We start from the raw sequence: 57,671 nt of genomic DNA, 5'->3' as shown, positions 1-57,671 counted from the left end.
AAATTATTGTAAATGAGATATCCAGATTTTTTAAAGAGTATAATATTGAACCTATAATTTTATTTGTTAATAATGTATATAAAACAAAATGGGGGCCTTTACATGATGCTGAAATTATTGCTGGAAATCTTGATGATAAAGCTTTTGATTATAGTGTTTATGCTATAATTGATAAAGTGCGAAGATATAATATTATGCGAAATCATACAGTTACTCATTTAATACACCAGGCTTTAATAGATGTATTAGGGGATCATGTTCAGCAGAGAGGGTCATATGTTGGTCCAAATTATATGAGATTTGATTTTACACATTTTACAGGTATTTCTAAAGAGGAACTTGAAAGAGTTGAAAATATTGTAAATAAAATAATTGCTAAAAATCTTAAAGTTGAAGTTTTAGAAGATGTTCCTCTTGAAGATGCTAAAAAACTTGGTGCTAAAGCTTTATTTGAAGATAAATATTCATCAAAAGTTAGGGTTGTTAAAATAGATAATTATTCAATTGAGTTATGTGGAGGTACCCATAGTCCTGATACTTCTTTTATTATGGGATGTAAAATATTAAAAGAGGAAGCAGTTTCAGCTGGAATTAGAAGAGTGGAAGTTATTACAGGACAGGAGTTTTATAAATATTTAAAAAATCAAAACAGATTGATAGAAAATATCAAAATAGCAATCAAAGTAAAGGATAGTGATATAATAGAAAAAAAAGTAAAAGAATTAATAGAAAATAATAATAAACTTAAAAAAGAGATTGAAAATTTTAAAGTAAAAAATTTAAATTCTGATTTTGATAATATTATAAAAAATGTGAAAAGTAATGATCAATTCAACCTTTATGTGAAATTATTTAAAAATGGTGATATGAAACTTTTAAGAGATTTTGCAGATAAAATAAAAGCTAAAGATCAAAAAGCAATTATAGTATTTGCAAATATTAAAAGTGGTAAAGCTCAAACTCTTTGTGTTGTTTCAAAGGAGATAAGTGAAAAATATTCAGCAAAAGATATTTTGCAAAAAATTACATTTTCTGCAAAAGGTTCCTGTGGTGGAAGAGATGATTTTGCTCAGGGTGGAGCTAAAGATATTGATAAATTAAAAACAATATTTTCTTCAGATTATATAATGAAAAATATTTAAACTAATTAAATTTTTATAAAATAAAAATATTTCCCAATATATAAAAATTTCATTATAAATAAAACTTTTGTAACTTCCTTCTTTATATATTTTATTTTATTTGAGGAGTTAAATTTAATGTCTAAAAGTTATAGCAATAGGTTGATGATTTTTATCAGTATTATCTTATTGGGGATTGGTATAATTATGTTAACTTCAAAATCTTCGGATAAGTTTTCAGCAATTTTTTTAATAATTTTGAGCATTACTATGATTTTCATAGGTTTTGGTAAAAAACAGTAAAATTATTACTATGATGCAGCAGGGGCTACTTCTATACCTGATCCTCAACTTGATTATACTTATACCAGAACAGCAACTTTACCCAATCCAGCTTTTAGATTGACATTGAAAATACCTTTTTTAAAGAAATTTGGCAATATAAATTTATTTTCAATGTTAAATTATACAATTTTTACAATTGATTATAGTGGAAGTTATAAAGAATCTTACACCAATCCTTTTAATGCAAATACTTTTTCAATTGAGAATTTTACTCTGGAGAGAAGCAAAACAACTAATTCAATAGGTATAACTTCAATAGCAACATTACCTGACTTTTTAAAGTTAAATAAAGATAATAAATTCAATATTGGTTTAAATGCAAATTTTGATATTATATAAAATAAATTATTTGTTATCTTTATTTAAAATTTTGTTGATTGTTTCAGAAAGTTCATTTATGGTAAATGGTTTTTTAAGATAACTATCAGCTCCTTTGTCTAATAATTTTTGTACCGATCCATTTATTGCAAATCCTGTTGCTAAAATTATTTTTATATCAGATTTTAAAAGTTTTAATTTTTCAAAAGTAACTTCTCCACTCATTTCTGGCATGTTTAAATCAAGTATAACTAAATCTATATTATCCTTATTTTTTTCAAAAATTTTAACCCCTTCATAACCATTATTTGCACTTAAAATATTATACCCAAGCATTTTTAACATTTTTGAATAAACACTTCTTATCATCTCTTCATCATCAATTATTAATATTGTCCCTTTTCCTTTAGTAAATTTGTTATTTGTTAAATCAGTAATATAATTGGAGTTTGATTTATCAGAAGCAGGCAAATAAATTTTAAATGAAGTCCCCATGCCTGGTTCACTGTAAACAGTAATAATACCATTATGGTTTTTTACAATTCCATAAACAGTAGATAGACCAAGACCTGTTCCCTTCCCCTCTTTTTTTGTTGTAAAAAATGGTTCAAAAATATGTTCTAAAGTCTTTTTGTTCATCCCTGTCCCTGTGTCATCAACAGTTAATCTAATATATCTCCCTGGTAATATATTAAAATGAGTAGAGGAAAACTTTTCATCAACTATGAAATTGGATGTAGTTATTGTTAAATCACCACCATCTGGCATAGCCTGAATTGCATTTACACAAAGGTTCATTACAACCTGTTGCATTTGATTGGGATCACCATTTATTAGTGATAAATTCTTATCTAAAGATATATTAATATTTATGTTTCTATTGATAGAATGTTTAATAATACTTAAAACATCATTTACAATGTTGTTTAAATTAAATACTTTATTTTCATATTTACCTTTTCTTGCAAATCCTAAAAGTTTTGATATAAGGTCAGCGGCCCTATTTCCTGCTTTTTTAATCTCTTTTACCATTTTCAATTGTTCTTCATCTGTTATAAGGTTTTCTAAAAGTGATACCCAGCCAAAAATCCCTCCAAGAATATTGTTAAAATCGTGTGCTATCCCTGATGCAAGTATACCAATTGCTTCAAGTTTTTGTTTTACAAATTGATTTTCTTCCCTTTTTACTTTGTCTGTAACATCCATAAATAAAGTAAATACATATTTTTTTCCCTTAATTTCTATAAGGGTGATATTTAATTCAGCTAAAAAAGTTGTTCCATCTTTTCTTAAAAGTTCAATTTCATATTGATTTGGAGCATCGTTATTTGTTATTCTTCTTGAAAATCTTTCTTTTGCAAGTTCTCTATATTTCTCACCTACAAATTCTAAAGGATTTTTTTTATTAATTACTTCATCTTTTTTGTACCCTGTTAGTTTTTCAAAAGCTTCATTAATATCTATTATTTTAGAATCCTGTACATTATTAGCTGTATAGATTAAATATCCAATATTTAACCTACTTAAAGTTGAAACAATTGTTTTAAACCATTGTTCCAATTCTTTTTCATGACTGATATTATAACAAAAACCATTAACAATTATTTTATTGTTAACTTTTGAAGTATGAAACCAATTCCTGAGCCATACAATTTCTTTGTTTTTTGTAATAATTCGATAATCTTCATATCCTTTTTCAAGATTAAACATTTTTTTTCTTGAAAGATATATCTTATCTCTATCTTCTTCTACAACAATATCTTCCCATTTCATTTTACCATTTAAAAGTTCATCAGAAGAATATTCTGTTATAAATTCAACATTTTTTGAATAATAGATAGGTTTTAAATTACCATTTTCATTAAATTCTCCTCTCCACAAAAATGCTCCAATAGAGTAAAGGATTAATTCAATATTTTTTTCTTTTTCTTTAGTTTCTGTAATATTTGTTCCAGCTGAAAAAGTACCAATAATATTTCCATCTTCATCTTTAAAGTATTTATTGTTCCATTCAATAATGTAAATTTTACCTGTTTTAGTTATTATTCTGTTAATGAATTTTTTGACAGGTTCTATTTCCCCTTTTAAAATCATATTAAATGTATCTTTAACTTTTTCTTTATCAAATTCAGGTATAAAATTTTCCAGCCAATTCTTACCAATTATTTCATCATAAGTATATTCAAGTAATTCAATGCCAGATTTATTGATATACTCTATCATACCATACTTGTCCAGAACAACTATTATTATAGGTGTGATATCAAGATATTGTTCAAAAATCTTTTTTTCTTTAATTAATTCTTTATTTTTTTCATTAATTTTTGTTTCTAGTTCATTGATTGTTATGAAATATCTATCAAAAAAGGGTCTTGAATACATATAAAGGATAAAAATAATTGCTAATATCAATACTAAAAAACTTATTATTGATCTCTGAAAATATATAATTAAAGCTCTATATAATTCAGTCTGGTTTATCTGAAAGGTTAAAATTATATTATAAGGATTTAAGATTTTTAAAATAAGGATATTATTATCTTTAAAAATATTGATTTTTTTATTAGGTTTATATTTGAAAATATAGTTAATTTTTTGTAATATATTTGATTCTGTAATAGGTTTAAATTCAGGAATATAATAATAGTTATCTTTTATTTTTGTTATAAATTTAATTTCATATTCAATGTTATCAAAACTATTTTTAATTTTATCACCATCCATAACTAAAGAATTTTTCAAGTAATCAATTTTAAAAAAGATAAGGTCATACCCTGTTAAACCTTTTTGGGGATCTATTATAGGAAAAAGAGAATTATAATAATAGTGTTCATTTTGTTTAAAAATAAAACCATGTATTATTGTTTTATTCTTGTTTTCAGGAAGAATCCAGAATTTTTTATCAAATGTTTTTCCAGTAATAATATATCTATTATCAAGGGTTATTCTTACTATTCCAGCAATATTATTACTAAAATAAATATTATCTTCTAATTTAGGTTTTGTATAATTATAAAGATTATCAAAGTCTATTTTATTTTCATTATATAAAATTAATTGTTGTCTTATTTTTGTTCTTGATGTTACAAGTAACCCTTCATCATTTAATAGATTGAAAAAATTAAAAACACTTTCTGTTTTAAAATCAAAGTATGTATTAATTCTATTAAAAATTTTATTTTTTTCACTTAAATAATAAGGTTTTTGAAATACAATAAAAAATATAATTGAGTAAATTATCAAAATTAATGCAACTATTGTGATAAATTTTAAATAATTGCTTTTTACACTAAATTTTTTATCCATTTTTTCCCTGTATAAATAATCTATTTTAAAAAAAATAATAAAATCACAAAATAAAATTGTTTAAGCATTATCCACTAATTTGTAAAGCTTATAAATATAATCTTATATATAATACAATATTATAAATATTTTACAAATAATTTTTAGAATATTTGTTATTGAAAAATACATTTAATATTTTTAATGAGGAATTATTAAAATAATAATATGATAAACTAATAAAACTTAAATTGAAAAAACTAACTATTCATGTATAATTGTAATGTTCAGTAATGATTTGTAATTCATATATGGAGGAAGCATATGAAAATAGATCTATCAAAAAAGCTTGTATTAATAACCGGTGCATCAAAAGGGATTGGTTATGGTGTAGCAAAAGTATTTACAGAATGTGGAGCGAATATAATAATTGTATCAAGAAATGAAGAAAATTTGAAAAGTGCTAAAAAAAATCTTTTAAAACATTTAAATAATATTAAAACTTCACTAAATAAAAATACAAATTTTACTATACCTGAAATTAATTATATTGCTGGGGATTTATCTAATATTAAGGAAGTTGAGCAAATTATGGATAATGTTTTAAAGATTGGAGAACCAGATATTTTATACTTTTCTTCAGGGGGACCTAAGGGTGGTTTTTTTAATGAGAAAGAATTAGAAGAATTTCAAAATGCTGTTAATATACTTTTGTATGCACCTGTAATTATAATTAAGAAGCTTTTACCATCTATGATAGATAAAAAATATGGTAAAATTATTATTAATACAAGTGTTGCTATAAAAGAACCAATTCCTTCCATTTCTTTAAGTAATATTGTTAGAATTTCAATGGCAGGTTTGGTTAAGCAGTTAGCAAAAGAATATGGGAAATATAATATAACAACAAATGGGATAATGCCAGGAATTATTGAAACCGATAGAGTAATTGAATTATCTAAAACAAATGCAAAAAATCAAAATATCTCAATTGAGGAAGCTAAAAAGTTTTTTACAGATCCAATCCCTTTAAATAGGATGGGGAAACCAGAAGAGATTGGATATTTAGCTGCATTTCTTGCAAGTAAATATGGTGATTATATAAATGGCACTATGATTCCTGTTGATGGTGGAAGATTAAATAGTGTGTTTTAATATATTTTTTAAAAAAGATTTAAAAATGTTTTTATTATAAATGTTTTTAATTGATTTTATAAATTGTTTTTGTCTTATTTTTTTATATTGCCTTTAAATTTATTAATTACATTTTCCATCTCTTCAAAATATTGTTTTAATGATTTTATACCAAAAGGAGTTATTGATATTTTAGATAAAGTTTTATTTTTATTAAGTCTTTTATCAATTATAATTAAATTTGCTTCTTCAAGTTTTTTTAATTGAATTGATAGATTACCTGAAGTTAAAGATAATGATTTTTTAATTTCTGTAAAAGTAAAAAAATTTTTATCAGATGTAGCAAGTAAAGTTAAAATTAAAAATTTTGTTTTTTCATGTATAAGTTTAAAAATTTTATCTTCCATGCTTCACCTTAGTTTTTAAGAGTTATGTTTTGTTTCAAAAATTAATATTGTAAAGTACATTAAAAGAAATCCAAATCCAAAGGTTATTGATAAAATAATAAGAGGATGAAAAATATTTATAAAAAACAATGTAATTAATCCTGTTAATAGCAACCAGAAACCTAAAATAATAAATTCCTTACTAAATGTGAAATAAGTAAATTGCAGTATAAAAAGCCCAAATAATATAGAAAGCATATTTATAATATAAATTGAGAGTTTATTGTTAATCAGGAAAAAAAGTAGAAATATTATAGTAAAAAAGTATGCAAAATACATTATTGAAATATGTTTGTTATAAAATGATTTTAACAATTTAAAAAAATTAAAACTTGAATCAATTTTTGCAGCTTCTTGCATAATTCCTTTGATTTTAATATAACCAAGTATGACAATTGCAATGAAAAGTAAGATAAATGTAATTGTTTTAGTATAAAAGGGGATGTTGTTAAAATCATTAAATTTTTCAATTAAAAAATAAAATGTTAATGAAAATATAAAAATAGTTATGCTACTAATAAGAGATAAAGACTTGAATGGTCTTGAAAAAGAGATAAACCTCAATAAGTTAGAATTTTGTTTTATAATATCTTTTAATATTTTAAGATTATTTTCAAATTCTTCATATTTTTTATAGTAGTCATTTTTATTTCCATTGTTCATGAAATTACTCCCTTTTATATTTATCTTTTATATATTTGCTATTAAACCTTTATAGGGGATTGTCAGTTATCTTTACAATAGTTTATAGTATAAACTATATTTGTCAAGCTACCTCTATAAAAATTTAGTAATTTAAAATAAGAATTTAAAATTTAATAAATTTAAAGATGAATTTTTAAAAATTTATAAAATATTTTTTAACTGAAAAATATTACTTAGAAAATAAAAAAGAGGTTGTTTTTTAAATATCAGGACAGCCCCTTTTAAGATTTTACCTGTTGTTACTATAATTGATTGCTTTTAATATTTTTGTATTATTAATTTAGTCAGCCATGTGGATAATTGTCATAATACCAAAAAATGGTCTAATTTCTTTTGAGTCCAATAAACTATTAAAGTTTTCTGTGGATATTTTTATCATATTATTATATTGTTTTTGAGTAATTAATCCAATTTGAAGCATAGCTTTATACAATTCATTTTTAGCATTCTCAACATTCTTTAATGCTGGTAAAATACAGTATTTCCCATACCACCAAAATCTGGCATTACTTTAATTGTTCTTGTTTTTGATATGTTTTTAAAATTTGTATCAAGTTCATCTTTCATCCCTTGAGCCTGATATTTTGAAATAATTCCAATTTCTACCTGTTTATCAAGCAAACTTTTGATTTGATCAATATAGTTTTTTAAAGCTGGATAAAAAACTTTCCAGTCAGAAGTAGATATTTTTGCTTCAATCCCCATATCTTTACCGGAAGCTTTTCCATAACCACCATCAGCCAATACATTTAAACTTACACCAATCAATAAACTAACTACCAATAAAATACTAATTACTAAATTTGTTCTTCTTTTCATTTTTTTTGCTCCCAAAAATTTAATTTTTATTTAAGAGGGTTTTTCTTCCCCTCATTAGTAATATTATTCCTAATTATGAAGTAATTATGAATAACAAATGAAACTGTGATGAAATTTAAAAAAATACAGGATAAAAAAAACATAAAAATGTATATATAAATAAAGTTGATCAGATTTAAAGATAAATTAATAAATTTCATTATAATTTGGAAATTGAACCAATTGTTTTTTAAGTATTAATCTTACCAATTTTATTTTCAATAGAGGCAATTTTAGTTTTCATTCTATTATTTTTATTTTTTCTAATGTCAGCTTTTAATGCTAAATAAACTCTATTAGATTCAGGTTCCAATACTTTATAAAAATTTTTAAGTAGATCAAGAGCTTCTTCAAATGTATTAGTTTCTATAATTGTCCCCATTGGGGTGACTTTATAAGTAATATTAGATTCAGATATTTTCTTTATAACTTTTGAAACATATTTGCTTACACTTTCACCTTTATCGGTGGGAAACATAGCAAATTCAATTAATACAGACATAATACCCCCTTTTTTTCTTTACAATATTAAAATTTTTATTAATTTCACAAATAAAGATATTAATCATATTATATGATATAGTTAATATAATTTTATTTAATATTTTCTCAAGTGGTAAAGTAATTGATTTACATTTTATAAAAAAATTCCATAGGACTTGATAAAATATAAAGATAATTTAAAAAAATAGATAAAAAATTATAAATATAAACAGAAAGAAACTAATAAACCTAAACAGATAAATAATTATGAAGTTTAAAATATAAAAAAGTTATAAAGCTAAAAATAAATTTAAAAAAGGGGTCAAATATGTGGCTTGATATTAAAAAAGTATTAAGATCTGAAAAAATATTAAATGATATTATTGTTAGAGGCTGGGTAAGAACTTTCAGAAAGTTAAAAGATATTTACTTTATGGAAATTAATGATGGTTCATGTTTTGCAAATCTTCAGGTAGTAATTGATCAAAATGAAGATTTTGAAATGTTAAATAACAAAAATCAAGAAATAACATTTGAAGATATAAAAAAAATTACAACAGGTTCTTCTGTTGAAGTATATGGAGACCTTGTGGAATCACCTGCAAAAGGGCAAAAATGGGAAATAAAACCAAAAAGAATAAAAATTTACAATATTGCTGATCCTGAAAAATACCCATTACAGAAAAAAAGGCATTCTTTTGAATTTTTAAGAACAATAGGGCATTTAAGAGTTAGAACAAACACTTTTGGAGCTGTTTTTAGAGTTAGATCTTCTTTAGCATATGCTATACATAAGTTTTTTATTGACAGAGGATTTTATTATCTTAATACTCCCATTATTACTTCTTCTGATGCTGAAGGTGCAGGTGAGATGTTTCAGGTGACAACTCTTGATTATGAAAAAATAATAGAGAAAACTATAAGTAAAGTTTTAAATAAATTTCTTAAAAACCAATTACAGGGTGAATATTCAGATTTTAAAGATGAAAAAAAATTAAATGAAATAATTAGTTCAGTATTAAAAGGAAATTTTATTGATTGGAAAGAAGATTTTTTTGGTAAAAAAACATTTTTAACAGTTTCTGGCCAATTAGAAGCTGAAACTTTTGCTGTTGGTATTGGAAAAGTATATACTTTTGGACCAACTTTCAGAGCTGAAAATTCAAATACAACAAGACATCTTGCTGAATTCTGGATGGTTGAACCTGAAATGGCTTTTTATGAAATACAGGATAATATGGATTTAACTGAGGAATTTATTAAATATATTATTAGTTATGTTTTTGAACATAATAAAGATGATATTGAATTTTTCAATAAATGGATAGAAAAAGGATTGATAGATAAACTTAATAATGTATTGAATGAAAAATTTGAAAGAATAACTTATACAGATGCTATAAATATACTTTTAAAATCTTCTAAAAAATTTGAATATCCTGTTGAGTGGGGAATTGATTTGCAATCTGAACATGAAAGATATATTACTGAAGAGTATTTCAAAAAACCTGTTTTTGTTACCGATTATCCTGCTGAAATAAAAGCATTTTATATGAAACAAAATGATGATGGTAAAACTGTTAGGGGGATGGACCTTCTTGTTCCTCAAATAGGAGAGATAGTTGGTGGTTCACAAAGAGAAGAAGATTATAATAAGCTTGTTGATGCAATTAAGAAGTTTAATTTAAATATCGATAACTACTGGTGGTATTTAGATTTAAGAAGATTTGGTTCAGTTCCACACTCAGGATTTGGTCTTGGATTTGAAAGGATGGTTCAATTTGTTACTGGAATGAAGAATATTAGAGATGTGATCCCATATCATCGAACACCTAAATGGGTTGAGTTCTGATTTACTATAATATGGTTATAAATTGCTGTACATCTTAATGTTTTTTGTATATGCTCTATCTTTTTTGATATTTTTAATGCTTTTAAAATAAATGCTTTAGCTTTTTTTAATCTATTAACTAAAATATTTATTTCTGATAATCTTATTAAAATATTTATTGAATTAATTTTATCATGGATTTGAGCTTTTATTTTCAATGCTTTTTCAAAAAAAATATTTGCGGATAAGTAAATTTTACTATTATAAAAAATTAATCCCATAATATTAATAATATCTGAATAAAGTTTATGTTCTTTTACATCTTCAATCAATGGTAATGTTTCAGAAACAAGTAAAATTGCATCAGTATATTTCCCTTCAGTTAATAAAATTAAAGCATATAAATTATTGTGTATTATTTTATTTTTTAAATCGACTTCATTATTATTTATAAATAACTTGTTTAGTTCTAATTTTGAATAATTTAATTTATCAAGGCTTATATAATATTTAGCTTTTAAAATATGAATATCAGTTATAAGAGATTGTTTAACTTCATTATTAATATTATTAAATGATAATATTTCCTTTTTTAATTTTTGTATTCTCTCTTCAAAATTTTCATTTTTACCCATAAAAAAATCTATTTCAAGAAGGTAAAATTTAGATGAAAATATAATTTTATAATTGGTAGAAGTTTTAATAAGATATTTAAAAATGTTCCTGGATTTTTTTAAATTAATACTATAAATATAACCAAGAGCCTGGTAAAAATAAACTTCTTCTCTGTACATTTTTTTATTAAATGGGATTGTTTTCAATGCTTCTTTTGCTGTTTTAGCAAGTCTTCCAAGATTACCCCATAGATATAAGATTTTAATTTTTTCATTCAAAAGAATTGTTTTTTCATTTTTATCAAGCTCAAAGTTATTCATTAACATGTCGATGATATTGTTTGAATTTTCATAAAGTTTTATATCATTATAAAGGTTAATTAAATTTATTGATAGCAGGAGAGATTTCTTTTTGTTTTTAGATAAAATGTAAAAATATAAACTTTTTTCAATATTTGTATGAAAGTTTAAAAAATAATCTCCTATTTTTTCATATATAATTTTCTTTTCGTTTTCAATATTTTTACCATTTATTAAAGAATCAGATGAAAAAGAATTTAATAAATTTAAAAATTTTTTAGTATTGATTTTAAAAAATTTAGTAAAAAATATACCTTCTGTTGTATGTATTCTTAACAATATTATGTTTTTTATTAAATTATCAAGATATTTTTTAATATCATTAATATCAATTTTAGTTAAGAATGATATTAAATCTGGATTTAATGGGTGATCAATTAAGTATATAAGTTTAATTATTTCAATTTCTTTATTAGATAATTTTGATAAAAAAATTTGTAAAAAATGAAAAAAATTATTTGATTTTATTTCTATATTATTGATAATATTTGATTTATTAAGAAAGAATAAAAAATAAAATTGGGAAACATTGTTGCAAACATCTAACAATTTTAAAAATTTATCATTATTTGTTTTTTTTAATGAATCTTTTAACAAATCATATGTAATTTCAGAAAAATAAATATCAAAAAAGTAAGTTTTTTTTATTCTTTTTATTAAGGGATGGATAATTTTTCTATCAGAATTCAGAACAATAATCAAATTATTATCAGGGAAAGTATATGAAAAATAGTTTGATAATGAATAAAGCAAATTTTTTAAAGGGTTTGAAAGATTGTTAATATTGTCGATTAATATTGCTATTTTCTTTTTATTAATCTGCTTCTCAATTTTATGAACTATTGATAAAAAGTTTTGTTCTATATATATTGAAGATTTCATGTTGTTTAAAAAAGTTTTATCTGAAATATCAAAATTAAAGATTGAAAGAAAATATTTTAAAAAAGCTTCGTCAATATTTGTCTTAAAAGCAGGTTTAAAATAAAATGTAAAATAATCTTTTATAACAAGATAAATCCTAATAACAACTAGCATAAAGGATTTTCTTAGCTGTTCATTCCCATATAAGTATAAGTATTTTACTTTTAGATTATCATTGTTTAAAAAATCTGTAGTTTCTTTATTTTTTAATAATCCAGTAAATGGAAAATCAACTTGTAAATAATTTTCAGGTAATACAATATATAACTTATCTTTGTCTTTGAATATATCCATAATTTCTAAAGGATTTGTTATTTTATGAGCTAATAAAATTTTTAAATAGACATCATCTAAATTCTTGACTAAATTGATATTTTTTTTAAATTCAAACAACACTACATTTGAAGAAGTAGGAAGGTGTATTCCTTTGTAAATAGAAACAGAACCTTTATTTTGTAAAATATTGTTTATCTTATAAGATTCAAATAGCATACTTATACTTTTTTTATAAGAATAATAGGAGAAAAAACGATGTCAAATGAATTGTTATGGATTTTATTTATTTTATTTGATCTTAGTTTTGCATTGCTTGTTTTCAAATTATTTGGAAAATATGGATTATATGCAATTATTGTCGCAGATATAATTTTATGTAATATTCAGGTTACTAAACTTGTTACATTATTTGGATTTACAATGACATTGGGGAATATTCTTTATGGTTCTATATTTTTTGCAACAGATGTATTATCTGAAATTTATGGGAAAAATGATGCAAAAAAAGGGGTATATCTGGGTTTTATCTTTCTAATTTTTATGACAATTGTAATGCAAATAGCACTTTTATTTAAACCTGATCCAGCAGATTTTATCTCTCCACATTTAAAAGCTATATTTTCAATGATACCCAGAATTACTCTAGGTTCTTTAACAGCTTATATTGTTTCTCAGTTGCATGATGTATGGGCTTTTCATTTCTGGAAAGCTAAAACAAAAGGCAGATATCTATGGGTCAGAAATAATTTATCAACAATGGTTTCTCAAATGATTGATACTGTTATTTTTTGCTTTATAGCTTTTTGGGGTTTATATGATTTAACAGTATTTTTTAATATTCTATTAACAACATATTTAATGAAATGGATAGTTGCTATTTTAGACACTCCTTTTATATATTTAGCAAGAAGGATCTCCTTTAATATTGAAATATGATAAAAATAAGTGGTTTTATAGAATTAAGAATTATAAAATTGAGATATTATTAATATTAAATAGATAAAATTTTATTAAAATAAAAAAATTGAGATATCATAAAAAAAATAGATAAAATTTAGCTAAAATAAAAAAGTTGAAAATACAAATTTTAAAGTTATAATCCACATAGGAAAAAATATTAAAATAAGTTTAATGAATTATGAATAAAAATATGAATAAAAAAAAGAAATTATTAATCTTTATTGTAATTTTATTTTTAATACTAACACTATTTTTTTTCCCATCCTGTAAAAAGAAAACTAATATAAAAAATGAAGAATATATTATTGACGAAACTGAACAGGGACAACAATTTATTGAACTTCAACAGGAAAATGAAAATGTTGACTGGACAAAAGAAAAGAAAAAATTAAAAGGTATTGGGAAACTTGATATTAGAACTTTTTCTACAATTACTGTTATATTGTTTAGAGAAGTAAAAGATTTAAAGACTCAACTTGAAAAAAAACATTATAGTGATGAACAGATTAAAACAGAGATTAATAAAAAGAAAGATGAATTATATAACTATTTTGGTATTACTAAAGATGAATATAATGAATTTTATAAAAATAATAAAAATGAAATTGATAATTTTATAGCTTCTCATCCCTCTTATTATAGTGAAATTGAAGTAGAAGAAGGTTTTTAAAAATAGAAAATGAATTATTTTAAAAAAGTATTATTTATAATTTTTAGTATTTTTTTTATATTTATTCTATTATTTTTAAATTCATGTGCAATTAATCCTCTATATCTAAAATCTCCAGAAAAACTTGAAAAATTTGCAAAAAAAAATCCTCTTTTGCCTTATTACTATATTAGTGAACTTAAATTTGATGGTATAGTTGTTACAAATAAAGAAGTTATGGGAGTTACTCTTCCACCTCTAAATATATCCTTTGATTATATTAAAGACAAAACATTGAAGCTTAATTTAAATTTAAACATTTTATTTAAAACAGTAAGTTTTGCAGAAGTATATTTTGATTTTGTAAAAATGAAAGGATATATTAAAAGTTCTTATAGTCTCTATTATAAAAATATTGATGAAAAATATTTAAGTTCTATTTCCCCTTATTTAAACAAAATCCTTTTAATTAAAGGGATAAATACTTTATTTTTGTTATTTGATAAAAGTCAAAAAGAGTTATTAAATAATAATGAAATTATTGTATCACAATTTTTTAAATACTATAAACAGGATAAATTCGTAAGTAAAATAGGATTTGAAATTCCTCAAATTCAGGTGGAAGTTGATTATAAAAATTTAAAAATGGTAGATTCTTTATTAAAATATCCATTTTATATTGAAGGAACTTATTATAAAAATAGGATAGAAGATATTAATTTTAAAATTGCTATTAAAAATTTAGAAGTAAAATATAATTTTAATGAATAATAATTATGATAAATAACAGGTTTATTAAATAAGAACTAAAATAAAAAATAATTTTAACAAATTATAAATTTATAAATTATAGAATTTTTAGAGTTTTAATATTGCTTGTAAGTTTTTATAATTAATAACAATAGATAATCTGGTCATAATATAAATATTGTTTAAAGCAAAAATTAAAAAATTCATATCAAAGAGATTAATATTAAATAATGTTTTTTAATTAATTTTAGTTCCTACTTTTAAAAAATAACCAACATCAATTCCATTTAAAGGACTATGGTTTGAAGAAACTTCAATATAAATATTTGCAAGTTTTATCCTAATTAATCCATCTACATAGAATTTATCGCTACTAGCAATATAATATGGGCATAATGCAATATTATACCATTTATTTGATAATCCAAATTCTCCACCAGTTCTGGAAAAATTTTGAGAGATTAAATACCCGTTAAAACTATTTTTATCTAAAGATTCATAAAAAGCAGCTAAATAAAAGTTACCTAAATCAAATTTACCAATTATAATATCACCAAAAGAGTAGTTGGCTCTAAAGCTTAAATTAGCCTGTAAAGTGTTGATTCCAGAAATTGTTGTTTGAAATGGAGTTATATTTGAATATATATAAAAATTAATATATTTAAATAATATCTGTATATTATAAATTAAATCTTGATCACTTTCAGCAAAAATCTCAAATCCAAAAGTTAATAAGTTTAACAGGTTAAATTTTAATTGAGCAAGAGCATTTTCATTGTATAACATATTTGCAATATTAATTGAAAACATTCCGTATTGAAAATGAGATAGAATCATTGGGTAGGTTATAGTAAATTTTGTATAACCACCATCCAGTATCTGGTAATTTCTTTTAATAATAGATGAATCAAAATTAAAATATCCAATTTTTACATTAAGTTCCATTTTATTAAAATTAAAAAGTTTTGCTAAATCTTCAAAAACAGAAAATTCATTTATATCCATTTCTGTAAAATTATTGGTATCAAAATTATCAAGGTCAATTTTTCCATTTTGACCTAAATTGTAGTTAATAACAAGTGTTGTAAAATCTGAAAAATTGTATATAAAACCTGTATTTATAATGAGATATGGGGAATAAGAAGAAAAGTTTTCATCAAATGTTCTAATAAAATACATATCAACATTAAAAGTGAATCTGGATAATTGTTCAACTTTATTTAAAATATCATCAATGCTTATTACATTATCAGAATCAGCAAATATTTGTGTAGTAAATAAGAAAAATATAATAAGAAAAAAAATTATTATACCCTTAATTTTCATCAATATCTCCCTTAATAGCTTTATTTATTTAATCGTAATAATTCTAGTAAAAAATGAACACCATTTTAATATAAAATAGATATTAAGAATAATCATTACAACATATCAAAATAATCAATAATAAATATAAAACAAATTACTTAAATAAATTAAATAATTTTAAATTAAACAATTTTAATTTAATAATTTATGTTAATTTTAAAGATAATGTATTATAATAATATATAAAACAAATTTGAAATAATACAATTTTAGTTACTATTGATTTTTTTTAGAGTATTTATAAAATTCCATATTAAATATCCCTTTTCCAGAGGTTAATGTCCTTAATGTTGTTGAATATCCAAAAAATTTTGAAAGGAAACCATAAGCTTTAATTTTTTTGTAATTATTGTTATCTTCAAGCAAAGAGACATTTTCAATTGTGCAATTTTTCTTTATAAGGTCATTGTAGACATCAGAAAAATTAGGTACAGGAACAATGATTTCTATTTTCATTACAGGTTCTAAAATTATTGGACTAGCTTTTAAGAAAAGTTTCCTGAATAAAGAGTTTAGTACCTCATTTATAACAAAATCGTTGTATTCGTTTTTATTATATTTTATTTTTTCAATAGTTATTTCAACACCATAAACAGGATAACCAAAAGCAGGTCCAGAGATAAATGAAATTTCACTGAAATTTTTTAGATAAGATATGAGAATATCATCATTTTCTATCTCTTTGCTTATTATAAAGTCATTGTCATTTTTTGGTGTAATTTTCATCTTACAACCAAAAAAATAATCTACTCCTTTTTCATTCTTTTTTAATTCAAGATAATCTTCAACTTCTTTTTCAATTGATTCACGATATGATATTACAGGGTTTCTTAAATTTGTTTCAATTTTAAAATCATTTTTTAATCTATGCTGCACAATTTCAAGATGCAATTCTCCCATTCCAAATATTTCAATATATCCAGTTTCTGGGTTTTCTTTATAAAAGAATGATGGATCTTCATTCTTAATAATTTCAAGAGCATTAATAAGGTTTTTATAATCTTTTATAAATCTTGGCTCTAAGCTCATAGAGATTACTGGCAGAGAAGATGGGATATCATGTAAAATTATGTCTTTTTTAATTGATAAAAGTGTATCTCCAGATGATGTGAATTTTAGTCCTATAATTGCACCTATTTCCCCTTCTTTTAACTCATTGACTTCAATTTTTTTATTGGCATGAACTTTATACAAATGAGAAATTTTTTCACTTTTTCTTTTAGATGAATTATATAATTTAGAATGTTTTTCTATATTGTTTTTATAAACTCTTACAAATGAGATATTTCCAGTTTGTTTATCATATGAAGTTTTAAAACAATATGCAATAGATAAATTATTATCAATTTTTTTTATTTTTTCACCTTCTGTAGTAAAGATATCAAATTCAATATCATCTGGTGATGGAAGAAAATCAATTACACCATCAATTAATGGTTGTATACCTCTGTTTTTTAATGCTGATCCACTATATACAGGGATTAAAATTCTATTAATTGTAAGAGTTCTAATCTTTTTTAATAATATCTTTTTTCCTTCTTCAGTTTTAAAATCATTTTCTGTTAATAAAAGTTCTGCTATATCATCATCAAAATCAGCAACTTTTTCAATTAGAAATTCTCTTAATTTATCAAATGATTCCTTTAAATAAATTTTTTCAACCAATCCCTTTTTTATTACATCTTTAAGCTCATCTTGATTATATATTTTATATTTGTTTCCTTCTTTGTTTTCATAGATAATAAATTCTCCAGTTATTAAATTTTGATTCCCGATTAGTTTATCTTCTTTATTATATACAGGGATGTTTATTGGGATAAATTTATTTCCAAAGTTTTTTATTAAAGATTCTAATGCTTTAGAAAAATTTGATGTATACCTGTCCATTTTATTAACAAAAACTATAAATGGTATTTTTAAAGATGAAATTAAATTGTATAAAGTTTCAGTTTGAGCTTGAACATGAGAAGTTCCACATAAGACAAGAATCACACCATCAACTACAGCTAAAGCTTTTTTAACTTCTGCAGAAAAATCGACATGTCCTGGGGTATCAATTAGATTAATTTCGTGTTCTTTCCATAAAAAAGTAGAAAAAGCACTAATTATAGTTATTCCACGATTTTTTTCTTCTTCAAGATAATCAAGTTCAGCAGTACCTTCATCAACAGAACCAGGTTTATGAATTTTACCAGCATAAAAAAGAATTTTTTCTGAGGTTGTTGTTTTGCCTGCGTCTATATGAGCTACGATTCCAATATTTCTTATTTTTTTTTGCATAAAATAATCCTTGTATAATAAAAAAGATATTATATAAAATTCGTATATTTCAATTATTTTTTTTATTAATTAATATTTTTTTATTAACTAAGTTTTTAACTTCTAAATTTCATAAATTTTGCAATTTTTGCCCTTTCAACTCTTCCTATATTAACAAAAATAATAGAACAATAATAATAATTGTTTTTTAATTTATTAATATTTTTAATATAAGCTTCAAGTTTGAACTCTGCTTCTCCAAGTTGAAAGATAATTTCTCCTGTTGTTTTTTTACCGGGATTGGTAGTAAATAGTACACCACACCCTTTTACCGAGAGATTTATCATCATACCATTTAAGATTTTTTTATTATTTTTAAATTTAAATTTAATAAACATTTTAGTTTTTATTCTTCTTGATTTTCTTCTTTGTACTCTATTAATTTCTTCTGGATGTTCAAATTTAATGAAACCTTTTGAAATTTCTAATGCTTTAGAAGTAAATAAATATAATGAATCTTTATATTGACTAAGGAAAAAGTCATAATAATGAGATCTTTTAAATAGTTTTTCAATTCCTTTTTTTTCAAAAACAACTATAAAGTAAAAGGGGGTATTTTCAGCAAATATAGCAGTTATATAAATAGTTTTTTTCTTACCAACCTTTATCTGCACTTTAGAACCAACTTTTATATCTCTTGTTGTTTTTAGATATGGGAATCTTTGTTTAAAAGGGATAGATTTTCTTAAGTTTTTATAGATTTTTTCCCAATACTGTTGAATATCTTCAGGAATATTATTTAAAAAACGGGTACATATTTTTTCAAAAAATAGATTGTTCCTGATAAGGTCATCAGGGTCTTCATTTTGTTTAATAAAGTCAGCAATATATAAAAGAAATTTTTCAGTATCCTTATCAAGGTCAAAGTTTTTTAGATATTCTTTAAATTTTTTAATTTTTGCAATCCGTTTTTTTTCTTTTCTGGTCCGTATTAACCAGGCAAATAATATTATAAGTAATATAGATCCTATTAAAAAAGCTAAAATTAAAATTAAAAACAGGTATTGTTCCATAATCTTAAAATATTATAATAAATATTGGTAAAATTTAAAGGTAAAAATTATAATAAATTTCTTTATTTTTAATTTTAATATAGTATATATCCATAAAAAAATAAGGAATACTTGTGTTAAAAAATACTTTGTTTGGTATCCCTGTTTGGAATGTTAATTCATCTGAAGCACTTGAAATTGTTAAAAAATATTTAAAAGAAGAAAAAGTACACCAGGTAATTACTATAAATTCTTTAATGCTTTTTAGAAGTTTTTTTGATAAAAGATTTAAAAAGATATTGAAAAATTCAGATTTAAATATAGTTGATTCTGTTGGTATTAAATTTGCTCTTTTAATGAAAAGGGTGAAGATAAAAGAAAGAATTTGTGGGATTGATTTTGCAAGAAAGATAATGGATTATGCTGAACAGGAAGGCAAAACAATTTTTCTTCTTGGAGCCACATTTAATGTAATTACAAATACTGAAAAAAACATTAAAGCTACTTTTAAAGAGCTTCAAATTGTAGGAAGGTATCATGGGTATTTTAAAAAAGAAGAAAATGATAAAATTAAAACTGCAATAAATAAAGTTACCCCTGATTTTCTTTTTGTTGCAATGGGTTCACCAAGACAGGAAAAATGGATATACAATTATAAAGAGCAATTAAAAACTAAAATTGCTATAGGATTGGGGGGTGCATTTGATGTTTACTCTGGTTATAAAAAAAGAGCTCCTTATTTTTTTAGAAAAATGGGATTAGAATGGTTTTATAGAATTATTACAAATCCTGTAAGGATATATCAGATAATCCCTTTGTTTTTATTTTTTTTAGCAAGTATTGGTTTAGGAGTTGCTACTTTATTTCAAAAAAAAGATCCTGAAATTGTTGATAAATAAAATTAGCAATGGGGGTTTTTTATGGATCAAAATCTAATAAACTATTTAAAACAACCATTATTATTAGTTCTTTTTTTAAGTTTTATTGTTGAATTTTTTACTTCCAGAACTTTTGATTTTTTAACTCCATTTATATTAAAAAAAGCTAACCCCTCTATTGATAGAAGAATTATTAGTATTAAAAATCTTTTGTCATGGGAAAATATTGAGCAATTTAGAAAAAAATTTGCACCATATATTTCTCTTATATGGGGTGAAATTTTTGCATTTATTTTTAAAATAAAATTTTTTCATTCTCTTAATTTAATAGGGGAAGAAAAACTGTTAGTTATTGATATTATTCTTTCTGGGGTTATACTTTCCAAAGGGAGCAATTTTATGTACGATTTTAGAAAAATGTTTCAGTTAAGTAAAAAGTTTAACTAGAAAAATAAAAATAATTATTTTAAAGAGGTTTATATGATTGAACCAAGAGTTTTAAAAGGCTTTAAAGATAGTTTACCAGAAGAAGAGATTATCAAGAAACAATTTATCAATAAAATCGAAAGGTCACTTGAAAAAAGTGGTTTTGTACCTATTGATACTCCAGCTTTAGAATATTTCGAAGTGCTTACCGGAAAAGGTGGAGAAGAAACTGATAAACAGATTTTTAATTTTATAGATTCAGGTGGTAGAAAAGTAGGATTAAGATTTGATTTAACAGTTCCCCTTGCAAGATTTGTTTCTTTACATGAAAATGAAATTGTTTTCCCATTTAAAAGGTATCATATTTCAAAAGTATGGAGAGGCGAGAAACCACAAAAGGGGAGATTTAGAGAATTTATTCAAGCTGATTTTGATATTATAGGAGCAAACAGTTTAACATCTGATATTGAAATTATTGAAACTATAATTTTATTACTAAATTCTATTAATATTAATAATTTTGTTATTCATATAAATGATAGAGCTTTGCTTAAGGAAATATTTGAAAAACTAGGGATAGATTTTGTAGAGCTGGAAATATTAAGAATATTTGATAAATATTATAAAACCTCAAGAGAATGGGTGCAACAAAATTTAATAAAACTTTTAACTACAAAAATTGATAAGATTGAAAATATTGAGGAAAACCAAATATTCAAAAATTTTAATTTAACTAATAGAGATGATTATATAAATAAAATTTCTGAGATTTTAATTAAAATTATGATTGACTCAGATACTCATAAAGTTTTTTTTACAAATCTTAAAGACTATTTTGGAATAGAACAAACAAGATTAGAAAAAATTTATCAACATTTCAATTCAAGGGGTTTAAGTTCTAAAATTAAAATTGATGGAACAATTACAAGAGGACTTGACTATTATACAGGGCTGGTTTTTGAAACTTTTATTGAAGACCATAAAGAATATGGAGCAATTTGTAGTGGGGGAAGATATGATAATCTAACTTCTGTCTTTTCAAAAAATGTTTATCCAGGAATTGGTGGTTCTATTGGGCTTGATAGACTTATTGCATATTTGATGGATTTTAATTTAATAACAAAAAAAAGTACATTAACTGACGTTTTGATTATTAATTTTTCTGAAAATTATTTACCTATATATTATGATGTTTCAGATATTTTAAAAAGTGAAGGGATAAATACAGAGATTTATTCTGAAAATGCAAAATTAAAAAAACAGTTTAAATATGCTGATCGAAAAAAAATTAATAATTGTCTGATTTTAGGAGAAGATGAAATAAAGAATAAAATTTTTAAATTAAAAGATATGAAAAATTCTAAGGAGTTAGTTTTTAAAGATATTGAAGAATTATCCAATTATATTAAAGAAAATAGATAATTCTCCTTTATTTTGTAAATCCAGCATAATCAATTAAAGCATTAATAGTATCAATATCTTCTTTTTTCTTGTCTAATACTTCAAGACCTATATCAAAGTAATCTTTGTTAATATCTGGCTTTATCCATTTAACCTCTGCCTGGAACATAATATAATCCCCTTTTTCAAGATCAGGTGGCAATTTTATTTTGATTGTAAACCTTTTTCCAATGGGATAAGAAGTTTCGTTTAAAATCATTAAACCACCTTCTGAAATATCAACAAGATACCCAATTAATTCATCTTTTTCATTTAATACTCTTAAATAATAAATTAAATGTCTTCTATAATATTTTCTTCTGTTCATAATAAATTACTCCTTATTATCAATATTATAAATTAAGATATGCAAAATTCAAGTATGAAATCTTATAAAAATTTATCTTGACAAAAAATAAATAATGTTTATTAATTCTTCAGCAAGTTGTGAAAACATTAATATTTATATAATAATTTATAAGCGGCTGTAGTTCAGTGGTAGAACACTAGCCTTCCAAGCTAGTTATGTGGGTTCGATTCCCATCAGCCGCTTTTTTTTATTTTCATTTATTTTAGTTTTTAATTTTAATCTTTATATTATTAATCTTTATATTTTAAAAACAACACAATATCAATCCCAATTAAAAGTTATCAATATAATTTTTTTTATCTTCCCTCTTTATCTTTTAAAAATTTCAATTATATTTTGTTTGAAATTAGTATTAACATATTAATATGTCATCCAGATTTAAGTATGATTGTCCAAAAGTCATAATAAGTAATAATTTTCGTGTTATTAGTATTTCTTTTGTTTAAATTAATTTTATTTTATTATCTTAATTTTTACAACCTTAATAAACTTACAGGAATAAATTATGTTAAGTCAAATGAAAAAAAGAGAACTTTCTAATCTATTGTATGAACTAAAAGATAAGAATCAATCATTGTATGATAAACTTTTAAGAGACCCAACAATTTATACTGATGATTATAAAGAATTTGCTCTTATAAAATTTTTTGCTATTGCAAATAAGATTACAAAGCAGGATATGATTAAGTTGATTGTTGATTTTAAAAATGGTAATTTAATTTAAATTTTATTTAAAACAAAAAATCTTTATTAAATAAATAGGATTAAAAAATTTGCAATGCTATGACTTAAAAAGGTTGGATATATATATTTTTCTTCTGTATAAATAGAACCTAATATTATTCCTGTAAAAAAATACAAGATAATTATTTCAATATTTTCAAAATTCAAATGAGCTAAAGAAAATATAGTTGCAGAAATTATAACTTTAACAATTTTATTTGAACTCTTTAATAATAAAGATATAACAAAATACCTGAAAATTAATTCTTCAAAAAATGGAATAATAATAGCTAAAGTTAGTATATTTATAAAATTTATTTTTATATCATTTGAAAACGTGTTTTGGTTAATAATAATAAGAATAATATATAAAAAAAATCCAGAAACAATGCCAATAATTGTATGAAATATAAAGTTTTGCTTGTTTGTAAAATCACCTCTAAAAGTAAATTTTGAAGTTTGTTTGAATAGGAATGTAAGAAAAGGTAGAAGAAAAAAATAAAAAGATAGATTTAAATCAATTTGAACTTTTCTAATTAAAAGAAAAAATATATATAATGGAAAAAGAAAAATTATATAGAATAGTTCAAAATAAAAATTTGAATGATTTTTAACTTTTATAAAAGATTTTAGCTCTGATACAACAATTTTTAATGAATTTAATGATATCCTACTTTTTATAATATCAAATCCACCTGAATTAAAACTTGATTTAAGTATAAATTGTTTTTCTTTTAAGCTAAGGTTTTCAAAAATTTTATTTCTGGTATTAGTGTCAAAAATAGAAAGTAAAATTAAACTTTTTTTTAATCCAATTGATTTTTGTTTTTTTTTCTTTTTATTATTTTTCATTTTTTATCTTATCGAACTTTTAACAGATAAAATTGTATATTATTATAAAAAAAGAGGCTATCCTGAAACCTAAAGAATAGCCTCTTTACTATATTTCTAAGTTATATCTTTTAATAAAAAAGGAAATCTACTTTATAAATTTTAAGTCGTCCCTATGGTAAATATTATTAGTTGTTTTTTGATACTATTTCATAGGTATCTTTAGCTATCATCAATTCTTCATTTGTTGGAACAATCATAATTTTTATTTTAGAAGATTCTCTGGAAATAATTCCTTCTTTTCTGTTAAGTTCAATATTTTTATGTAAATCTAATTCAATACCAAATTGTTCCAAACCTTCAAGTATATCTTCTCTTACTTCAGAATCATTTTCTCCAACACCTGCTGTAAAAATTATTGCATCTACTTTGCCTAAAGCAGTCATATATGCACCAATGTATTTTCTAACTCTATAATTGTATATTTCAAGTGAAAGTCCTGCAATTTTATTTCCTTTATCCCTTTCCTCAATTATTAATCTCATATCATTGGAAATACCTGAAATTCCAAGTAATCCTGATTGTTTATTTAATATGTTGTTCATTTGTTTTGTATCAATGTTAGTTCTTTCCATAATATATAAAGGGATAGCAGGGTCAATATCACCACTTCTTGTTCCCATCATAAGTCCTTCTAAAGGGGTAAACCCCATTGATGTATCAACTGATTTACCATTTTTTATTGCTGCAATAGAAGCTCCATTTCCAAGATGGCATGTGATAAAATTACATTGTTCTACTGGTTTACCAAGAAGTTCTGCAGCTCTTAATGTTACATATCTATGAGAAGTTCCATGGAATCCATATCTTCTAATCTTCATGTCTTTGTAGAAATGATATGGTATAGGATAAATGTAAGCATAATCAGGCATAGTTTGATGAAAAGCAGTATCAAAAACAGCTACATTAGGAACACCTGGTAATAAATCCATCATAACTTCAATACCTTTTAAATTAGCAGGATTATGAAGTGGAGCTAAATCAATACATTCTTTAACTCTTTTAATAACATTTTCATCTATTAAAACAGATTCAATAAAATATTCTCCACCATGCACAACTCTATGTCCAACAGCATTAATTTCTTTTATAGAGGAGATAACGCCATTTTTTTTATCTGTTAATTGTTTTAACACTATGTTTAATGCTTCTGCATGGTCTACACCAGTTCCCTGTGTTTTAATTTTTTCTTCACCAGTCTTTTGATAATTAAAAATTGATTGTGGACTTCCTATTCTTTCAACAAGTCCCTTTGCTAAAAGTAATTGTTTTTCCATATCTATTAATTGATATTTGACTGAAGAAGAACCACAGTTTAAGACAAGAATTTTCATAAAATTCTCCTATTTTTGTTAAATATATAGCAGTAAAAAAAAAATTAAAGATTTTTTATAAAAAAAATAATAAAATTTTTAAAAGAGGATTTATTTTTTTCTTTTAATAGTTTTGAATTGATGGTTTTATTTGGGTTTATTTAATTTTTTGCAAATATATTTTTATATTTTGTAAAGCTATTTAAAATGTTTTTATGGTATATTTTTAGATCTTATATAGAGATTTATAATTTTGATATATCAGTATTTACTGGTTTTAATAATTTTTCTAAATCTGTAGTTTTTATTTTTATAATATAACCTCTTTTCCCTCCATTTATATAAATTTCACTATAAAAAAAAATGGAAGTATCAGCTATAATTTTCATTTTTTTACGGGTTCCAAAAGGTGATATCCCTCCTACTTGATATCCAGTTACCCTTTGTGCTTCTGCAGGATTTGCAAGTTCAATATTTTTTAAATTTAAAATTTTTGCAGCTTTTTTTAATGATATTTCTTTATTACCAGGCATTAAACTAATATAATAGTTATTATCAGAACCTTTCAAAATAATTGTTTTTATCATTTTTTCCAGAGGAACATTTAAACTTTCTGAAGCAAATTTTGCACCTTTTATTTTATGTTCATATTCTAAAAGTTCATATTTAACATTATTTTCTTTTAAATATTTTAAAGCTGGTGTTATCATATTTTTACCTTTTTTTATTATCTATTTATTTTGTAGTAACTTAAAAATTAGTTAGATTATTTAAAAAAATATGCAAAAATTACTATAATAATTAAAGCTGGTATAATATTAATAATTTTTATTTTTTTTATTTCAAGTATAGATAACCCTAGTCCTATTAGTAATATTCCTCCAACAGCTGTTAATTCATCAACAATTACAGGAGTAAATAGCTTTTGAAAAATCCCTGCAAAAAGTGTTAATCCACCCTGGTAGATTAGTAAAGGGATAACTGAAAATAATACACCAATACCCATTGAAGATGCTAAAGCAAGTGATGCAAAACCATCCATTAAAGCTTTTGTAAATAATAAAGAAGGATCATTTCTTAAACCCTCATTTATAGCACCTAATATAGTCATTGATCCCATACAAAATAATAAAAATGCAGTTATTAAACCTTCTGCAAACTTTTCATTTTCAGATTTAAAGCCTTTTTTTATTTTTTCACTTAAATTATTTATCCCCCTATCAATATTTAAGAGTTCACCAATTATAGCTCCAATAATTATACTGAAAATGATTATCAAAATATTATGTCCTTTTAAAGCCATAGAGAATCCTAAATATAAGGTAAATAAACCAATTCCCTGAAAAACAATTCTTGTTAAGTTTTCTGGTAGGCTTTTATTGATTAGTAATCCTATGGAACTACCAATTAAAACTGTTGTAGCATTAACAATTGTACCAATCATTTTTATTCCTTTTGACTTATAAAAATGTTTTTATTTTTTTCTATTTTTATTTTCTATATTGATTTTCTATATTTGTAATAGCTCTATTAACTTTTAATTTTGTTTTTTTTAATTTAAGTCTATCCATTTAATTTACAATGGGATTTTTATCTTTACACCTATCTGTTTCAAATTGTAAAGTTATATGGGAAATATTAAATTTATTTGATAAAATCTCTTTAATATTTTTATAAATATGGTCAGTATCGCATAATAACATATTTTCAACTTCAATATGTGCTTCAAACATTATTGTATTTTCATCAAGATTCCATATGTGTATATGATGAATATTTTTTACTTTTTCAATTTTTTCTATTTCATTCTTAATATTATTAATATCAATATTTTGTGGTGTTCCTTGCAAAAGAATTCTTGTAGTTTCTTTAATAATAGAAAATCCTTCTTTTAAAATATATAATGCAATCAGGATTGTAATTAATGGATCAATGAAATTAAGATTAAAAAATTTTATTAAAATTCCTCCAAGAACAACTCCAACAGAAGAAATAGTATCCCCTAATAGATGAAGATAAGATGCTTTTATATTCATGTTATTATGAGTGTGTTTTTCTAAAAGAAGAACTGAAAAAAGATTTGCAACCAATCCAATTGATGCAACTATAAGCATTATACCAGTTTTTATCTCATGTGGATTGGAAAATCTTTTTATAGCTTCATAAATTAAATAAACAGAAATTGCAATTATTAATGATGAGTTAAGAATTGCTGCTAAAATTTGAGCTCTCTTATATCCAAAAGTGTATTTAAGATTTTTTTTCTTAAATGATAATTTTAGAGCAATTAAAGCTATTAATTGTGAAAAAGCGTCATTTAAATTATGAAATGCATCTGATAGTAAAGCTATACTACCTGAAAAAATTCCACCTAATATTTCAGATAAAGTTATTATTATGTTGAGTAAAAAGGTCAGGCTTAGTTTTTTTGAAGCTTTTACCATCTCTTCTTTACTGCTTAATTTAAGATCTAAATCATGATGGTGATGTTTGGGATGAGTTTTATTATTAATTTTTTCTTCTTTAATATTCATAAATATCCTCATAAATATTTTTTCATAAATATTTTTTTGATTAACTTTTAAAAGCTTTTATTAGTTTAGTTTTAATAGATTAATAAAATAAATATAATAAATTTAATTGTTTAGGAAAACTTAATTAAAAATTATTTTTAGTCAATTTTCTTTATATAAAAAATTAGAAAATTTATTAAAATGTTTTTGAAAAAATAAGTTTATGATTTTAAAGAATACTGATACTATTACTGTATTGTTTAATAAAAGGTTTTAAAAAAATTAAAAATAGAAGAAAAAAAGTTAATCAATTATATAAAATATTGTTGACACATTTTATCTAAAATGTTTAAATTAGTTAAGTAAACTTAACTAATAGGAGTTTTTATGGAAAATATTCAAAATAATCCATTGATTAATCCTTCTAAAAAAAACAAATTTGATGCAATCCCTTTTGATGAATTAAAGCTGGAGCACTTTATACCTGCAGTTGAATATGCAATTGAAGAAGCAAAGAAAAAAATTGACAAAATAAAAAATAATGAAAATGAACCTACTTTTGAAAATACAATAATTGCATTAGAGACTTCTTCAGATTTATTGGATAAGGTAACAGCTACCTATTTTAATTTAATGAGTGCAGAATCTGATAATAAATTTAAAGAGTTAGCTCAAAAAATTTCACCAATGGTAACTGCTTTTTCTCATGGAATTTTACTGGATTCAAAACTTTTTGAAAAAGTAAAATATATCTGGGAAAATATTGATAAATTTAATCTTGATAATGAAGATAAAAGACTAGTAGAGTTAACATATAAAAGATTTGTAAGAAATGGAGCATTGCTTGATGATGAGAAGAAAAAGCAATTGAGAGAAATAGATTTAGAACTATCAAAATTAAGCCCTAAATTTTCACAAAATCTTTTAAATTCTCAAAATGAATTTGAACTTTTGATTACAGATGAAAAAAGGTTATCAGGATTACCTGAAAATGCAAAAAATGCAGCAAAAGCTTTAGCAAAATCAAAGGGAAAAGAAGGGTGGATGTTTAATCTTCAATATCCAAGCATGTTACCTGTTTTAATGTATGCAGATGACAGAGAATTAAGAAAAACAATTGTAATTGCTAATTCAAGAAAAGCAATTGAAGGAAAATATGATAATAAACCGATAATTCAAAAAGTTATCTCTTTAAGGCAAAAAAGAGCAAAACTGCTTGGATATAAGACTCATGCAGAATATGTATTAGAAGAAAGAATGGCTGAAAACCCTGATAAAGTATGGAACTTTTTAGAAAGATTGTATCAAGTTGCAATGCCAAAAGCAAAAGAGGAAAAAGAGAAATTGCAAGAGTTTGCAAAAAAACATGGATTTGAAGATGAACTTCAATCATGGGATTACAGGTATTATGGAGAGAAATTAAAAAAAGAGCTTTTTGATTTTGATTCTGAACAGTTAAGACCATATTTTAAAATGGAAAATGTAATTGATGGTATTTTTAAAGTTGCTAACAAACTTTATGGTCTTGAATTTAAAGAAAATAATGAACTTCCTGTGTATCATAAAGATGTTAAAGTTTTTGAAGTTTATGATGGAGATAAAAATTTTATTGGGCTTTTTTACCTTGATCTATTTCCAAGAGAAACAAAAAGATCTGGTGCATGGATGACAACATATTTTACTCAAGGTCTGTATAATGGTGAAATAAGAAGACCTCATGTTTCAATAGTAGCAAATCTTACACCTTCTACAGAAGAAAAACCATCTTTATTGCTTTTAGATGAAGTAACAACAATTTTTCATGAGTTTGGACATGCATTGCATGGATTACTTTCAAACTGCAAATATAGAACATTAGCAAGTCCTAATGTTTACTGGGATTTTGTCGAGCTTCCTTCACAAATCATGGAAAATTGGGTTTATGAAAAAGAAGCATTAGACCTTTTTGCCAGACATTATGAAACAGGAGAAAAGATACCTGAAAAGATAATTGAAAAAATTAAAGAGATAAGAAAATTTATGGCAGCAATTTTTACAATAAGACAATTAACTTTTGGTTATCTTGATATGACATGGCATGATAATGAGATTCCTGAAAATGTTGATGTATTTGAATTTGAAGAAAAAGCAACAGAAAAACTAAGACTATTTCCAAAAATTGAAAATACAAATTTTTCCTGTAGTTTTGGACATATTTTTGCTGGAGGGTATTCTGCAGGTTATTATTCATATAAATGGGCAGAAGTTCTTGAAGCAGATGCTTTTGAGTTTTTTAAAGAAAAAGGGATTTTCAATAAAGAAGTTTCAACTTCATTTAGAAAAAATATTCTTGAAAAAGGTAATAAAGAACATCCTATGAAATTGTATGTTGCATTTAGAGGAAGAGAACCAGATCCAGATGCACTTTTGAGAAAAGATGGGTTATTATAAAAATATTTGTATTATGTAAAATGTTATGAGTAAAATATTGAATATATTTAATCAATTATAATTTATAGATATTATAATTGTTAGATATAAGTTTAAATTAAATTTAAAATACATGATAATTATAGAAGTCAGGGATTATCCCTGGCCTTTTTTATTAAAGGTTAATTAATTTAATTGGATTTTGAATATAAAAGTAAAAATCTTTTTTAAAATTAATCAAAATAATATTTTAATATTGATTTAAATCATGTTGAATTGAAAAAAAATCGGTTTATATTTATGATTAATTTCAATAATAATTTTATTTTCAATTAATTTTATATTGTCAAATAAAAATCCTTGAATTTTAAATAAAACTGTTATAATTTTTTATAACTGCATTTTTTTTATGTACTAATTTTTTTTAGTATGGAGAGAAATTATTTTTTTAAACTTTTTTTACCTGCTTATTTTAAAATTGAACCAATAGTTTTTTAAAATATTAAATAAACAATACAAAATATATAAAAAAATGTATACTATATGATAGATTAAAATATAGATATTAAATAATAAGTTTAATATAAAAAAAATAATTTATAGGAGTTTTTATGCAAAATATTCAAAATAATCCATTGATTAATCCTTCTAAAAAAAACAAATTTGATGCAATTCCATTTGATGAATTAAAGATGGAACACTTTATACCTGCAGTTGAATATGCTATTGAAGAAGCAAAAAAAAAGCTTGACAAAATAAAAAATAATGAAGATGAACCTACTTTTGAAAATACAATAGTTGCTTTAGAGACTTCTTCAGAATTATTGGATAAGGTAACAGATATCTATTTTAATTTAATGAGTGCAGAATCTGATAATAAATTTAAAGAGTTAGCTCAGAAAATTTCACCAATGGCAACTGCTTTTTCTCATGGAATTTTACTTGATTCAAAACTTTTTGAAAAAGTGAAATATATCTGGGAAAATATTGATAAATTTAACCTTGATAATGAAGATAAAAGACTTGTAGAGTTGACATATAAAAGATTTGTAAGAAATGGAGCATTGCTTGATGATGAAAAGAAAAAGCAATTAAGAGAAATAGATTTAGAACTATCAAAATTAAGCCCTAAATTTTTACAAAACCTTTTAAATTCCCAAAATGAATTTGAACTTTTAATTACAGATGAAAAAAGGTTATCAGGATTACCTGAAAATGCAAAAAATGCAGCAAAAGCTTTAGCTAAATCAAAAGGAAAAGAAGGGTGGATGTTTAATCTTCAATATCCAAGCATGATACCTATTTTAAGATATGCAGATGATAGAGAATTAAGAAAAACAATTTCAATTGCCAATTCAAGAAAAGCAATTGAAGGAAAATATGATAATAAACCAATAATTCAAAAAATTATCTCTTTAAGGCAAAAAAGAGCAAAACTTCTTGGATATAAGACTCATGCAGAGTATGTACTGGAAGAAAGAATGGCTGAAAACCCTGATAAAGTGTGGAACTTTTTAGAAAGATTGTATCAAGTTGCAATGCCAAAAGCAAAAGAAGAAAAAGAGCAATTGCTAGAATTTGCAAAAAAACATGGTTTTGAAGATGAACTTCAATTCTGGGATTTTGTTTATTATGAAGAAAAATTAGAAAAAGAGCTTTTTGATTTTGATTCTGAACAATTAAGATCATATTTTAAAATGGAAAATGTGATAGAAGGTATTTTTAAAGTTGCAAATAAACTCTATGATCTTGAATTCAAAGAAAATAAAGAACTTCCTGTGTATCATAAAGATGTTAAAGTTTTTGAAGTTTATGATGGAGATAAAAATTTTATTGGACTTCTTTATCTTGATCTATTTTCAAGAGAAACAAAAAGACCCGGTGCATGGATGACAACATATTTTATTCAAGGGTTGTATAATGGTGAAATAAGAAGACCTCATGTAGCAATATTAGCTGGTTTAACACCTTCTACTGAAGACAACCCATCTCTATTACTTTTAAGTGAAGTTAGAGCAATTTTTCATGAATTTGGACATGCATTGCATGTATTACTTTCAAATTGCAAATACAGAACATTGGCAAGTCCTAATGTTTACTGGGATTTTATTGAATTTCCTTCAAAAATCATGGAAAATTGGCTTTATGAAAAAGAATCATTAGACCTTTTTGCTAAACATTATGAAACAGGGGAAAAGATACCAGAAAAGATAATTGAAAAAATTAAAGAAATAAGAAAATTTATGGCTGCTAATTTTACAATGAGTAAGCTAACTCTCGGTTATCTTGATATGGCATGGCATGATAATGAGATTCCTGAAAATGTTGATGTTTTTGAATTTGAAGAAAAAGCAACAGAAAAACTAAGACGATTTCCAAAAATTGAAAATACCAATTTATCTTGTAGTTTTGGACACATTTTTGCTTCAAGATATTCTGCAGGTTATTATTCATATAAGTGGGCAGAAGTCCTTGAAGCAGATGCATTTGAGTTTTTTAAAGAAAAAGGGATTTTCAATAAAGAAGTTTCAACTTCATTTAGAAAAAATATTCTTGAAAAAGGTAATAAAGAACATCCTATGAAATTGTATGTTGCATTTAGAGGAAGAGAACCAGATCCAGATGCACTTTTGAGAAAAGATGGATTGCTATAAGTTATAGTTTAATTAAAAATAATTAATAATTAAATAGGTCAGGGATTATCCCTGGCCTTTTTTAGTAGTTGGGATAAAGTTTTATTTGGTTTTGAAAAAAATTGACTTTTAATTTATAAATTGTATAAAGTTAATAAAATATCTTGATTTATTTGATATTTATTTAAAACAATCTTTCGAATATTTCCTATGAAGGATTAAATATGAGAATTAAATTAACATTATTTCAAGAAAAACCTGTTATTTTAGAAAAGGGTTTTATTTATTATATTCAAAGTTTTATTTTTTATAATCTAATTAAAGAAAAAACTAAATGGTTACATGATAATGGGTTTATTCATGAAAAAGGTCAGAGATTTAAACTTTTTTGTTTTTCTTCAATTTTAGAAAAAGGGTATTTTGATAAAAATAAAAATCTTTTTATTTTTCCTGAAAGAATTTCTTTTTTAATTTCTTCTCCTGTGAAATGGATTTTAGAAGATTTTATATCAAATGTAATTTTTAGAAATGATGTTTTTCTTGGTAAAAATATTTTAAAAATTGAATCAATAGAAGTTATAAAAAAGATAAATTTTAATAGTGATAAAATAAAAATTACAACTATATCACCTATTGAAGTTCATACTACAGTTAATAAAGAAAATGATCTATACAATTATTCTGAAGATAATTTTAATAAAAAAATTAAGAAGAAAACAATTTATTTTTCCCCTTTTGAAAAAGAATTTAATAAAAGAATTAATGAAAATATTAAAAAAAAGTGGGAAGTTATGTTTAAAAATAAATGCCCATATGATTTAACAATAAAACCTCTTTTTACAATGGATGATGTTGAAAAAAATAAGTATAAATATAAGATAGTGTCCTTTTTTAAAAAAGGGGGAAATTTTATTGTTATTAATGGGTGGAAAGGAAATTTTGAAATAGAAGGGGATCCTGAAATTATTAATTTCGCTTATGACACTGGTCTTGGAAGTAGAAATTCTCAAGGATTCGGGATGTGGACACCTATATATGAATAAATTTAATCAATTAAATTTGTTTAATATTAAAATATCTGTTCAAATAAAATGTCCATTTGAATTGTATATCAGAATATTTAAAGTCAAAAATCTATAATTTCCAAATAAAATAATTTTCTTGACATATATTGCTTTTTATGTATAATAGTAAATAGTTTAAATCTATTTTTTAATTAGTTTGATAGTGTTTTTTAATAATTATTTTAAAATAAAAAAGTTTAAGTTTTTGTTTCTGATAAATTCTGTCACTAAATTATAAAGTTTAAAACATAATAAGAAAATATAACGTAATTTTGAAGAAATTAAATAATACAGAAATGTATATAAATTTGTTTATTTTTTAATTGATTTAATTTTAAAATTATTTAAAATTATTAAGATTTAATAATCTATATTTTATATAAAGTAAAGGAAAATATGGTATTAGTTTATTAAAACTTTTTATTTAAATTAATTTGGTGGGGGAATATGAAAAAAGAAATTAAGGTTAAATTAAAAACAATTACACCACTGTGGACAGGAGATGCATGGGGAGAGAACAAAGAAATCAGGCCCTCGAGTTTAATGGGAAGTTTGAGATTCTGGTTTTATATATATTGTAAATCATTTAATATGCCAACTGAAAAGTTAAACAATAATAGAGTACCATCTGATAGTATTGATGATTATGTAAAAGTATATAATAAAAATAATAAATCTAAAAAAACATTTGACTCTCTATTGCTGCAGGAAATGGAGAATAACAATATAGATTACACGACAGCATTAAAAAATATCTTAAAGAATATCAAACTACCTTTAATATCACAAATTTTCGGATGTACTGGTTGGAATAGTCAAATAAAAATTCAAAATATTGATTTTACAGAAAGAAGAATAAATAAATCAGATATAAATTTTAAATATTTATATGATAAGATTAATACAATAACTAAAAATTCTTGTTTTTGGAGTAATAAATTATTATTTAATAATAAAGATCAAATAACGGTCTTTAGTGATATTATGGTAGATCTTATTATAGATAAATTATATGAAAATGAAATAAAAAAATTTCTAAAATTTTATGAAGATAAAATTATCCTTGTTGGTGGTAAAAAATCTTTTGGTTTTGGGTTTTGTACTCTTACCACGGATGAAGATTTAGAAAATGTTAATTTAAAAGATGTATTGCAAGAATGTTTTAAAGTAAATAAGATTAAAATTAATAATCTTTCAGACAATAATATTATCCTGGGTTTTAATCTGAAACATTATCAGCGATTAAAAGAAAATAAAAAGTTTAGAAAAAATAATTTTGGTAAACAATCAAAAGCTTCAAATTTTTTCTTTTCATTACACAATGGAAATTATGAAAATGTTTATATCATAGGATTTAAAGAGGAAAATATTAATGACAATTTATTTAATAATTTAATGAATAACTATTCTAATTTTGAGGATGAAAACGATGGGAAAAGGTAATAAAAAACATAAAAAAAAGAAAACTAAAAATAAAAAAACAACACCTGTGAAAAGAAAAGAAATAAAAATTAATAATTTGGAAGAATTAAGTGAAAGTTCGAAGAATAAGAAGATAAAGAATGATAACGAAGGAAAAAGGAATAAAATGAGTTACGAAATAGTAAAAGAAAGAATTGGATTTGATAATGGATTTATATCTTTTTTAAAGTGGAATTATATTGATACCAGAAAATTGAAGAATTTTAAAGATAAAATAAAAGATAACAGTAAGATTTATTCCATTGACAAATCTGAAATAGAAAAAATAACAGGATTATTATCGGAAGATAATTTACAAAATTATGTTAATAACTTTATCCCTTACTCCGTTATCCTTCATGCCAAAATAGAATTGATTGCTCCCTATTTCTCGAGAGACGATGACGAATTCTACCTTATTCAAAATCCGTGTTTAAAGGAAAAGGTCTTTAAAGTACCAATGGTAAGAGGTAGCAGCTGGAAAGGGGTAATTGTAAAGGCATTTAGAGAATTAATAAACGAAAGTGATAAGAAAGCTGAAATAATTCAATCTTATTTAAGAATTTTTGGTACAGGTTCAAGTGAGTTTAAGAAATTAGAAGAAACCATAAAAGGATTTGTGGAAAAAGGAAAAAATCTGTCTAAAGATGATTTGATAAAATATCTTCTCTTTGAACTTGGTTTTAAACTGAAAAAAGATGATATGTATAAAATAAATAATGATAATAAAAGAGTAGAATTTATAAAAGAAAAATTTTGGTCGGAAATAGAGAAAAATTCAAATAAAGAATTAACGCATTACCTTACTACTCACAAAGGTAGAGCAATATTTTATCCTACATATTTTGATAAACTTTCTCTTGAAATAATTAATCCACACAGCAGAAAAACAAGGGCAGGAACAAATCCTATTCATTATGAAGTTGTGCCTAAAGATACAAAAGGAATTCTGCAAATTGTTTATATTCCTTTTGATGGGGTATTAAAAAGCAATGATAAATTAAAGGTTGAGGTAGAGCAGGATATTAAGTTTTTAATACAAGCAATAGAAAAAGCACAGAGTATTGGAATAGGTGCAAAAGAAAAATTAGGTTGGGGAAGGTTTGAGATATATAAAAGAAGTGAAAAAAAAGAAGATAAAAGAGTATTTACAAATGTAGAAGGTGTAAACATTCCTGAGGGGTGGAAATGATGAATTTAAGTAATTTGATAAAGTATAAAAATGATATTTTAAAAGCAGAGATAGTAAGTTTATTCTCATTACTTGAAAAAACTTTCACCGAATGGTGGAAAAAAAGAGATTTTTTTAAAGAATATTCTGATCTTTATACAAATATTGATATTGATAATGAAGTTTCTGCTATTCTAAAATCATCTTTTAAAAATATAAAATTAAATTTTAACATTAAATATGGTTCTAACACTACAAATGGATTAAATGCTTGGGATAATTTTTTAAATAACAAATGGAGATCCTGGCGTAATATAAAATTAAAAAATAGTCCTGATAAGTTTTTACAGGTTTTATATGGATGTTGTGAAGGAATTAATTCAGGTATGGAAAAAGGTTCTCCATATGAAAATAATCAAATATCAGAATTTAGTGATAAACCATTTCTATCAACTTCATTTGGTAAAATAGATAAAGTAATAGACAATAAGGAACTAAATAAGTTAAGAAATACTTTATTTAAAGAAAATTTAGAGGAAATATTAAATGATGATTTAAAAAATATTATAAAAGATGATGATTTGTCAAAAAACATATCTGATATTTTAAATGATTTATCTGTTGAAAATCTATCCTTTGACATTTTGGAATCTCTTAGAAGAAAAATTTATAATTTAATTTATTTATTGTATAAAAATATACCTTCGGATTCTCGTTTCCCGGCTAATGATACATCGTTGTTTGATCAAGCTTATATGTCTACTTCTCTATTTAAGGCTGCTCTAAGTGGTATTATATTACAAGTGGATAATAATGATTCTATAGATATAACTGATTTTGAGCATTCTAAAATCAAATGGTCAATTCTTGGAATCCAATACGATAAACTTGGCCTTGCGGAAAAAGGGCTTAAAGCAGCATCTATACAGTGGTATAGGGATATTTCTAAAAAAGTTGATAATGTAATTAAAAATTTAATTGAAATAGAATATCCACTTGGGAATGAAGTTTACAGAGATGAAACAGGTATCTACTTTGTTGTTGCAGAAAACATTATAGGAAAAAAGGAAATAGATTTTTATAAATTACATAGTGACTTATCAAATATTAAATCTGAAATTCAAAAAATTTTTACAAATGAATTTGAAAGAGAGGTTTTTCCGGCAATTTTCTTAACAGAACCTTCCCGCGGATTAATGAATCTTGGACATCTTATAGAAAAAGCAAAAGAGAATTTTTTAAAAGTAGAAATACCTAAAAATTTTAAAAACAAGTTAGAATCACAGTTTGACAATAATCCTACCGGGATATGTCAGATATGTAAAATGCGACTTGCAAATAAATATGGAGAAGACAATTTAATATGTGATGTTTGTACATACAGAGCAGAAGGCAGAGTAAAAGAGTGGCTTAATAATTTTACAGATGAAACTATCTGGCTTGATGAACTTCAGGATAAAAACGGAAGAGTTGCACTTATTACTTTGAAGTTCGAATTGGATAAGTGGATAAATGGGGATTTGGTAAATAGCTTATTAAATCAAAAGATAAATTTTCCAATTAATTATGATTGTTATAATATAAATGTTTTAATATATAACATTTTAGAAGCTTTAAAGAATAATAAAAAAATAAATGATACTTGTTTAAAAAATTTTCACACCAATATACCTAATCTGAAACTACAACAAATTGCTGAAAAATGGTTTTTAGAACGCTCAATTGGCTCAAAATGGGAAGAATTTATAAAAAATAGTTTGTCAGATAGTTCGGCAATTGATTTTGCAAATAGAAAAATACAGTGGAGTAAATTAAATGGCAATGAAATCGACTTTCTATCTACCCTTATTTTCCAATTCCTTATCCGTAAAAATCCATCACCTGCCAGATTGAGAAGAATTTGGGAGACAACAAAAGAATTTTTTGTTGATATGGAATCAAGAATTTTAGATCTTGCTAAAATTCCCGAAGAAAGGCGAAAAAGATTGGTATGGGATAATGTGGACATTGAAGATGGAGAATATCAAGACGGGGATATTTTATTTTGGGCAAAGAATAAAACAGTTTATCTTATAACTTCAATAGAGAAAATAAAAAACAAAGAGAATTTTAAACTAATTAAACTAAAAAAATATGAAGAACAAACTTTAAATGAAAATTCAAATGAAATTTCTTTAAAAAAAGCTGATGGAAAAGAGCAATCTTATAAACCTTACTTTACAATACTTTCTCCTACCCCTATCAGCTGGCAGTTTATTATTCCTGCTGAATATGTGCCAGACTTGATCAAGAAAATTCAAGAGGAATACTACAAAAATTTCAAATGGGTATATGGGAAATTACCTTTACACATTGGCGTAGTTATTCAAAACTATAAACGGCCTCTTTATGTAGGAATTAAAGCACTAAGAAAAATAAGGCGAGATAAACAGAATTGTGAAGATTTAAGAATTACTTTGCCGGTAAAGGATTTTAAAGCAAGGCAGAAAAAAGCTTTTCATTATCAGGAAATACCTGAACAGACTGATAAGTGTGAAAATTTTTATTCTCTTTTTGAAAGGGCGGATGATAAAAATAAAAAATATGAATTTTATTTATATCCTGACAAAAATAAAATCTGGATTGATACAACTCAAAATGCAACTGATACAGATAAATTCTATTTCTATCCAAACACTTTTGATTTTGAATTCCTTGATACAAATACAAGGCGGAATGATATATTTTATAAAAATGGTAAAAGATTGATGAAACTAAAACAACAAAGACCTTATGATTTGTATACTTGGCAATATTTCGAGAAATTTAGTGAATATTTCTCAGAAAAAAAATCATCTTCAAAACTTCAAAAATTAATCTCATTAATCTATTCTAAACTTGAGGATTGGGGAAATTATAATCTTGAGGCATTAAAACAATTTATGATTTCTGCTTTTGTAAATGTACTTGAATTGAAAAATAATGAAAATAAGAATGAATTTGCTAAAATTCTGGGTTGTAATGATTTTGAAGAATTAAAAAATATGGATAATGAAAATTTTAAAAGTAAACTAATAATGTTAATTGATATGTTTAATTTCTGGCACACATCATTAAAATTTGAAACTTTTAAGGAGGAAAAATAATGAGTGAAAATAATTTTACAGAAGAAAAACAAATTTTTGCAATGGCAAAAGATCCAATTTATATTGGTACAGGTGGATATAATATTGGAAGAGTGGATAATACTATTGTAAGAGATCCGATTACTAAAATACCTAAAATACCGGGTAGTTCTCTTGCAGGGACATGGAGATATTATGTTACATTGGAATTGATTAGTAAAATTAAGAATTATCAACCTGATTTTGAAAAAATAAAAAATAGGACTGAAAACTCATTGGTAGAAAAAATTAATAACGAAAATTGGAAAACAGGATTTTCTTTAAATGGATGGTTAGCTTATTTTGGAAATAAAATTGCCAAAATTACATGTGCAGGACAGGACAATGTACCAACTGGAGAACTTGATTCTCCGGATGCTACGGATAAAAATGGTAATACCGGCCATTGTGGCCATTGTATTGTTTGTAAAGCATTTGGATATGCTAAAAAAGATAAATCCTGGCAGGGGATGTTATTTTTTTCCGACTTAAATATCTTATTTTTTCCTGTTTATACAAGGTTTGGTGTTAGGTGGATAAGTTCTCCGTCATTATTGAAAAAAATTTCAATAGATGTCACTGTATCTGATAAAAAAATAAAGACTAAAGCAGGGAATGAAAAAACACTAAACCTCGGATGGCTAAATTTAGAGGTTGAGGGAAGTTATGCTATTGATGAAAATAAAATACCGCAAGAAATAAAAGATAAAGTAGATATTAATAATATCATAATTGTACCTGATTCCCTAATTTCTCAAATCATCAATTCCAATCTTGAAGTAAGAACTTCTGTTTCAATAGATCCAATAACAGGAGCATCAAAAGAAGGAGCTTTATTTACAGGTGAAGCTATACCAAGGGGAACTGTTTTTTATGGTAATCTTAGAATTTTTGATAAAAAAAAGTTGGGAGATAATAATTTACCTTCAAAATGGGATATTCTTGAAGCACTTAAAGATTCAAAAGAATATTATAAAACACTTGGTATTGGTGGAATGACAACAAGAGGATTTGGCAGGATGGAGATTGTTTTGAAAGATAAACAAAATAATATAGAAAAAAATGGTGCCACAAAAGATGATGAAGGGAAGCCTGCTGAAGATTCTTCTAAAGAGAATAACTAAACTGGAGGTAAAAGATGAGCAATAATCTTGATGCTATAATAAATAATATTGGTTATCAAATTGTTGAAAAAATAAAAGAAAAAGGAAAAGAAAAAACAAAATATAAGAACGAAATAGATAAATCTCTTGGCGTATTATCAAATGACGGAGTTTATGCTTATTTTGTTTATGTTAGATCTAAAAAAGTTGATGATATATTTCTTAATAAAATTAAGCCAATAAGTAAATTTATTGGAACTGATAATACTGAGAAAGCGTTAAATCAAGAATTTTTTGAAAAATTATCAGAAAACCTCTCCGACCTTCTCTTTTTCCGTGAGATTTTAGAAAAAATCTTAATCTATGCCCGTTATCATGCAAAAGCAATGGGAGATTAAAATGAATGATAATAAAAATTGGTATAAACTTGTTTTTAAGCAAATTCAACCAATACATGTTGGTGCTGGTAGTTATGGTGTAATAAGTGAAACACGAGTTTTTATTCCAGGCTGGACAATGTGGGGGGCTTTAACAAATATTTATGGATTAAAAAAAAGTTGGGAAAAAAGTGATTGGGAAAACGAGACAAATCAGAAAATATTTCAAAATATCTCCTGCTTTTGGCCCTGCTTTGATGAAAATGGTGAAAAAGTTTTATTCCCTTATTATAAAGATGGTAAATTTTATCTTGGAAATTATCCTGAAGAAGAATTCAGGGCAATGTTTGTGGATACATTTGTTTCCACTGCAATAATTCCAGATAGCAGAATGGCAAAAGATAAATCTTTGCATGAAGTAGATGTCATTTTACCGGGAGCAAAGTTTGATTTTATAGAAGATCAGGAAGAAAAAGAAAAAACAAAACAGCTTTACTGGGTAGGAGTTGTGCAGATTGAAAATAATAATGAAAATAATGATTTTATTAAAAAAGAATTAATTATTTCAATTGGAGGAGATTCAAGATATGGATTGGGTAAAATGGAATTAGTAAAGGTTGATAAATTACAAAATGACAAAGAATTAACTAAATTTAAAAATGCAAATTATGTTAAGATAAGTTTTGAAAAAGAAAATAATGGTGAAGGTATTATAATAAATAAAAAAAAATTTGATTCTCCTGTGGAATTAATTGTTGAAGCTGTGGGGTATAAAGGAAAAGATCTGGAAATTGAAGATAATGGATTTTTTTATTATTTAAATGTTGATTTAAATAAAAGTGATTTAGATGGATTAAAACTTTCAAAAGGGAAATTAATTAAAAATTCTGAAATAGAAAATTAATTAAAAGAAAATTAATTATTAAAGGTAATTTAAGATGATAAGAGAGATAATAAATTTTATGAAATATTTAAATGAAAAATCTCCAATGATATTTGAAATGGGGCAAAAACCTTCAAAAGGGCTACATATTTTTGTTGAGCTTGATAAAAAAGGGAATGCTAAAAATTTCCCCGGAGAGAAAGGTAAAAATTGGGATTATTATGATGATAAAGGGGAAAATACTGATAATAAAAATTATAATGATAACAATTTAAGTGATTTTTTAAAAAAAATTCTTGATTATGAAAAATATATTCAGCGTATTGGAACAAGTATGAATAAAGTTTTTGATAAGGAAAAACAAATATTTTCATGTTCACCATTTGCTATTTCATTTAAAAAGAAAAGTCTGGAAAATAATAAGTTGAAAGGTAAAGGATTTGATAAAATAACCAGCTTATTTGATTTTTATTTTAAAAAAGCTGTTTCTGAATGTATTGATGATGATAATAATGGTAAAATTGATTATGGTAATAATAAAATTAGCTATGATAATGATAAAATTGATTATGATAATGATAAAATTGATGATAATAATGGTAAAATTGATTATGGTAATAATAAAATTAGTTATGATAATGATAAAATTAATTTAAATAGTGATAAAATTTATAATAATAATGAATTAAAACAATATATTAATAATTTCAAAGCATATTTAAAAAAAAATTTGTCAAAGCTTGAGGATTTAGAAATATTTCAAAAAATGAAAAAAGATTTTTTTATAAATATTTATTTAAAATATCCTGTTGAAGAATATAAGAAAGCTCACAACAAATATTTAAAAAAAAATCTTTTTAATAAAAATGATTTCAATATTGATGTTGATCATATTACATATGGGCTTAGTGGTTTTTTTAATGGTCTAAATTCCAAAAAACCTTTTTTATTACATAAAACAGCTACTATGTATAAAGGTATTGCTCAAAGAATAGCTGCAGAAGATACAATTTATTTAAATGATTTTGATATTCTTTTAAAAAGAAATATTTTTCCAAATCCTTTACCAATTTTTATTGATGAAAAAGAATTTAAAACATTGGATCAGATAATTAGAATTTTTCAGGAAAATGGGAAATTATCATATAGCCAGATTATAAAAAAACTTTTTGATAAAAATAAAAATATTTTATTGGAAAATTATTATCTGTTATTTTTTAATCATAAATATGAAATTAAAGATTTTGATTTTGTATCAAAATTTCGCTATTGGTTAAAAGATAATAATGGTAATTATCCTGTAATAAAAAATATTTATAAAATTATGGAGGCTGGAGAAGAAAAAAAATCAATAGAAATTAATAATATATTTCATTTTGAATCATATATTGTAAGAAAAATTTTTAACAATTTTCTTGTAAAAATTGATGATAAAAAAAATACTTTTAGTGTCAAATATTTTGAAGAAATAAGTCCTGATTATGTAAGTGGAGGTGAACCAATCTATCAAATGATTTTAAAATATAGAAAAGCATTTTATGATTATGTTTATAAATCAAAACTGGAGGCAATAGATTCTAATATGTGGGATGAAATAATGTGGAATAGTATAATTGCAGATCTTAAATCTGACAAAATTGATACTAAAGGATATCATACTAAAGATTACAGCATCAAAGAGAAACTTAATATTTGGTTTAGTTTATATAATCATTTTGTAAATAGTTATGGGAGGTTAGATATGCCAACAAAAATACCGGAACTACTAAACAAAATAAGAGAGGTTTCTAATGATGATTCAAAACATTTTGAATCTATAGAAGAGTTTATGTTTGGAGCTGGTCAGATTATTTATTTTCTGTTTAATCAGAGCAGATCAAGTGAAAAAACTCATGCTTTATTAGAACCATTTATTCAAAAAGTAAATGCAGAACAATTACAAAGTGGTATATCACAACTTATAAACACCTATAAGCATGAATTGAGCTTTGGTCACGGAAGATTTGAAAGACTTGCATCTCAAGTATTGGCATTTGAAACGAAAGAGAATTTGAAAAAATATCAGAGGTTTTTATTAGCCGGATATTTTGCTACACCTGTAATTTATGATAAAAAAGAAAATTCTATAGGAGGAGGAGAAAATGAATAATTTTACAAAAAGGGCATATGGTTTTGTTGTGGTTAAGGCAATTAATTCCAATTATAATGCAGATTTTACAGGGCAACCAAGAACTTTGCCAAGTGGTAAGGTTTATGCAACTGACAAAGCATTGAAATATACAGTTAGAAATTATCTTAAACATATATATCCTGATGAAAAAGTATTTTATTTTAAGAGGTTAAATAATGAAATGAAACCTTTAAGTTTGGATCATGCATTTTTAGAAGTATTTCCGGAACATAAAGAACTTGATACAAAAGCAACTGAAACAAAATCCATTATAGTTAGGGATCTCTTGAGCTGTATTGATATCAGACTTTTTGGTGCTACATTTGCAAGAAAAGCAAAAAATGGTAATATTGCAATTTCAATACATGGACCAGTTCAAATTAATCATGGTGTAAATATATGGAAAGAGGGAAATATATATTCAGAACAGATTACCTCCCCTTTTAATTCAAAAGAAGATAGTTCAAATGAACAAACAACAATAGGTCGTCAATCTAAATTGGAAGAAGGGCATTATGTCCATCATTTTTCAATAAATCCAAAAAATCTTGAGGAAATAGTAAAACTTGGAGCTGAAAATACACAGAATCTTTCTGAAAAAGATATTAAACTTTTAAAAGAAGCTTTATGTAGAGGAGCAACATACTATGATTCTGCTTCAAAGGTTGGAACTGAGAATGAAATACTTTTTTATGTAGAATTAAAACAGGATTCTAAACTTGTTTTACCAAATTTTACTAATATGATAGAAGTTAAAGATACCGGAGAGAATAGTAAAAGATATTTTGATCTTAATAAGAGTAAACTGGAATTAGAAAAACATAAAGATAGTCTTGATAAAATTGAAGTTTATTATAATCCTATTAATACTGTAGTGGAAAATTTACCTGAGGGATGTAAAGAATATGATATTTTTACAGGCAAAGAAATACATTAATAATGGGAGTTATGATGAATGCATAAACTTATAAGTTTTGTAATTAGGGCAGAAAAAGGATTTTTCAAAAAACCTGATATAAATGAAGGAATATATTTAACATTTAATATGTTGCACAAACCAGCTCTTTTAGGGATATTAGGGGCAATTATTGGATTAGAAGGATACAAAGAAAATGGAGTGCTCCCTGAATATTATAAGAAATTACAAAATATACCTGTTGGAATTGAACCTATAGGTGATGATAAAGGAAATTTTCAAAAGACAGTAATTTCTTACACCAACACAACTGGTTTTGCCAGTAAGGAAGAAGGTGGAAATTTAATAATATCAGAACAAACACTTATAAACCCTGCATATAAAATATACTTATTATTAAAAATTGAACGGGAAGACCATAAAAAACTGTACCATTTTATAAAAGAACAAAGAGCGGAATATTTACCCTATTTAGGTAAAAACGATTATTCTCTCTGGTGGAATAAAGATAAAGTTAAAGAATATAATTTTAATAAATTAAATAAAATTAATATGCCATTTAGAATAAAAACAATTTTTATAAAAAAGACTACCTTAAAGGAAAATATTTATGAAGATGAAAATTTGAATATTTTTTTTAATACTGGAGGATTGGAAGAGAATACTTTTGCATATTTTGAAAGATTACCCGTCTGTTTTGATACAAAATTATATCAATACAAATATGCAGATTTTGTTTATACAAATTTTAAATTAAAAACAGAAAACAAAATAGATAATTTATATAAACTGGATGATGATAGTATAGTTTTTCTATTTTAGGATTGCTATAAAATGGTTCTGGAAATTTTAAAATTTAAAGATTTTAATAACTATTTTGCTCATACAAGCAAAAATAAAGACAGATATGAAACTTTGTATGAGCATACTGCTTTAGTATGTAAATATTTTAATACTTTGATAGAAGTACACGGGCTTAAAAAAATTATTGAAAAGTTAATAGAAAATTTAGCAGGTAATTGTATTGAAAAAGAACAATGCAAAAGAATAATAAAAAGTATCTTTTTTACAGTTCCAGAATTTCATGATATTGGTAAAATAAATCCAAATTTCCAGAATAAAAAAATGAATAATTCTTTATTTAATGAGATAAGGGGTTTATCTTCTGGAAGTGATCATTCAAAAATAGGTGCTTTTTTATTTATTCAGAGTTTTTTAGAAAAAATTAATAATATTGCCAATTGCAATGATAAAAGATATCTATTTTTTATTTTATATGTTTTTAGTTTTGTTATATCAAAACATCATGCACCAAATATAGAATTTATTAGAAATTTTGATTTTGGTGATAATTTTATTGAAGATTTTATTAAAGTTATAAATAGCTTAGAAATAGATTTAAAATTTGTAATACAAGATAAAAATCTACTTCAAAATATTCGTTTAGTATTTGAAAATCGAATTCTAAATTTTAATAGTGAAATAAGAAAAAAGTATGAGTATATACCTTTTTCTCTATTTTCAATAATAAAATTATCATATTCTCTTCTTACAGCTGCAGATTATTATGCAACAACACATTTTATGAACAGTTGGCAGAATATGGAAAAAGATTTTGGTATTTTAAATAAAGAGCTAAAAAATAAAATTATAGAATCTATAAAATTTACAAAAGATTATAACAAAAAGATTTTTAAAGATGTAGATAATTATAAATTAAAGTTTCCAGAAGAGGCTAATAATGAAAATCTTAATATTTTAAGAAAAAATTTAGCAATTGAAGTTATTAGAAATATCAGAGAAAATTATGATAAAAATCTTTTTTATATAGAAGCACCAACTGGAAGTGGGAAGACCAATTTATCTATGATTGCAATAGCTGAATTATTGAAAAAGGATATTGAATTTAAACAAAATAATATTACAAAAATCTTTTATGTTTTTCCTTTTACAACATTGATAACTCAGACTTATAATATTGTAAAAGAAACTTTTAATTTAAATACCAATGATATTGTCCAAATTCATTCAAAAACAGGTTTTGTTTCTAAAAATGATGATATGTATGGCTGTGATAATTTAAATATTATTGATTATCAATTTATCAATTATCCTGTGGCCCTTATTTCTCATATTAAATTTTTCGATATTTTAAAATCTAATTCTAAATATTCCAATTATTTGTTACATAGGATTGCAAATTCAATTATTATAATTGATGAACTTCAGGCATATAACCCTAAACAATGGGATAAAATTATATATTTTATAAATAATTATGCCTATTTTTTTAATATTAAATTTATACTTATGTCAGCTACATTGCCAAAAATAGATAAATTACTGTTAAATAATGCAAATAATGTTATTAAAAATAAATTTGTATATCTTATTGAAAATAAGGATAAATATTTTCAGAATCCTAATTTTAAAAATAGAGTAGAATTTGATTTTTCAATGATGAATTTTGATGAATTTAACAAGGGAAATATAAAAAATTATAAAAATAATCAAGAAAAATACAAAGATAATAAAAAAGAATCTAAAGATAGTCAAGAAAAATGTAAAAATGATAAAAAAGAATATAAGGATAATCAAGAAAAATGTAAAAATAATAGAGGAAAATATGAAAATAACAAAAAAGAATATGAAAATAAAATAGAAAAAAATAATAAAGAACAATATTTTAAGATATTATGGGAAAAAATATTGACGGAATCATATAATTATTCAAAAATATATGGAAAGGTTCATACCATTATTGAATTTATTTTTAAAAGTAGTGCAAATTTATTTATGAATTTCGTAGAAGATAAAAATAATTTTTTTGACAAAATTTTTCTTCTTTCTGGAACAATTCTTGAACCACGCAGAAAAGAAATTATAGATTCATTGAAAAGTAATGTTTTTAAAAATAAGAATATACTTTTAATCACAACTCAGGTTGTTGAAGCAGGTGTGGATATAGATATGGATATCGGATTTAAAGATGTTTCTCTTATAGATTCTGATGAACAATTAGCTGGTAGAATTAATAGAAATGTAAGAAAGAAAGATTCAAAACTTTTCTTATTTAATCTGGATAATGAAAAAATTATATATGGTGAAGACTACAGATTAAAAAATCTTCAAAATAATGAAAGACAGGAAATTTTAAACAGTAAAAACTTTGATAAAATTTATAACATGGTAATAGAATATAGAAATAACTTTAATAATCAAGGTTTATTTGATGATAATTTATCCTCATATATTGATGATTACATAAAAAATCTAAATTTTAGTGAAATTGATAGAAATTTCAAACTGATAAAAAATGATAACAGGATTGTTACATTTTTTGTACCTGTAAAAATTTCGAAAAAACATTTTGATAAAAAAGAACTTAATTTTTTGAAAAAGAGAAATTATTATAATGATGAAGATCAATTAGATGGTGAAAAGGTATGGGAATTATACTGTGATCTTGTTGAAAATAGAAGTGATGATTTTATAAAAGATAAGATTGATAGAATTATTATGCTGGGAATTTTATCAAAATTTATTATTTCTTTATATGCCGATTCAAATGAGTTTAACCAATTAATTAATTCTGGAAATTGTGAAGAAAAATATGGTTTTTATAAACTTCATAATTTAGAGGAAGTTTATGATTATGAAAAAGGTATTAAATATTTGAATTTTGAAAATACTAATATCTGGTGAATTATGAGTATGGAAAAATATAAAATAACAGGTTCACTTATAGAAGCTTATATTTTTTGCAAAAGGCAAGCCTGGTTAATAATACACCAAATTACAGGGGATCAATATAATGAATTTTTATCTATTGGTAGATTAATTTCTGAAGAAAGTTATAATAGAAATAAAAAAGAGATTTTAATTGATGGAAATAAGATAGATATAATAAAAAGTGATAGTAATGTATTTACTATTATAGAAACCAAGAAAAGTTCAAGAATGCTTGATGCCAGTAAAGCTCAACTTTTCAACTATTTGTATTTTTTATCAAAAAAAGGATATTCTGTAAAAGGGGAAATAAGGGTTCCAGAAGAAAAAAAAGTTATTCCTATAAGATTTGGAAAAGAGGAAAAAGAATTTATAGAAAAATTGCACAAAGAAATTTCTCAATTAGTGAATAAAGAAAAACCTCCATTACCAGAATGGAGAAGAGCCTGTAAGAATTGTTCTTACAATGAATTTTGCTGGAGTTAAATTAGAAAAAAATAGTTGTATGGAAGAGTAAATGAAACAAAGTCTTTATGTATTTTCATCAGGAAATTTAAAAAGAAAAGAAAATACATTATTTTTTGAAAGTAAAGATGGAAAGAAAAAATTCATTCCTGTTGAAAATGTTAAAGAAATTTATTTATTTGGTGAAGTAAGTTTTAATACAAAATTATTAGATTTTTTATCACAAAAAAAGTTAATTTTACATTACTTTAATTATTATGAATATTATAGTGGTAGTTTTTACCCAAGAGAGTTTTACAATTCTGGTTTTATGATATTAAATCAGGTAAAACATTATATTGATTTAAAAAAAAGGTTAATGTTAGCTAAAAAATTTGTAAAAGGAGCTGCTTTAAATAGTTTAAAAATATTAAAATATTATGAAAGAAGGGGAACAAGTCTTAATGATAAAATAAATGAAATAGAAGAATATATAAAAAAGATTGAAGATAAAGAGGAAATAAATAAATTGATGGAAATTGAAGGTAAAATAAAAAGTAAATATTATTCATGCTTTAATAAAATAATTTCAAATAAATTATTTAAATTTAAAAGTAGAAAAAAACGTCCACCCGCTGATAGAATAAATGCTTTAATAAGTTTTTCAAATATGTTAATCTATTCGTATGTATTATCTGATATATATCAAACTCATCTTGATCCAAGGATAGGATATTTGCATTCAACAAATTTTAGAAGGTTTACTTTAAATCTTGATGTGGCTGAAATCTTTAAACCTGTTATAGGAGATAGAACAATATTTTCAATAATAAACAAAGGAATTTTGAAAGAAAATGATTTTGAACCTTATCTAAAAGGTATAATATTAAATGAAAAAGGTAAGAAAAAATTTTTACAATATATTGAAGAAAAATTAAAACAAACAATTAAACATTCAAAATTAAAAAAAAATGTCAGCTATAGACAATTAATAAAACTTGAACTCTACAAAATTGAAAAACATTTAATTGGCGAAAAAGAATATGCTCCTTTTGTTATGGACTGGTAAATATTTAATTAGAAAGGATATTTATGTATTTAATTCTTTTTTATGATGTAAATAAAAAAAGAGTAGCAAAAATGCTAAAAACTTGCAGAAAATATTTACAATGGGTACAAAATTCAGTGTTTGAAGGTGAAATCACAAAAGCAAATCTTGAAAAATTAAAACATGAATTAAAAAAAATTGTAAAAAAAGATGATAATGATTCAGTTGTTATTTATAAATTTCGAACTTTGCAATATTCAGAAAGAGAAGTTTTAGGTGAGGATAAAAAAGAAGATATTAAGTTTTTATAATGTTTTTATAATATAATATATGGCTCTACTGAAAAAACTAAATTTTTTTAAATATAATAAATAAATTTTTAAATAATATCTTTTAAAATAATGATTTACATTTTTATTAAAATCTTTTAGATACCTTTTTTCAGTAGAACCATATATAAATTTTTTGTTTACTAATTATTTTTAATTTTTTTTTGTCGACCTGTAATAATGTAAAAAACCTGGAACTTAGACAGAATTATTTGAAAACTTGAAAATTTTATAATCCCTTTATTTAAAATAAAAAATAGATATTATATAAAATGATGATATTGACAAAATTGATAAATTCATTACAATTTTTTCAGTAGTAATTATGGTTCTTATCTTACCTAAGAGGAATTGAAACAAAACATATTGTCTTTTCACATTCCAGGTTAAACTTTTTAGTTCTTATCTTACCTAAGAGGAATTGAAACGTATTAAAAACAACTTGCAATTCTCCAGTTACTGCAGTTCTTATCTTACCTAAGAGGAATTGAAACTAAGTTGGTAATTGATTATGCTGTAAATAATAATAAGCGTTCTTATCTTACCTAAGAGGAATTGAAACTTTCTTTAGCAAATTTAAATTTTTCTTGTATATAAACTGTTCTTATCTTACCTAAGAGGAATTGAAACATTTCAAAAAAGGTTGATTTTATCCCTTTTGATTTGTTCTTATCTTACCTAAGAGGAATTGAAACCTTTAAATCCTCTTTTTCTTAAATAAGTCTTATGAAGTTCTTATCTTACCTAAGAGGAATTGAAACCTGAAACTAATAAATAACCTTCCTATCTTCCAGTATGTTCTTATCTTACCTAAGAGGAATTGAAACAGATACAACAAAAGTCCCATCTTTTGCTCTTTGTCCAGTTCTTATCTTACCTAAGAGGAATTGAAACAAACAACAAATATTCTTTTATGTTTAAAACCATTTCCGTTCTTATCTTACCTAAGAGGAATTGAAACCTTTTGAAAATATCAAAATTCTGACCCTCATTCTCTATAGTTCTTATCTTACCTAAGAGGAATTGAAACTCGTCTCTTGGATAAGCAATAGTATTCCATTTTTTTGGTTCTTATCTTACCTAAGAGGAATTGAAACAGGTCAATTATCTTGATAATGGCAAGGTTTGGTCGGTGTTCTTATCTTACCTAAGAGGAATTGAAACTGGATTATGTCCGGGCATACCTTTCAAAAAATCATCGACAAGTTCTTATCTTACCTAAGAGGAATTGAAACCTTAATATAGATTTTTCATTTCTTTTTTAATCATTTGTTCTTATCTTACCTAAGAGGAATTGAAACGGATATACAAAAGGCAGAAATGATGAATTTGTAAAGTTCTTATCTTACCTAAGAGGAATTGAAACTTATAACCCCTCTACTAAATTCATTTTAATTGCATCTCGTTCTTATCTTACCTAAGAGGAATTGAAACAGCAGTGGGTTATAGCAAATTTTGAAACTTCCAACGTTCTTATCTTACCTAAGAGGAATTGAAACAGTTTTCCTTCTTTTATGTCATTTAAAAAATTTAAAGTTCTTATCTTACCTAAGAGGAATTGAAACACAACACCACAAAATTTTATGAATCAATTAAATACGTTCTTATCTTACCTAAGAGGAATTGAAACTTTCTTTAGCAAATTTAAATTTTTCTTGTATATAAGTTCTTATCTTACCTAAGAGGAATTGAAACTTATCAATTGTAGTGTATTTACCACATAAACTTTTACCGTTCTTATCTTACCTAAGAGGAATTGAAACCTTTGTATTGTAAACTAAATGTATGCGAGGATGTGCAGTTCTTATCTTACCTAAGAGGAATTGAAACGCATTAATCAACATTTTAACCCTCCATTTTTAAAAGTTCTTATCTTACCTAAGAGGAATTGAAACTAAATATATTTTTTTATTTGTCTTCCTATTACCTCTTGTTCTTATCTTACCTAAGAGGAATTGAAACATGTGCAAGGATTTACAAATCAACAGGCAAGGTTGGGTTCTTATCTTACCTAAGAGGAATTGAAACGTTTATTTTGAAATGGAATATGAAGGTCTGAGATAAAGTTCTTATCTTACCTAAGAGGAATTGAAACATTAAATTAAATTATGACAAATTTAAAGCAATTTCAGTTCTTATCTTACCTAAGAGGGGGTTGTCTCAAAACTTGGGGACAACCTCTTTTTTTTTATAATTTATTTGCTATAATTGAATTATGAAAAAGAGAAGAACAAAAGTACATAATAAGGTAGTATTTAAAAGATATATACAGGATGAACCACTATTATTTCCAGAAAGATTAGAAGAATATATACCAGAAAATGATATAGTAAGAATAGTAAATGATTTAATAGAAAATATGGATTTAAATTTTCTTTACAGAAGCTATAAAGGAGGTGGTAGAAGTAGTTATCATCCGAAGATGCTTTTAAAGGTAATAGTTTATGCTTATACCCAGAAAATATATTCATCAAGGAAGATAGCCAAAGCATTAAGAGAGAATATATATTTCATGTGGTTAAGTGGGAAGAATTATCCAGATTTCAGGACAATAAACAAATTCAGGAAAGAGAAGTTAGGAAGACATTTGGAAGAAATATTCAGTATATTATTATCCTATTTATATGAAACAGGTTATGTAGATTTAAACAATTATTTTTTAGATGGGACAAAAATAGAAGCTAATGCGAATAAATATAGTTTTGTATGGTCAAAGAGCATAAAAAATTACAAAAAGAAGCTTAAAGAAAATGTAAAGAAATTATTAAAAGAGATAGATTATTTAAATGAAGAAGAAGATAGATATTATGAAGAAAAAGAGTCTGAAGAATCTAAAGGTAAAAAGGAAGTATTAGATTCAGAGAAACTAAAAAAGATAGCAAAAGAATTAGAAGAAGTATTGAAAGAAGGAGGAGAAGATAAAAAGGATAAAAAGAGCAAACAATTAAAAAAAAGTATTAAGAAGTTAAAACAGGATTATATACCAAGATTAGAAAGATATGAAGAGCAGGAAAAGAAATTTAAAGGACGTAATAGTTATTCTAAGACAGATGAAGAAGCTACATTTATGAGGATGAAAGAAGATGCAATGTTAAATGGTCAATTAAAAGCAGGCTATAATGTACAGATAGGCACACAAAATCAATTTATATTGTGGTATAGTATCCATCAAGATAGATCAGATACAAACACCTTAATCCCTCATTTAGAAAGTTTAATATCAAAGACAGGGAGAAAACCAACAAATTTAATAACTGATGCAGGATATGGTTCTACTTATAATTATTTATATTTAAAAAGGAGAGGAATAAATAATTATGTTAAATATTCAGGATATTTTAAAGAAAGTAAAAGAAGTTTTAAAAAGGATAAATTAAACAGACAGAATTGGAAATATGATGAGTCAAAAGATTGTTTTATATGTGCAAATGGGAAAGAATTAAAATATGTTTATACTGCAAGATCTACAAAAAGGAAGAAATTAGAATTATACAAAGTATATTCAACAAATGGATGTAAAGGCTGTATTTATCAGGATAGGTGTAGTAAAGGAAAACCTTACAAGAATATATGGGTAAATCCAGTATTTTTAAAATTAAAATCAGAAGTTAAATCGAATTTATCAACATTAATGGGACAGGAGTTATCATTTAGAAGGAAGATAGAAGTTGAGACCGTATTTGGAGATATTAAACACAATATGGGATTCAGGAGATTTATGTTAAGAGGAATAAATAATGTAAAAATAGAATGGGGATTAATAAGTATAGCACATAATATTAGAAAGTTGTTTAAACTAAATAAAGGAAAAATTTTACCTTATTTTTTATATTTATTAAATAATTCATTTGAAAATTCTTTTATTTTTTCCTTTAATTTATAAATTTTTATATTTTTATTTTTTTTAAAAAAAAGGACTGCCTTAAGATCTAAGACAGCCCCTTCTAAATTATCTTGTTGAATAAATTGTTCTTATCTTACCTAAGAGGAATTGAAACGTAATTTCTTTTTTAAAACCTTCAATAGGTTCAAGAAGTTCTTATCTTACCTAAGAGGAATTGAAACTCTTGACCGACACCATTTTGTAAACATTCATTAACAGTTCTTATCTTACCTAAGAGGAATTGAAACAATTCAGCAAAGCTATAATAACCTAATGTAAATTTTAAGTTCTTATCTTACCTAAGAGGAATTGAAACAATTTTCTTAACAAATCTAAATCTCTAAACTTTAGAGGTTCTTATCTTACCTAAGAGGAATTATTACTTTGTACGATTAAAAATACTAAAAATAATAAGGATAAATTAAGTTAAAAATTTTGATTAATAAATGTAGAAGATTTTAAAATTTAAATTAGTATTAAACAAAAGAATAAAATTTTATTTCTTTAACGATTATAGTGAAATATTTGTTTTAATCTAAAGATGATAAAAATACATTATTATCTATAATGATTTTTACGACTTTACTACAGAATCCAGAGTCTAAAGATTATATATTTTTTTGAGGCTTTTAAAGTTAATATTAAAAATTAAAATTATTATATTTACAAATATTTAATTAAAATTATTTTGTGTAATGTTATCTATCATTGTTAAAATTTTTTGAACGGATTTCAGTTGTCAAAGACTTATAGTTTATAAATCTTGTTTTTGTTTTTATGTTAAATAGATTGTAATATTAAATTAGATAACTGAACTAGTGAGAAAAATTTTAATAATGATAGAATCTATTTTATTTTTTAAATATCTTAATAGTTTAAATTTTATTATTAACAAAAAGAGTTAGAATTTTTATAGTAAGGAGTAAAAAGCATTGTAGATAAGGGTTAAATTTTAGATTAAAACAAATACAGAACGAATTTTTATTCTAAAATTTTTTTTTTATATTATATTCTGAATATGGATAATAGCTGTTTTGACTTTTTAAAAAAATATAATCTTGATAAAAAATTTAAAAAATTAGATCTTGTACTAAGAAAAGACAATAAAAATAATAATTTTTTAAATACTTTTTTTAATAAAAAATACATTAATGAAGCATCTTCCTCTAATACTGGGAAAATTTTTAAAAAAAAATTTGTTTTTGTTTCAGGTCCATGTAGTATAGAGAATGAAAAGCAGGCTTTAACTATAGCTGAAAAACTTGTTAAGATAGGTGTTGATATATTTAGAGGTGGTATATTTAAACCAAGAACTTCACCCTATGATTTTCAGGGTCTTGAAGAAAAAGGGTTAAAAATCCTTTTAAAAGTAAAAGAAACATTTAACATTCCTGTTATAACTGAAGCAATTACAATTGAACATTTGCATTTATTAAAAGATAAAGTTGATTTTATCCAGATAGGTGCAAGAAATATGTTTAACTACCCTCTATTAAAAGAAGCAGGGAAAATAGATAAGCCTATTCTATTGAAAAGAGCAAATAATGCAACTTATTATGAATTGTTATCAGCTGCAGAATATATTCTTGTAAATGGTAATAGTAAAGTGATCCTTTGTGAAAGGGGGATAAGAACTTTTGAAAATGCAACAAGAAATACAATAGATATTGCTGCAATTCCATTTTTAAAAAAAATAACAAATTTACCAGTATTCTTTGACCCTTCTCATGGAACAGGAATTTCTGAACTTATTGAACCAATAACTTTAGCAGGTGCTTCTGCAGGTGCTGATGGTGTTGTAATTGAAGTTCATAATAATCCAGTTAATGCATTAAGTGATAAATTACAGCAGATAACCTGTGAGAAATATGCAATTATATATAAAAAGGTGAATAAAATTTTACACTCTTTAGAATAAAATTATATAAAATAGCTTATATAATTTATTTTAAATAAATAGGGAAATTTATGAAAAATATATTTAATAATAATATTATATTCGTTAATGATACTAACATAGATGATAAAAAAATTGATAACAACCTTTTTAATATAGTAAATTCATATAGTGAAGCAGTTTCATTTCTAAATTTAAAAGTTTATAAAAATTTTCAAGTTTCAAAAATAGTTTTTATTGTTGATAAAAAGGTTTTTACTCTATATAAAGAGGAATTACTAAATTTATACCTTATATTTAATAAAAAATTAATCACTCATGAATTGCTTAAAATAAATGATAACAAGGATAATAAACAAAATGATTTAGATAATTTAAGTGAATTACAAAAATCATCTAAAAATGTTGTTTTAAAAAATTTTATATTAATAAATGCAACTGAAAAAAATAAAAATTTAAAAACTTATGAATATATATTGTCAAAATTGATTAAACTAAAAGCTGATAGAAATACATTAATTGTAGGAGTTGGAGGAGGAATAGTTACAGATATTACAGGATTTGTAGGTTCAACATATAAAAGAGGAATTAATTTTGGGTTTATCCCAACAACTTTACTTTCAATGGTTGATGCGTCTATTGGTGGGAAGAATGGTTTAAATTTTGGAATGTATAAAAATATTGCTGGAAATTTTAATAGTCCAGATTTTATTATTTTAAAT

At 23.9% G+C, this 57,671-nt stretch carries 47 protein-coding genes, 1 tRNA gene and 2 CRISPR repeat arrays (2 of these 50 running past the window's edge); of the genes, 32 read left to right on the top strand and 16 right to left on the bottom strand.

The genetic code is table 11. From position 1 onward, the window contains the following. From alaS to ACZ5EC_RS08740, 3 genes are all read left to right on the top strand, one after another. On the top strand, window positions 1-1,142 hold the end of the coding sequence (alaS, locus tag ACZ5EC_RS08750) for an alanine--tRNA ligase (RefSeq protein ID WP_464302098.1). Its footprint begins 1,654 nt before the window's first position; 1,142 of the gene's 2,796 nt are visible here — the last part of the coding sequence; its start codon lies beyond the left edge, outside the window; its stop codon occupies window positions 1,140-1,142. A gap of 117 nt (window positions 1,143-1,259) precedes the next feature. Next, window positions 1,260-1,424, top strand: coding sequence for a hypothetical protein (locus ACZ5EC_RS08745; protein ID WP_464302097.1), 165 nt, complete (start codon window positions 1,260-1,262; stop codon window positions 1,422-1,424). A gap of 99 nt (window positions 1,425-1,523) precedes the next feature. Continuing rightward, window positions 1,524-1,805, top strand: coding sequence for a hypothetical protein (locus tag ACZ5EC_RS08740; protein WP_464302096.1), 282 nt, complete (start codon window positions 1,524-1,526; stop codon window positions 1,803-1,805). Window positions 1,806-1,811: 6 nt separating this feature from the next. Here the strand turns inward: ACZ5EC_RS08740 and ACZ5EC_RS08735 are convergent, their stop codons facing one another. Continuing rightward, window positions 1,812-5,090, bottom strand: a complete 3,279-nt coding sequence (locus ACZ5EC_RS08735) for a PAS domain-containing hybrid sensor histidine kinase/response regulator (RefSeq protein WP_464302095.1) — start codon at window positions 5,088-5,090, stop codon at window positions 1,812-1,814. Between the two features lie 303 nt (window positions 5,091-5,393). On the opposite strand from ACZ5EC_RS08735, the gene ACZ5EC_RS08730 reads away from it, so the two are divergent. Further along, window positions 5,394-6,224 (top strand): SDR family oxidoreductase, encoded by an 831-nt coding sequence (locus ACZ5EC_RS08730; protein WP_464302094.1) that lies wholly within the window; start codon window positions 5,394-5,396, stop codon window positions 6,222-6,224. 74 nt (window positions 6,225-6,298) lie between these two features. Here the strand turns inward: ACZ5EC_RS08730 and ACZ5EC_RS08725 are convergent, their stop codons facing one another. The 5 genes from ACZ5EC_RS08725 to ACZ5EC_RS08705 all read right to left on the bottom strand — a co-directional run bounded on the left by ACZ5EC_RS08725 (window position 6,299) and on the right by ACZ5EC_RS08705 (window position 8,714). Further along, window positions 6,299-6,610 carry a transcriptional regulator gene (locus ACZ5EC_RS08725; protein ID WP_464302093.1) on the bottom strand — a complete coding sequence of 104 codons (312 nt, stop codon included), beginning with the start codon at window positions 6,608-6,610 and terminating at the stop codon, window positions 6,299-6,301. Between the two features lie 15 nt (window positions 6,611-6,625). After that, a complete protein-coding gene (locus tag ACZ5EC_RS08720) occupies window positions 6,626-7,312 on the bottom strand; it encodes a hypothetical protein (RefSeq protein WP_464302092.1) in 687 nt (228 codons plus the stop codon). Window positions 7,313-7,634: 322 nt separating this feature from the next. Beyond that, window positions 7,635-7,775 (bottom strand): hypothetical protein, encoded by a 141-nt coding sequence (locus tag ACZ5EC_RS08715; protein ID WP_464302091.1) that lies wholly within the window; start codon window positions 7,773-7,775, stop codon window positions 7,635-7,637. 38 nt (window positions 7,776-7,813) lie between these two features. Beyond that, window positions 7,814-8,173 (bottom strand): hypothetical protein, encoded by a 360-nt coding sequence (locus ACZ5EC_RS08710; protein ID WP_464302090.1) that lies wholly within the window; start codon window positions 8,171-8,173, stop codon window positions 7,814-7,816. A gap of 229 nt (window positions 8,174-8,402) precedes the next feature. After that, the gene (locus ACZ5EC_RS08705; RefSeq protein ID WP_464302089.1) at window positions 8,403-8,714 is read right to left on the bottom strand and encodes an MTH1187 family thiamine-binding protein; all 312 of its coding nucleotides are present in this window, start codon (window positions 8,712-8,714) and stop codon (window positions 8,403-8,405) included. 309 nt (window positions 8,715-9,023) lie between these two features. Here ACZ5EC_RS08705 and asnS point away from each other — a divergent pair, with 309 nt between their 5' ends. Beyond that, on the top strand, window positions 9,024-10,547 hold the full coding sequence (asnS, locus tag ACZ5EC_RS08700) for an asparagine--tRNA ligase (RefSeq protein ID WP_464302088.1): 1,524 nt from the start codon (window positions 9,024-9,026) through the stop codon (window positions 10,545-10,547). Here asnS and ACZ5EC_RS08695 read toward each other — a convergent pair. Continuing rightward, window positions 10,517-12,913: a hypothetical protein gene (locus ACZ5EC_RS08695; protein WP_464302087.1), complete on the bottom strand. Its 2,397-nt coding sequence runs from the start codon at window positions 12,911-12,913 to the stop codon at window positions 10,517-10,519. The genes asnS and ACZ5EC_RS08695 overlap by 31 nt on opposite strands. A gap of 39 nt (window positions 12,914-12,952) precedes the next feature. Between ACZ5EC_RS08695 and ACZ5EC_RS08690 the strand changes: the two genes are divergently transcribed. The 3 genes from ACZ5EC_RS08690 to ACZ5EC_RS08680 all read left to right on the top strand — a co-directional run bounded on the left by ACZ5EC_RS08690 (window position 12,953) and on the right by ACZ5EC_RS08680 (window position 15,077). Then, entirely contained in the window at window positions 12,953-13,633 is a 681-nt protein-coding gene (locus ACZ5EC_RS08690) for a queuosine precursor transporter (RefSeq protein WP_464302086.1), read from the top strand. A gap of 214 nt (window positions 13,634-13,847) precedes the next feature. After that, window positions 13,848-14,327 carry a hypothetical protein gene (locus tag ACZ5EC_RS08685; protein WP_464302085.1) on the top strand — a complete coding sequence of 160 codons (480 nt, stop codon included), beginning with the start codon at window positions 13,848-13,850 and terminating at the stop codon, window positions 14,325-14,327. A 9-nt stretch (window positions 14,328-14,336) separates the two neighbouring features. Continuing rightward, window positions 14,337-15,077 carry a hypothetical protein gene (locus ACZ5EC_RS08680; protein ID WP_464302084.1) on the top strand — a complete coding sequence of 247 codons (741 nt, stop codon included), beginning with the start codon at window positions 14,337-14,339 and terminating at the stop codon, window positions 15,075-15,077. A gap of 216 nt (window positions 15,078-15,293) precedes the next feature. Here ACZ5EC_RS08680 and ACZ5EC_RS08675 read toward each other — a convergent pair whose 3' ends face one another. From ACZ5EC_RS08675 to ACZ5EC_RS08665, 3 genes are all read right to left on the bottom strand, one after another. Further along, window positions 15,294-16,382, bottom strand: coding sequence for a hypothetical protein (locus ACZ5EC_RS08675; RefSeq protein ID WP_464302083.1), 1,089 nt, complete (start codon window positions 16,380-16,382; stop codon window positions 15,294-15,296). A 258-nt stretch (window positions 16,383-16,640) separates the two neighbouring features. Further along, window positions 16,641-18,704, bottom strand: a complete 2,064-nt coding sequence (locus tag ACZ5EC_RS08670) for an elongation factor G (protein ID WP_464302082.1) — start codon at window positions 18,702-18,704, stop codon at window positions 16,641-16,643. A 95-nt stretch (window positions 18,705-18,799) separates the two neighbouring features. Continuing rightward, on the bottom strand, window positions 18,800-19,756 hold the full coding sequence (locus ACZ5EC_RS08665) for a PilZ domain-containing protein (RefSeq protein WP_464302081.1): 957 nt from the start codon (window positions 19,754-19,756) through the stop codon (window positions 18,800-18,802). Window positions 19,757-19,869: 113 nt separating this feature from the next. Between ACZ5EC_RS08665 and ACZ5EC_RS08660 the strand changes: the two genes are divergently transcribed. The 3 genes from ACZ5EC_RS08660 to hisS are packed head-to-tail and all read left to right on the top strand — an operon-like array spanning window position 19,870 to window position 22,461. Continuing rightward, window positions 19,870-20,634, top strand: a complete 765-nt coding sequence (locus ACZ5EC_RS08660) for a WecB/TagA/CpsF family glycosyltransferase (RefSeq protein ID WP_464302080.1) — start codon at window positions 19,870-19,872, stop codon at window positions 20,632-20,634. A gap of 21 nt (window positions 20,635-20,655) precedes the next feature. Beyond that, complete coding sequence (locus tag ACZ5EC_RS08655) at window positions 20,656-21,060, top strand: hypothetical protein (protein WP_464302079.1); 405 nt, start codon at window positions 20,656-20,658, stop codon at window positions 21,058-21,060. 33 nt (window positions 21,061-21,093) lie between these two features. Beyond that, window positions 21,094-22,461: a histidine--tRNA ligase gene (gene hisS / locus ACZ5EC_RS08650; RefSeq protein WP_464302078.1), complete on the top strand. Its 1,368-nt coding sequence runs from the start codon at window positions 21,094-21,096 to the stop codon at window positions 22,459-22,461. A 7-nt stretch (window positions 22,462-22,468) separates the two neighbouring features. On the opposite strand, the gene ACZ5EC_RS08645 is transcribed toward hisS, so the two are convergent. Then, on the bottom strand, window positions 22,469-22,807 hold the full coding sequence (locus tag ACZ5EC_RS08645) for a PilZ domain-containing protein (RefSeq protein ID WP_464302077.1): 339 nt from the start codon (window positions 22,805-22,807) through the stop codon (window positions 22,469-22,471). A 153-nt stretch (window positions 22,808-22,960) separates the two neighbouring features. Here ACZ5EC_RS08645 and ACZ5EC_RS08640 point away from each other — a divergent pair. Both ACZ5EC_RS08640 and ACZ5EC_RS08635 read left to right on the top strand, forming a co-directional pair. Then, window positions 22,961-23,031, top strand: a tRNA-Gly gene (locus ACZ5EC_RS08640). A 323-nt stretch (window positions 23,032-23,354) separates the two neighbouring features. Then, window positions 23,355-23,573 (top strand): hypothetical protein, encoded by a 219-nt coding sequence (locus ACZ5EC_RS08635; RefSeq protein WP_464302076.1) that lies wholly within the window; start codon window positions 23,355-23,357, stop codon window positions 23,571-23,573. 26 nt (window positions 23,574-23,599) lie between these two features. On the opposite strand, the gene ACZ5EC_RS08630 is transcribed toward ACZ5EC_RS08635, so the two are convergent. From ACZ5EC_RS08630 to ACZ5EC_RS08610, 5 genes are all read right to left on the bottom strand, one after another. Further along, complete coding sequence (locus tag ACZ5EC_RS08630; protein ID WP_464302075.1) at window positions 23,600-24,424, bottom strand: CPBP family intramembrane glutamic endopeptidase; 825 nt, start codon at window positions 24,422-24,424, stop codon at window positions 23,600-23,602. 167 nt (window positions 24,425-24,591) lie between these two features. Then, window positions 24,592-25,797, bottom strand: coding sequence for an acetate kinase (locus tag ACZ5EC_RS08625; protein ID WP_464302074.1), 1,206 nt, complete (start codon window positions 25,795-25,797; stop codon window positions 24,592-24,594). Window positions 25,798-26,021: 224 nt separating this feature from the next. Next, entirely contained in the window at window positions 26,022-26,486 is a 465-nt protein-coding gene (locus ACZ5EC_RS08620) for an aminoacyl-tRNA deacylase (RefSeq protein ID WP_464302073.1), read from the bottom strand. A gap of 56 nt (window positions 26,487-26,542) precedes the next feature. Continuing rightward, a complete protein-coding gene (locus tag ACZ5EC_RS08615; RefSeq protein ID WP_464302072.1) occupies window positions 26,543-27,220 on the bottom strand; it encodes a DUF554 domain-containing protein in 678 nt (225 codons plus the stop codon). A 127-nt stretch (window positions 27,221-27,347) separates the two neighbouring features. Then, entirely contained in the window at window positions 27,348-28,310 is a 963-nt protein-coding gene (locus ACZ5EC_RS08610; RefSeq protein ID WP_464302071.1) for a cation diffusion facilitator family transporter, read from the bottom strand. A gap of 366 nt (window positions 28,311-28,676) precedes the next feature. Between ACZ5EC_RS08610 and ACZ5EC_RS08605 the strand changes: the two genes are divergently transcribed. The 19 genes from ACZ5EC_RS08605 to ACZ5EC_RS08515 all read left to right on the top strand — a co-directional run. Then, a complete protein-coding gene (locus ACZ5EC_RS08605) occupies window positions 28,677-30,719 on the top strand; it encodes a M3 family metallopeptidase (RefSeq protein WP_464302070.1) in 2,043 nt (680 codons plus the stop codon). 590 nt (window positions 30,720-31,309) lie between these two features. Beyond that, window positions 31,310-33,352, top strand: coding sequence for a M3 family metallopeptidase (locus tag ACZ5EC_RS08600; RefSeq protein ID WP_464302069.1), 2,043 nt, complete (start codon window positions 31,310-31,312; stop codon window positions 33,350-33,352). A 203-nt stretch (window positions 33,353-33,555) separates the two neighbouring features. Next, window positions 33,556-34,374 (top strand): CRISPR-associated endoribonuclease Cas6, encoded by an 819-nt coding sequence (gene cas6 / locus ACZ5EC_RS08595; RefSeq protein ID WP_464302068.1) that lies wholly within the window; start codon window positions 33,556-33,558, stop codon window positions 34,372-34,374. Window positions 34,375-34,842: 468 nt separating this feature from the next. After that, window positions 34,843-35,838 carry a type III-B CRISPR module RAMP protein Cmr1 gene (cmr1, locus tag ACZ5EC_RS08590; protein ID WP_464302067.1) on the top strand — a complete coding sequence of 332 codons (996 nt, stop codon included), beginning with the start codon at window positions 34,843-34,845 and terminating at the stop codon, window positions 35,836-35,838. After that, window positions 35,825-37,048, top strand: a complete 1,224-nt coding sequence (locus ACZ5EC_RS08585; protein ID WP_464302066.1) for an RAMP superfamily CRISPR-associated protein — start codon at window positions 35,825-35,827, stop codon at window positions 37,046-37,048. Before cmr1 ends, ACZ5EC_RS08585 begins: the two co-directional genes overlap by 14 nt. Further along, a complete protein-coding gene (locus tag ACZ5EC_RS08580) occupies window positions 37,045-40,152 on the top strand; it encodes a CRISPR-associated protein Csx11 (RefSeq protein ID WP_464302065.1) in 3,108 nt (1,035 codons plus the stop codon). The genes ACZ5EC_RS08585 and ACZ5EC_RS08580 overlap by 4 nt, the downstream gene beginning before the upstream one ends. Next, window positions 40,152-41,294: an RAMP superfamily CRISPR-associated protein gene (locus ACZ5EC_RS08575; protein WP_464302064.1), complete on the top strand. Its 1,143-nt coding sequence runs from the start codon at window positions 40,152-40,154 to the stop codon at window positions 41,292-41,294. Before ACZ5EC_RS08580 ends, ACZ5EC_RS08575 begins: the two co-directional genes overlap by 1 nt. A gap of 14 nt (window positions 41,295-41,308) precedes the next feature. Continuing rightward, a complete protein-coding gene (locus tag ACZ5EC_RS08570) occupies window positions 41,309-41,671 on the top strand; it encodes a hypothetical protein (protein WP_464302063.1) in 363 nt (120 codons plus the stop codon). Window position 41,672: 1 nt separating this feature from the next. Continuing rightward, on the top strand, window positions 41,673-42,554 hold the full coding sequence (locus ACZ5EC_RS08565; protein WP_464302062.1) for a hypothetical protein: 882 nt from the start codon (window positions 41,673-41,675) through the stop codon (window positions 42,552-42,554). A gap of 34 nt (window positions 42,555-42,588) precedes the next feature. Then, a complete protein-coding gene (locus ACZ5EC_RS08560) occupies window positions 42,589-44,682 on the top strand; it encodes a hypothetical protein (protein ID WP_464302061.1) in 2,094 nt (697 codons plus the stop codon). Continuing rightward, the gene (locus tag ACZ5EC_RS08555; RefSeq protein WP_464302060.1) at window positions 44,675-45,640 is read left to right on the top strand and encodes a type I CRISPR-associated protein Cas7; all 966 of its coding nucleotides are present in this window, start codon (window positions 44,675-44,677) and stop codon (window positions 45,638-45,640) included. Before ACZ5EC_RS08560 ends, ACZ5EC_RS08555 begins: the two co-directional genes overlap by 8 nt. Window positions 45,641-45,658: 18 nt before the next feature. Continuing rightward, window positions 45,659-46,441: a type I-B CRISPR-associated protein Cas5b gene (cas5b, locus tag ACZ5EC_RS08550; protein WP_464302059.1), complete on the top strand. Its 783-nt coding sequence runs from the start codon at window positions 45,659-45,661 to the stop codon at window positions 46,439-46,441. Between the two features lie 12 nt (window positions 46,442-46,453). Continuing rightward, window positions 46,454-49,324 (top strand): CRISPR-associated helicase Cas3', encoded by a 2,871-nt coding sequence (cas3, locus tag ACZ5EC_RS08545; RefSeq protein WP_464302058.1) that lies wholly within the window; start codon window positions 46,454-46,456, stop codon window positions 49,322-49,324. Between the two features lie 9 nt (window positions 49,325-49,333). Continuing rightward, window positions 49,334-49,834 (top strand): CRISPR-associated protein Cas4, encoded by a 501-nt coding sequence (gene cas4 / locus ACZ5EC_RS08540; RefSeq protein ID WP_464302057.1) that lies wholly within the window; start codon window positions 49,334-49,336, stop codon window positions 49,832-49,834. 31 nt (window positions 49,835-49,865) lie between these two features. Then, on the top strand, window positions 49,866-50,861 hold the full coding sequence (gene cas1b, locus ACZ5EC_RS08535; protein ID WP_464302056.1) for a type I-B CRISPR-associated endonuclease Cas1b: 996 nt from the start codon (window positions 49,866-49,868) through the stop codon (window positions 50,859-50,861). 23 nt (window positions 50,862-50,884) lie between these two features. Continuing rightward, window positions 50,885-51,151: a CRISPR-associated endonuclease Cas2 gene (gene cas2, locus ACZ5EC_RS08530; protein ID WP_464302055.1), complete on the top strand. Its 267-nt coding sequence runs from the start codon at window positions 50,885-50,887 to the stop codon at window positions 51,149-51,151. A gap of 346 nt (window positions 51,152-51,497) precedes the next feature. Continuing rightward, window positions 51,498-53,264: direct repeats of the CRISPR family, unit length 30 nt; unit sequence GTTCTTATCTTACCTAAGAGGAATTGAAAC. Window positions 53,265-53,384: 120 nt separating this feature from the next. After that, a complete protein-coding gene (locus ACZ5EC_RS08525; protein WP_464301953.1) occupies window positions 53,385-55,052 on the top strand; it encodes an IS1182 family transposase in 1,668 nt (555 codons plus the stop codon). A gap of 85 nt (window positions 55,053-55,137) precedes the next feature. After that, window positions 55,138-55,435: a CRISPR direct-repeat array (repeat unit 30 nt; unit sequence GTTCTTATCTTACCTAAGAGGAATTGAAAC). Window positions 55,436-56,070: 635 nt separating this feature from the next. After that, window positions 56,071-56,970: a 3-deoxy-7-phosphoheptulonate synthase gene (gene aroF / locus ACZ5EC_RS08520; protein ID WP_464302054.1), complete on the top strand. Its 900-nt coding sequence runs from the start codon at window positions 56,071-56,073 to the stop codon at window positions 56,968-56,970. A 50-nt stretch (window positions 56,971-57,020) separates the two neighbouring features. Continuing rightward, window positions 57,021-57,671 carry the beginning of a 3-dehydroquinate synthase gene (locus ACZ5EC_RS08515; RefSeq protein WP_464302053.1) on the top strand. It continues 813 nt past the right edge of the window, so 651 of the gene's 1,464 nt are visible here — the first part of the coding sequence; the start codon lies at window positions 57,021-57,023; its stop codon lies beyond the right edge, outside the window.

This window comes from Exilispira thermophila (assembly GCF_055389015.1).
This window is presented reverse-complemented; position numbering and strand designations above follow the sequence as displayed.

Bases quoted from the DNA above. Each gene is read 5' to 3' on its own strand.
- ACZ5EC_RS08745 (WP_464302097.1), top strand. From the start codon at position 1,260: ATGTCTAAAAGTTATAGCAATAGGTTGATGATTTTTATCAGTATTATC.
- ACZ5EC_RS08735 (WP_464302095.1), bottom strand. From the start codon at position 5,090: ATGGATAAAAAATTTAGTGTAAAAAGCAATTATTTAAAATTTATCACA.
- ACZ5EC_RS08730 (WP_464302094.1), top strand. From the start codon at position 5,394: ATGAAAATAGATCTATCAAAAAAGCTTGTATTAATAACCGGTGCATCA.
- ACZ5EC_RS08725 (WP_464302093.1), bottom strand. From the start codon at position 6,610: ATGGAAGATAAAATTTTTAAACTTATACATGAAAAAACAAAATTTTTA.
- ACZ5EC_RS08720 (WP_464302092.1), bottom strand. From the start codon at position 7,312: ATGAACAATGGAAATAAAAATGACTACTATAAAAAATATGAAGAATTT.
- ACZ5EC_RS08715 (WP_464302091.1), bottom strand. From the start codon at position 7,775: ATGCTTCAAATTGGATTAATTACTCAAAAACAATATAATAATATGATA.
- ACZ5EC_RS08710 (WP_464302090.1), bottom strand. From the start codon at position 8,173: ATGAAAAGAAGAACAAATTTAGTAATTAGTATTTTATTGGTAGTTAGT.
- ACZ5EC_RS08705 (WP_464302089.1), bottom strand. From the start codon at position 8,714: ATGTCTGTATTAATTGAATTTGCTATGTTTCCCACCGATAAAGGTGAA.
- asnS (WP_464302088.1), top strand. From the start codon at position 9,024: ATGTGGCTTGATATTAAAAAAGTATTAAGATCTGAAAAAATATTAAAT.
- ACZ5EC_RS08695 (WP_464302087.1), bottom strand. From the start codon at position 12,913: ATGCTATTTGAATCTTATAAGATAAACAATATTTTACAAAATAAAGGT.
- ACZ5EC_RS08690 (WP_464302086.1), top strand. From the start codon at position 12,953: ATGTCAAATGAATTGTTATGGATTTTATTTATTTTATTTGATCTTAGT.
- ACZ5EC_RS08685 (WP_464302085.1), top strand. From the start codon at position 13,848: ATGAATAAAAAAAAGAAATTATTAATCTTTATTGTAATTTTATTTTTA.
- ACZ5EC_RS08680 (WP_464302084.1), top strand. From the start codon at position 14,337: ATGAATTATTTTAAAAAAGTATTATTTATAATTTTTAGTATTTTTTTT.
- ACZ5EC_RS08675 (WP_464302083.1), bottom strand. From the start codon at position 16,382: ATGAAAATTAAGGGTATAATAATTTTTTTTCTTATTATATTTTTCTTA.
- ACZ5EC_RS08670 (WP_464302082.1), bottom strand. From the start codon at position 18,704: ATGCAAAAAAAAATAAGAAATATTGGAATCGTAGCTCATATAGACGCA.
- ACZ5EC_RS08665 (WP_464302081.1), bottom strand. From the start codon at position 19,756: ATGGAACAATACCTGTTTTTAATTTTAATTTTAGCTTTTTTAATAGGA.
- ACZ5EC_RS08655 (WP_464302079.1), top strand. From the start codon at position 20,656: ATGGATCAAAATCTAATAAACTATTTAAAACAACCATTATTATTAGTT.
- hisS (WP_464302078.1), top strand. From the start codon at position 21,094: ATGATTGAACCAAGAGTTTTAAAAGGCTTTAAAGATAGTTTACCAGAA.
- ACZ5EC_RS08645 (WP_464302077.1), bottom strand. From the start codon at position 22,807: ATGAACAGAAGAAAATATTATAGAAGACATTTAATTTATTATTTAAGA.
- ACZ5EC_RS08635 (WP_464302076.1), top strand. From the start codon at position 23,355: ATGTTAAGTCAAATGAAAAAAAGAGAACTTTCTAATCTATTGTATGAA.
- ACZ5EC_RS08630 (WP_464302075.1), bottom strand. From the start codon at position 24,424: ATGAAAAATAATAAAAAGAAAAAAAAACAAAAATCAATTGGATTAAAA.
- ACZ5EC_RS08625 (WP_464302074.1), bottom strand. From the start codon at position 25,797: ATGAAAATTCTTGTCTTAAACTGTGGTTCTTCTTCAGTCAAATATCAA.
- ACZ5EC_RS08620 (WP_464302073.1), bottom strand. From the start codon at position 26,486: ATGATAACACCAGCTTTAAAATATTTAAAAGAAAATAATGTTAAATAT.
- ACZ5EC_RS08615 (WP_464302072.1), bottom strand. From the start codon at position 27,220: ATGATTGGTACAATTGTTAATGCTACAACAGTTTTAATTGGTAGTTCC.
- ACZ5EC_RS08610 (WP_464302071.1), bottom strand. From the start codon at position 28,310: ATGAATATTAAAGAAGAAAAAATTAATAATAAAACTCATCCCAAACAT.
- ACZ5EC_RS08605 (WP_464302070.1), top strand. From the start codon at position 28,677: ATGGAAAATATTCAAAATAATCCATTGATTAATCCTTCTAAAAAAAAC.
- ACZ5EC_RS08600 (WP_464302069.1), top strand. From the start codon at position 31,310: ATGCAAAATATTCAAAATAATCCATTGATTAATCCTTCTAAAAAAAAC.
- cas6 (WP_464302068.1), top strand. From the start codon at position 33,556: ATGAGAATTAAATTAACATTATTTCAAGAAAAACCTGTTATTTTAGAA.
- cmr1 (WP_464302067.1), top strand. From the start codon at position 34,843: ATGAAAAAAGAAATTAAGGTTAAATTAAAAACAATTACACCACTGTGG.
- ACZ5EC_RS08585 (WP_464302066.1), top strand. From the start codon at position 35,825: ATGGGAAAAGGTAATAAAAAACATAAAAAAAAGAAAACTAAAAATAAA.
- ACZ5EC_RS08580 (WP_464302065.1), top strand. From the start codon at position 37,045: ATGATGAATTTAAGTAATTTGATAAAGTATAAAAATGATATTTTAAAA.
- ACZ5EC_RS08575 (WP_464302064.1), top strand. From the start codon at position 40,152: ATGAGTGAAAATAATTTTACAGAAGAAAAACAAATTTTTGCAATGGCA.
- ACZ5EC_RS08570 (WP_464302063.1), top strand. From the start codon at position 41,309: ATGAGCAATAATCTTGATGCTATAATAAATAATATTGGTTATCAAATT.
- ACZ5EC_RS08565 (WP_464302062.1), top strand. From the start codon at position 41,673: ATGAATGATAATAAAAATTGGTATAAACTTGTTTTTAAGCAAATTCAA.
- ACZ5EC_RS08560 (WP_464302061.1), top strand. From the start codon at position 42,589: ATGATAAGAGAGATAATAAATTTTATGAAATATTTAAATGAAAAATCT.
- ACZ5EC_RS08555 (WP_464302060.1), top strand. From the start codon at position 44,675: ATGAATAATTTTACAAAAAGGGCATATGGTTTTGTTGTGGTTAAGGCA.
- cas5b (WP_464302059.1), top strand. From the start codon at position 45,659: ATGCATAAACTTATAAGTTTTGTAATTAGGGCAGAAAAAGGATTTTTC.
- cas3 (WP_464302058.1), top strand. From the start codon at position 46,454: ATGGTTCTGGAAATTTTAAAATTTAAAGATTTTAATAACTATTTTGCT.
- cas4 (WP_464302057.1), top strand. From the start codon at position 49,334: ATGGAAAAATATAAAATAACAGGTTCACTTATAGAAGCTTATATTTTT.
- cas1b (WP_464302056.1), top strand. From the start codon at position 49,866: ATGAAACAAAGTCTTTATGTATTTTCATCAGGAAATTTAAAAAGAAAA.
- cas2 (WP_464302055.1), top strand. From the start codon at position 50,885: ATGTATTTAATTCTTTTTTATGATGTAAATAAAAAAAGAGTAGCAAAA.
- ACZ5EC_RS08525 (WP_464301953.1), top strand. From the start codon at position 53,385: ATGAAAAAGAGAAGAACAAAAGTACATAATAAGGTAGTATTTAAAAGA.
- aroF (WP_464302054.1), top strand. From the start codon at position 56,071: ATGGATAATAGCTGTTTTGACTTTTTAAAAAAATATAATCTTGATAAA.